We start from the raw sequence: 57,671 nt of genomic DNA, 5'->3' as shown, positions 1-57,671 counted from the left end.
CGCCACCCCACAATCGAAGATCATGTGATTATTTATGCCGGTGCTACCATACTGGGGGGCGAGACCAGAATAGGTCATCATTCGGTAATTGGGGGAAATGTTTGGTTGACAAGCAGCGTTGAGCCCTATACCACGGTCTATCATCAGCCCATAACAAAATTTATAGACTCAAAGCCAATATTATAATGTTATAACTCCAACCCTTCATTCAAAAACTCGCCCAAGCCTATCTCCTTTTTCTCCTCAAATAGGGAAGGAACTTTCCCATTCGGCCCATGCTTCTCATATATCTACGCCATCCCTACGGGGATAAATGCACCTGACTATGCATAGCATAAAGCAAAAGTCTAAACATAACGAGCACAAAGGTGTCAACTCGCTCAATTGCACTTTCCCAATGCCCAATAAACAATAATAAAAATAACAATCGTAGAGAGACACCCTCCTCCCAACTTCTTAGCCGTAACGCCAGCAATGATGGCCCTGAAAAAATCGTTCATACTGTTTTAAAATAAATAACGCACGTTTATCGAAAGGGTTTGCAATCCCTTCACATGTTTTGCTCTTTTTTTATAGCTTTACGCGAAAATTGCATCTTGTTTTACTATTATGGTCAAATTCGTACTTCATTGCCTGTTTTTTTCAAGTCTATGTTTTTCTTTCACCACATCCAAAGGACAATCCCGAGAGGAAATTTTCACATTATTAAAAGAATCGGAAATTGCCCAAAGTCACTTTACGGGCTTCGTTCTTTATGACCTAGACGCAGACAGCTTGATTTATGGTGAAAATGAAAACAAGTATTTTGTGCCGGCATCCAACACCAAGCTGTACACCATGTACACGGCTTTGCAGATGCTTGGCGATTCCATCCCATCCATACGCTATACCATAAGCGGTGATTCCCTCATCTTTTGGGGAACGGGCGACCCAACGCTTTTCCGTGAAGACTTTAACTCCGAAAAGGTTTACGGCCTATTGCGCTATGCCTCGCAGAAACTATATTATGCCTATGACAATTACCAAGGTAATTTCTACGGAAGAGGATGGCCTTATGGCGATTATGACGCCTACTACCAAGCAGAAATAAACGCTTTGCCCTTTGGAGGCAACCTAGCACATTTCTATCGCGACGATACTACGGGCAAACTTGAGGCAAAACCAAACTATTTCAACTTGTTTATTCAGCCTGATACCATTACCATACCAAGACGATTTCAGGTAACTAGGGATTTGACAAGCAATCAGTTTTACCGCAGCCGAATGGATATACCCACTTCGTTTTCGACATTCATACCCTGGAAAACCAGCCCCAGGCTAACGGCTGCCTTGCTAGAGGATACCCTGAAGAGGCCTGTTACCCCCATAGAAAAACCTATGCCAAAAGACGCCATCACCGTATACTCCAACCCAATAGATTCAGTACTGAAGGCCTTGATGCTGCCTAGTGATAATTTTATTGCCGAGCAATTGCTATTGGTGTGCTCTTCCACACTTGGAGAAGAGCTCAATACGCAAAAGGCTATCAAGCATAGCTTGGACAACTACCTGTCCGACCTACCACACAAACCAAACTGGACTGACGGATCAGGACTTTCTCGATCCAACCTCTTCACCCCCATGGACCATATCGAAATCCTGAAAAAATTACTTAAACGGATTCCCGACCAGCACAGACTTTTCTCCATGCTACCTGCAGGAGGAGAAAGCGGTACCTTGAAAAACGCCTATAAACTGGACAGAGGAGAAGTATTCGTTTGGGGCAAAACAGGAACGCTGGGCGGTGTACACAACCAAAGCGGGTATATCATCACCAGAAAGGGCAAGCGACTGCTCTATTCGTTCCAAAACAACAATTACGTAAGACCTACCAGTGAAGTGAGAGATGAAATGGGCAGAATAATGACGACAATACGCAAAGAATATTAACGAAGCAAATCAATTAAAAGCAATAAAACATGAAGATAAAGGTGGGTTTTGGCTTTGATGTGCATCAAATGCAAGAAGGACATCCATTTATTTTGGGGGGAACGCCCATAGATCACCATGCCGGCGCTTTTGGCCATTCGGATGCCGATGTACTGGTACATGCCATATGCGACGCGATACTGGGCGCCGCCAACCTGGAAGACATAGGCTACCATTTTCCAAACACCGATCCCAAGTGGAAAGGAATTAGCAGCCTTGTCCTACTGAAAGAATGCATACGATTGCTACACGAAAAGCAGTTCCAACTCGGCAATATCGACGCCATGCTCTGCCTGGAGGCTCCCAAGATAAAGCCTTATATTCCTAGCATGAAGAAAAATATAGCCGAAGTGACGGGGCTTGATGAAGACGACATTTCCATCAAGGCTACCACAAACGAAACAATGGGATTTGTTGGTAGGCAAGAAGGAGTGGTAGCTTACGCGGTGTGCCTAATAGAAAAGATTAATGTCCCTTCTTAGGCTGAGACAAATCCATTCCACATTTGCAGTTACTGCCACAGGCACCGCCCTTTTTAGGACGTAGGTTATTGTAAACCATGCGACCCAAGAAAAACGCGGCACAGGCAAAAAGAAAGAAAACAATAATTAGCTGGATATCCATGTGAACAAAGTTAAGGTTTCTTTTTTTATGGGAATGTCAGGTTTGTTCAATATTAATATTCATGTCTATGGGCATCTATCCCATACCCTAGGCATACCTTTGCTACACAGGTCAAAGTCAGCGGTTTTTGAGACATCAAATAAATGAAAACACCTGAAAATCTTTGGATATATATCCGTATCTTTGCGCAAAATTTTTGAAATTAACTTTTGCTTCATGCAGAAAATCAGGAACATTGCGATCATCGCACACGTAGACCACGGCAAAACGACCTTGGTGGATAAAATATTGCACTTTACCAACCTGTTTCGCGAAAACGAACAAACTGGTGACCTCATTCTGGACAACAATGATCTAGAACGCGAAAGGGGAATCACTATCGTTTCGAAGAACGTATCGGTCAAATATAAAGACGTCAAGATCAACATCATAGACACACCTGGTCACGCCGACTTCGGCGGCGAGGTAGAACGTGTGTTGAAAATGGCGGATGGAGTAATCCTACTAGTAGACGCCTTTGAAGGACCAATGCCACAAACCCGCTTTGTGACGCAGAAAGCACTTGGATTGGGACTCAAACCCATTGTAGTAGTCAACAAGGTGGACAAGGAAAACTGCAGGCCCGAAGAGGTGTACGAGCAAGTTTTTGAACTATTCTTCAATTTGGACGCTACGGAAGAACAATTGGACTTCCCAGTACTATACGGTTCTTCCAAACAAGGTTGGATGTCTACCGACTGGAAGAAACCAACGGAAGATTTCACAGACCTATTGGAGGCTATATTGGAGCATATCCCTTCAGCACCTATTCATGAGGGTACTTTGCAAATGCAAATCACCTCATTGGACTACTCTTCATTTGTAGGCCGTATCGCGATAGGCCGCGTAGCTAGGGGTACCATAAAGGAAAATCAACCTGTATCCTTGATGAAACGGGATGGCAAGATTGTAAAATCTCGCGTCAAGGAGCTTTATACTTTTGAAGGGCTTGGAAAAATCAAGGTTCCCGAAGTGAAGTCGGGCGACATCTGTGCCGTTGTAGGCATCGAAGGCTTTGATATTGGCGATACCATTGCCGATTTCGAGAACCCCGAACAATTGGAGGTCATCCATATTGATGAACCTACCATGAACATGCTCTTCACCATCAACAACTCGCCATTCTTTGGTAAGGAAGGCAAGTTTGTAACTTCCAGGCATTTGCAAGACCGCCTCTATAAAGAGATGGAGAAAAACTTGGCCCTGAAGGTCGTACCTACCGAATCTGCCGATGCGTTCTTGGTATATGGACGTGGAATCCTTCACTTGTCCGTACTCATTGAGACCATGCGCCGAGAAGGATATGAATTGCAAGTGGGTCAACCACAGGTTATTGTCAAAGAGATAGACGGTGTCAAATGCGAACCAATTGAAACATTGGTAGTAGATGTGCCAGCAGAAGTATCAGGCAAGGTCATTGAGCTGGTAACACAGCGCAAGGGAGAGCTGCTCATCATGGAAGCAAAGGGTGAGATGCAGCACCTCGAATTTGAAATTCCTTCTCGCGGAATCATCGGCCTACGTAACAACGTGCTGACCGCGACGGCAGGTGAGGCCGTAATGGCACACCGCATGAAGGAATACCAGCCTTGGAAAGGCCCTATTCCTGGCCGCTTGGCAGGCGTTCTTATCTCTATGGATAAGGGACAGACAACAGCTTATTCTATAGATAAGCTGCAAGATAGAGGCCGTTTCTTTGTAGACCCAGGAGTGGATATTTACGAAGGGCAAATTGTAGGCGAACACTCTAGGGATAATGACCTCGTGGTCAATATCGTAAAGGGAAAACAGCTCACCAATATGCGTGCTTCTGGTAGTGACGACAACGTACGTATTGCACCTGCTATTAAATTCTCGCTAGAAGAGTCCATGGAATATATTCAGGCAGACGAATACATCGAAGTGACGCCACAAAGCATCCGCTTGAGGAAGATATACCTAACGGAGAATGAACGTAAGGTAAATGCGAAGAAGTTTCAATAAACTTTTTTAAAGATGATACCAGAAACGGGATATGAACGAGAGTTGATATCCCGTTTTTTATGAAGCTTATTTTTGTTAGGTTTGCATCAACATGAGGATTCCTACACTCCCTGGCTTTGACCCGCAGGCTTTTCAGAAATACCTAAAGAACACTGGTTGGCTCATGATGGCCAGGGTCGGCTCATTGTTCATCAAGATGATCATCACCTCTTTTGCTATCCCCAACTACTTGGGTACTGAAGCCAATGGGATGCTTAATTATCCCATGACCATTGTCACCTTTTTCATGGCTACTGCTGCATTGGGGCTAGATGCCTACCTTACACGCGAGTTGATAGGTCAGCCAAGCAAGAAGGACAGCCTTTTGGGTACTGCCTTCATGCTGCGTTCCATAGCAGGATTAATGGTTATTCCATTGGTGTTCCTCACCTATTTCATCTTGACTCCCGCCATCCCCTTTTCCTATATTGCCATCGTCTCGCTATGTTGCGTCATACAGGCAATCAATGTTGTGGATTGCTTTTTTCAAGCAACTGTACGGGCAAAATATATCATGTATGTGCAGGTGGGAGGTAATATCATCTCGGCACTCATTAAGCTTCTGCTCATCATACTTCATGCTCCCCTCGATTATTTCATCTGGTGCTTAGTGGGCGATGTAGCTTTCATTGCCCTGGGCTATGTCATCAGTTATACTAAGCTCGGATTTTCATTGCGCGCGTGGTCATTTGATGAAACATTAGCCAAACACCTGCTAAGAAACTCATGGCCACTGGCTTTTTCTGCCATTCTTGTTACACTGTACATGAAGATCGATCAGATCATGATAGAATACTATCTCGACAATAGCCAGTTGGGAATTTACTCGCCTGTAGTGAGCCTCAGCGAAAGCTGGTACTTTATCCCAGTGGCAATTTCCACCTCTGTCTTCCCAGCTTTGATGAATGCCCGCAAGGAAAACGCGCAGCGCTATAAAAAAAGATTATCCAATCTTTATGACCTCATGTGCATCATTAGCTTATCCATTGCAATCGCCACCACCATACTATCACCATACATTTTCAAATGGTTTTATAAACCCGAATATGCCAGTGGTGCACATGTGCTTGCCGTGCATGTCTGGGCTGGCGTATTTGTCTTTTTGGGTACCGCCAGCAGCCAATACCTGATTGCAGAAGGCTACGTAAAATTGTCCATGGTACGCACCGCCGCTGGCGCCATTGTTAATATACTGCTCAATATATTTTGGATACCTCGCTATGGTATTGTTGGTGCCGCTTACGCGACGCTCATCGCTTACTTCGTGTCAACATTTTTCCTCATCTTTATACCGAAAACCCGAGAGCAGGCGTTTTCCATGCTAAAGTCCCTATTATTGTTAAATTTGACTTATAAAATTATAAAGCGAAACCATTGAAAAGATATTATTCATACTTCAGCCTGTTCAGCCCGCGAAAACTACGCTCTTTTCTGTCCTTTGGGGTGAAAGGATATTTGGCGGAAATAGGCTGGATAGAAGCCTATGACAAGAAAAAACCGATAGACATTGAAGGCAAGCCTCTGCCATGGCTCACCTATTCAGCTATTGATTTCCTTGATGAGAGACTCAATGCCCAAATGAGTTTATTTGAATATGGGTCTGGAAGTTCTACGCGCTATTTCGCCTCCAAGGTGCAACATGTCACATCAGTAGAACACGACCAGCAATGGTTTGAACAGGTTAGCAAAGACCTTCCCAAAAATGTCGATCTAACTTTCCAGATCATTGACACAGATGGAAAATACTGTAGAACCTGCCTCGGTGGCACCTATGACATCATACTTATCGATGGACGGGACAGAAACAACTGCTGCAAGCAAGCTATTCAATCCCTAAATGCGGGAGGTGTCATTATATTCGACGATACGGAAAGAACAAAATACAATGAAAGCACAACCTTTCTAAATGAAAATGGATTTAGAAAACTTTCCTTTAGCGGTATTTCGCCAGGCTTCTTTTACAGGAAGGAAACCTCGGTTTTCTATCGTCCAAACAATTGTTTAGGCATCTAGAATATGCAAAATCTCGCGCCCATAGCCCTTTTTATATATAACCGTCCAGAGCATACACGGCGAACCCTCCAATACCTCCGTAAGAACACGTTGAGCGGAGATAGTAGATTATACATATTTTCCGATGCAGCTAAGACCTCGGGCGACGAGCAAAAAGTGCAAGAAACCAGAAATGAAGTCCGACATATAGAGGGGTTTAGATCTGTTAAGCTGATAACGCGGGACACACATATGGGACTTGCCAATTCCATCATTGATGGCATTAGTGGTTTGGTGAACGAATACGGGAAGATCATTGTCCTGGAAGACGATTTGCTCACATCTCCCTATACCCTGCAATACTTTAACGAAGCATTGGAGCGCTATATACAGGAAGAACGTGTCATGCAAATCGCTGCATATAACTTTCCACTTACTCAAACGGACAAACTTCCCGAGAGTTTTTTTATGCGTTCTACCAATAGCTGGGGCTGGGCCACCTGGAAAAGGGCATGGGACAAGTTTAACCCCGATATTGAATCCCTTTACCAGAAATTCAACAAAGAAAAGAAAGCTCGCTTTACCTTCAACGGCAGCATGAACTACTGGAAACAGTTGATGGACTTTAAAAAAGGGAAAAACGATTCTTGGGCCATACGATGGCATGCATCCGTATTCCTAAACGATGGTTTAGTATTATACCCAAGGGAATCGTTAATCGAAAATATAGGTCACGATGGCAGCGGAGTACATTCTATCATTGAAGATACTTACAGGGTAAGCATGGCCAACAAGCCCATAATATCTTTTCCAAACGTCATCGAGGAGTGTCCAGAAGCAGTAGAGGCTACCAAGCATTTTTATAAGCACAGAAAAGGGTCGTGGATCAAACGAGGAAAGAAATTCTTGACAAACCAATGGAAGAGAATCACAAAGTAGCCATTGTTATTCCCGTATATAAAGAGATCGCCGACCCAGTCGAAAAGCGTTCATTTTGGCAATGCATGGATATCTTGGTAGGCTATCCAATAGTACTCGTCGTGCCGCAATCTTTAAACACCACCTATTACGAAACATTGGCAAAAAAGCCATTGATCATAGAGCGCTTTCCAAACGAATATTTCCTAGACATAACAAGTTACAGCCGACTGTTAGTGAGCCGTCTCTTTTATAAACGTTTTCTAACATATGAATACATTTTGTTATACCAACTCGATGCCTGGGTGTTTCGAGATGAGCTCGCGCTGTGGACAGGAAAGGGATATGATTACGTAGGAGCACCATGGCTTGAGGCTCCTCCCATCACATCTGGCAAAAAGCCGATTATCAATCTTTCCAGCAAATTAGTGAACAAAGTGGGCAATGGCGGACTATCCCTGAGGAAGGTGAAGAGCCACCTTGCTTGGAGCAAATGGACGCGATTCCTATTTATATTCCTGCCAAAAAATGAAGACGTGCTGTGGACCTTGTTCGTGCCCTTTAAAAAACCAAATGCAAGGGAAGCGCTTCATTTTGCTTTTGAAAGGTCTCCGCGAAAGTCCTTTGAACTTATTAATGAACAGCTTCCAATGGGATGCCACGCCTGGCAAAAATATGAGCCTAGCTTCTGGAGTCAGTTTATAAAATATTGACAAAAAATTTCGGAGTCCATATGTCTATACCCAGATTACATACACCTTTACTCAGCGTCATCACCGTTGTGTACAACAACGCAAGGGATATAGAACGGACTATACAGAGCGTCATCGAGCAAAGCTATTACCCATATATCGAATACATAATTATTGACGGCGCCTCTACAGATGGCACACTAGCCATCTTAGACAAGTATAAACCACAAATACACACGCTTGTCAGCGAAAAAGACAGCGGCATATATGACGCTATGAACAAAGGGCTTAGAATGGCCACGGGCAAGTACGTGCTATTCATGAATTCGGGAGACGAAATCTATGAAAAGGATACGGTCGAAAAGGTCTTTGCTACCTATCCCGATGCAGACATCTACTATGGCGAAACCGAAATGATAGATGACAACGGACATAGCCTCGGAAGGAGGAGACATAAAAGTCCCGATAAGTTCGATTGGAAAAGTTTCAAATATGGCATGAACATAAGTCATCAAGCCATATATATCAAAAGAAGCATTACCACACCCTACGACCGTCGTTATACGTTAAGCGCAGACATCGATTGGATCATCAAGGCGGCAAAAAAGGCACAAACAATAATCAATACCCACCGCTATGTGGCAAAATACCTTGTAGGCGGAATGTCAAAGAAGAGGCACTGGCAGAGCCTCAAAGAACGCTTTACAATATTCTGTAGGCATTATGGCTTTCTTCCCACCATCCTCAACCACGTTATCATTGCATTCAACTTGCTCGGCTACTACATCAAGCATGGCCGAACAAACGACTGATAGGCGTTTATGCCGATTTTACTTTTCCCTTATCTCTCTTGGATTCCAACCATATACCAAGAGCGAGTCCTATAATCAGAACAATGGACGCTATCAGCGAAATGGTTTCGCCCGTATAATAAGACTGCGGTTCAAACTTAAACTCAATTTTGTGGTTACCTCCTGGAAGCTGTAGAGCACGCAATAGGTAATCCGCGCGCATAATAGGCGTCTCTTCGCCGTCTACAAAAGCCTTCCATCCTTTACTGTAATAAATTTCAGAGAATACGGCAAACACATTATTGGGCACGGAATATTCGTATACCAAATAATCTGGCCTGTAACTGGTCAATGCGATGCTGCCATTGGTGGCTAATCCGAGTTTCTTGCCCTCTATTTGTGGCTTATAGGCTTCGTTAACGAAAGCTTCCCTTCTTGGATCAAAACTGTTGATGCCGTCCATCTCTTGCTGATCATCTTTTACATAGGTGATTTTATCAACAAACCACGCATTGCCCAATGCGGAGGAGCGCCTTTGTATCCTTTGCGAATTATTCTGACGATCGTTCACGATCAAATAACGCGTATTCAGCATATCCAGCACATCTTCGTTGATGGATTTGGAAAACTGATTCTCAATCAATTCCTGATAACGCATAAGCTTTGCCGCATGATAGCCTCCTATCATCTTATGGTAATAGGCATAAGTAGCCGTATTGAATGGGCCGTTATATTGGTCGGTGAGATCCAATACGCGATAATTGGGGTCCTTGTCCATCATGATCAATTCGTCCACTTCCCGCGGTTTGATTTGATTGGCCATGACGGATTTATCTACAAAACTCTCCTTATTCAGATAGCGGTTATCCACGCCCCACATATCAATCAATATCAAAATACCCAACCCGAACACTAAGAAACTGGCCTGCAGCTTATTCTTGATATACAGCCATATGAGGCCTGCGGCCAAGAGCACAAATGCCAGGGAACGAAACGCATCCTTTTGCGCTATGCCAATGCGGTCTTGTATGAGCGCATTACCCAAGGACTGTGCAAAACCATTATCCCCAGACTGCTGCGCAATGTTCTGCACAAGCTCATTGTGATCGGCATTCCTGAAATCGAAGAACAGCGAGGGCACAAACCACACCAACAAGGTAATGCCCCCCACAATTCCCAAAGCATATAAAAACTTCTTGTCTAAGTTGACGATATTCTTTTTATCAACCAACAACTGCTCCACGGCCACAACAGCCAGTATGGGAATAAGAAAAGATGCGACCACTAAGTTGGACTCTACCGCCCGGAAACTCTTGTATAGCGGGAAATAATCGAAGAAAAGATCCGAAATAAAGGGCAGGTGCCTACCGAAGGAGAGAAATACACTTAGCAAGGTGGCTGCTAGAATCCACCACTTGAACTTTCCCTTCACAATAAACAAACCAAGAACGAACAAAAAGATCACAATCGCTCCAAAGTACCAAGGACCAGAGGTAAAAGGCTTATCGCCCCAATAGGTGCCAATAGACTTTGCCTGGCCAGCTGGAATACCTCGGCTGGCCAATACCTTTGCAACCTCTGAATCTTCGTCTAGCAAAGACCTCATGCCGCCCCCATAGGCATTGGGGATAAGGAAAGTGATAGACTCCCCTACTCCTTGGCTCCACCTATAAGCATAATCGCGGTCTACACCTTGCTGGTTAGCTTCCTTCCCGTCATTGGCGATATTGGCTTTCCCACGAATAGATTCATGACTGTATTCATAAGTCGTCAATAACAGACCTGCATTGACACCTAGGGCAATCATCGCGGCAACGAACATAAAGGCTACCGATTTGAAATAACCAAGCAACGCCTTCGTCTTAATAGCATATACCAATTCGATAATCATCAAGATCAATATGGCTATGAAGAGGTAATAAGTGGTTTGTATATGATTAACACGGATCTCTAAAGCCAATGCAAAAGCCAATAAAGAAGCACCTAAAATATACCTTCCGCGAAGGGACAGTATCACGCCAGCCAAAACAGGTGCAAAGAATCCGATAGCATAGGCTTTACTGGCATGTCCAGCCTCGATATAAATAAAATTATAAGACGTAAATGCAAATGCAACCGCTCCCACGGCCGCCAGCCAAGGCCTGATTTTCAATACGGAGAACAATATATAGGCGCCGATGAGGTAAAACAGTACCGCATCCATGGGATAGGGTACCACCGTTTTGAAAAAAGACATGATGTGTGTACCGATATTTTTCGGGAAAGAGACCCATATCTGGTATGACGGCATGCCGCTAAACATAGCGTTGGTCCAAAGAGGCGCCTTGCCGTCCTTTTCCTTGAAGGTCATGATCTCATGTTGCATGGCTTGAGCCTGCGTCACATCGGTTTGTTGCAACACTTTACCCTGCCATATGGGCATAAAATAGACAAAACAAATAGCGATAAAAATGCCGATAATGGCAAAGTGGACTTTATTGCGGTTAAACCAGGTCTTCATCTAATGTCGATTATTTTTTGCTAAAGGCCAAACATAGATAAATTGCCTTTCATATGCAAATGACAAAAGTGCCACGCAAATACACTTATCAGCCTTTCATTCCGATTAAAGAGACATAAATCGATGAAAGATAGCGGCTAAGAACATGCCGCCATTTATACTAAACAGAAAAAGCCTCGCAAAACGAGGCCCTTCTTTATCATATAATTTTATATACTTTTATTTGATTTCCTCATAGTCTACAAACTCGCCAGCATTATTCGTGCTCGCTTTGCGCTTTGCCTGTGGTGGTATATAGTCAATTTTCACCTTGCCTTGCTGGCTAGCTCGTGTATAGTCATCCCTCGTATGGGCATAGCTTCCGTTATTTTGCCCCGTATATCCATATCCCTGCTGTTGATATTGGGCCTTGCGCTGAAGATTGACGAAGAACTTAGCCAGTAAATATGGCAATAGCCGCAAAAAAAGTATGCGTACTATCCACATAATCAAAATAGCTATAAATAGAACCTTTAATAGAAGCATTTTAAAAAGTAAAAATTATAAAGCAAAAAATCCAAAAATCATTCTTCGACGGCAAGATGCACAATAAAAAACGTCAAAGACATACCGCCTTACGAAGAGGCAATACGAACAATTATACGAAAAAGCCTTTACATATATTGCATTGCCTCCCCTATAAAAAACATTACTGACAATAATATTACGATTTCTTGGCCTGCTCAATGGCCTGCAAAAACTCTTGGGCACGTTGTGTGCCTATGATGTAAACAAGCCCGTCATAATCTGTCAACCATATGGCATCATTGCCCGAAGCGTAGAATTTGATTTTTCCCTTCTGATGTAAATTGTAAACCGGATTATTGATAAAATAGCTACTATAGGGAGCAGCTTCTATCTTTTCAATACTGTTTAAGTCTATTTTTACGAGCCTAGTGGTCCACAATCCTTGTAATATGATGCTCTTGTTGATCACCGTAATACGATAATGCAATACATACATCATGATGATGCTCACAACAAGTATACCGCAGCCCACAATAAGGAAAATCTGGTTGCTCCGTTCTCGCTCAGTGCTGATATAATAGGCCGCGAAGCAAAACAGCGACAATATCAAGCGAACAGACAACCAAATCCTATCTCTTCCCAAATATTGATTTTCTGTAAACAAAGGCCTATTGCTCATATTTCTCAAAAGTTAAGTTATAAATTTTATTTGTGCTTGGCTGCACCCGAAAACGGTTGTCCATCCGGAAAGGAGCCACCCAAATAATATCACCGTTGCCATTTACTACAAGCGGAACCTGTTGTTTTTCTGAACGCGGCAATTTCACCGAAACAAAGAAATCGCTGATCTTCTTTGTCCCGCGCATGCCAAATGGTCGAAAATAATCCCCTTGTTGCCATGATCTGATCTCCAACGGCAGAACAAGCTTGTCTGCGTCTACCGATATTGCCTTACATGCTTGTTCGGCACAAATATCGCCTAAGGGACTTAAGCCCAACTTGCTTCCTTTCCAAACAATCCGTTCTCCCAAGCCCAGAGTTTTTTGCTCAGCGGCAATATCCTCTTCTTTCTGGCGCAATTGCAGCTTTCCCCTGTCTAGCCATAGCTGGAATTTTGAACTGCTAAAGTGCTTGCCAGACTGTGGCTCTTTTTCCAATAAAGTTAACAAATCATCGATGGTAGCCTCTGAAAAACCAAAATCCGAAAAAAGCATATAGCTCATCAACTTAAGCGGTCGGAGTGCTTTCAACTCCGCTATATCTATATCAAAGCCCACTTCTTTCGGGACTAAGAGTCGCTTCATGACGTCCTCCTTGAGGATGTCCAATAGCTCTTCCACCTCACCAAACCGCGCAATGTTTTTTTCAAAGGTATTTTCCAATGAAGGGTTTATCTTTTTCAGTTCTGGAATCACCTGCAATCGGATGCGATTTCTGGCATATTTATCGGACAGGTTGGAAGAATCTTCGCGATAAGTAACCGCCAATTCCATAATAGCCCGATCAATATCTTGCCTAGACAAGTACAGGAGAGGTCTTACAATATGGTTCCTTGCCACAAGGATGCCATGTAGGCCCGTAAGCCCAGTTCCGCGACAAAGGTTGAGCAATACCGTTTCCACGCTGTCGTTTTTGTGATGAGCAACGGCCAATTTGTTGTAACCCTCCGATTTCATCAACTCACTGAACCATTCGTATCGAAGATTGCGGGCAGCCATTTGTGTGGAGATCTTCATATCCTGTGCGTACCTCTTGGTGTCAAATCGCTTCACATGGAATGGCACTCCCAAATCCTCGCTCCAGCTGCGAACCAGTTCTTCGTCCCCATCAGACTCTTCGCCCCGTAGCCCGAAATTGCAATGGGCAACGCCGAACGCAAAGGGGGATTGGGCAAAAAGATAGGCCATTAACATAGAATCCCTTCCACCACTGACGGCCAACAGCACCTTATCGTCAGGATCCAAAAGATAATTATCATGTATAAAGCCAAGAAATTCTTTCACCCAATTCATTGCTCAAAGATAAGGATTTTCAAATAGTGCCGACCCGTTTCACACATGTTAAAAAAACTAAAATGATAAGCAGAGAACCTAATTTTCTTTAAGTTTGCACCTGTGAGAAAGATCTTCTATTTGCTTTTGGTCTGTTTCCTTTTCCCTTTTGCAGCAATGGCGCAAAAAACTGTCAAGATCATTAGTTCAGACAGGTCCGAATACCATGAAGAATGGGGGGTAGAAAGGATTTACCATCCTGTATTCTTACATGAAGGTAGCACGCTATCGGCTGATAGTGCCGACTATGACGACAAAGCTGGCTTCTTTGATGCGAATGGAAATGTGGTCATTACGCAACCTAATGGCACCATTGTCTATGCCGACAAGCTCCACTATATAAAGGCCAGCAGGATTGCCATACTCACCAACAATGTCCGCATGGTAGACAAACAAAACGTATTAACTACCAATCATTTGACATACAACCTGAACACAAAGATTGGGACCTATACAAATGGGGGGCGCATTGTAAACACCACCGATACCCTGACCAGCAGAAACGCCACCTATTTCGAAAATTCGCAAGATGCCTATTTCAGGTACAATGTGGTGGTCAGAACACCCAGGACAAAGATTTTTACCGACACATTGCGATACAATTCACCACGCAAGATGGCCTATTTCTATGGTCCCACGAACATAAAAGGCAATAGTGACGGGAACCTGTACACGGAAAATGGCAATTACCATACGGAAACTGATTTAGCCCGATTCGGCAAGAACAACCTTTATACCGAAGGTTCCAAATTTCTCAAGGGCGATAGCTTATATTACGACGGGAAAGCGGGCATAGGCAGGGCAGTGAAAAATGTTGAGTTTATAGACACTGCGGAGAAAATCATCATGAACGGGCAACTAGGGCTATATCGTGAAGTAGACGAAAGCATTACAATGACCCAGAATGCCTACCTCACCATCATTACCACATCAGACAGCTCATCGTCGCCCGAAGCAGCTCAGGACAGCATAGCAACAGATAGCATTGGTACACCACCAGATTCCTTGCTCACGCCACAAAAAACGGAAATCAAGACAGATTCCGCTTTCATGTCTGCCGATACGTTGTATTCCAAGATCATTTTATTGAAAGACTACCAATCTTTAAACCTGAACATATCGCGAGATGGCGGGGAGATAGAGGAAGACGAAGGAGATTCCTTCGGTATGGGTGAAGAGGAAGATCCTGCAGATATTCTTCCAAGCTCGCAGGACCAGGTAGAACGCCCCAACTTGCAAGATAGCCTCTCGCTCGACACGAATCAGCTCACTGGCGACAGCAGCAGAACACAGCATGGCCTTGACAGTTTATCAAGACCGCCCGAGGCCCTTGATAGCACTTCTATTGCAAAAAAAATCGACTCAACGGTAAGGGCGGTAGATACTACTAAGAAGGTTCTTGCCCCTGCCATAGTGAAAGCAAACAAAGACACCATGCCGGCATCCTTGAGAGCAGATATTGGCGAGCACCTCAAGGCCGATAGCGCGATGATGCTACAGTCCTACATCCCCAAAGTGGGCGAAGCAGACAGTTCGTACATAAAAGCGAAAGAGAAGGCCCTTGAGCAACCAGCCCAAAAAAGCGACAGCACCGCCATTGCCGATACGGCACGTACCCGCATCGTAATGGCTTACCATAATATGCGCATATTCAAGTCGGACCTTCAAGCTAGGGCCGATTCGGCGTTCTATGGTTATCCCGATTCGGTGATACGCTGCTTTGGCAATCCGATGATATGGTCCCAAGGCTCGCAGTTATCTGGCGACACTATATACATGCAGCTGAAAAACCAGCAACTCGACAATATGTTTCTGAAAACAAATGCCTTTATCGTAAGTGCAGAAGGAGACAGCACCAAGTTCAACCAAGTTAAGGGTCGAAAAATCTCTGGATTCTTTACCAACAACAAATTGGACGTGATGTACATAGACGGAAATGCACAAAGCAACTACTACTCGGTAGACCAAAATAAAATCACAGGCATGATGACCAGTGTCAGTAGCCGTAAAAAAATCCTCTTTGACAACAACGAGATTTCCGATATGATCGATATACGGAAGCCTGAATGGGTATACTATCCCGTGGGCCTGATCCCGGAGGATAAAGAAGTGCTGCCCGGTTTCATTTGGAAACCGGAGAACAGGCCCAAGAGCAAGGAAGAAGTCATTAATGGCGTAGCCGCACCTTCTCAATCTCCTATCCCAGAGAACATAAGATCCGATCAAAAAGATGAAACACCTCCGAAAAAAAAGGTAGAGGAACAAGAAGAGGGTAATGAAGAGAATGAAGCCGCTGAAGAGCAAGGGAGCAAAAACACATCGGTAAAAAACAATTAGGATTGATACATTAGCGACAATATCTGCCTTACATTATCCTCTACCGATTGCAGGCCATCTAGCCAATGAATAGATAAGCCGTCCTTTTCCATTTTCCTAAAATAGGTCATTTGCCTTTTTGCAAAACGATGTATCTCCGTTTTCAGCTTTTCGTAAAAAGCGTCGAAAGTCAACACTCCCGATAGATATAAGGTGATGTACTTATATTCAAGGCCATAGAACAGCAATTGATCTGCCGACACACCATTTTTTTGCAATTGCGCAACTTCCTCTGTCAAACCTTGCTGCAACCTCTTATCGAGGCGTTGACTGATCAGCTCTCTACGGATATCAACAGGCAATGCCAAACCAAAAACCATATAATCCATGGTATCCTTTTCGATTGGCACAAAATGGTGCTCGCGCGACCATTCCGCGATTTCTATCGCTCTTATCAATCGCTTTCTAGTACCGATATCGGCTTTGAAAGAAGGCGGCTGTGGCAACGATACAAACAATTTGGTCAGCTGTTCCGTATCTTCCTGTTCCAACCGCTTACGTAATACCACATTTTTTGGCACGTGCAAAAACGAATATTGCTGCAGTACAGATTGGATATAAAGCCCTGTTCCTCCGCATAATATTGGCTGCTTTCCTTTTGCAAGGATATCCTCATATGCATCGGCAAAATCGTCTTGGAAATGCGCTACGTTATAGCTTTCTCCGGCTTCCCTAATATTAATGAGATAATGGGGTACGTCTCCATACTCCGCCAAATCCTTTCCCGTCCCGATGTCCATTCCCCTATATACCTGACGGGAGTCTGCACTGATGATCGCTCCATTGCAACGTTTGGCCAATGCCACCGCCAGCGCTGTCTTTCCAGAAGCTGTGGGACCCAAGATAACAATCAATTTCTTAACCATCTGCGTTGATAACATTCTTCAAGATAAGGGTTAATCTATGTGATAGATCATTTTCAGACTGCCTCTATTTCTTAGGCAATAAAAATTCTCCCTGTCAAAGCGATCCTTGTCTATTCTATTTTGTTCGGTCCTTACCCAAGTCCGCCCGTCTACCCAAAAACCGTGTGGCTCCGTAACACCTGCTAGCACAAAACCTAGCTTGGCAAATGCAGACCCGTCGGACCAGTCCCTATCCACATAGGTCATAACATCATTGGGCCTGAAATCCTTCACAAAGTGCTTTATCAATTTGCTAAGACCGCCTACCACCAGGCTACCATTTTTATTGCAATTGCGTATCAGTTCAAAAGATCTATGTTGGCTGCCATGTTCCTTGTGCATTCTGCGAGCGCCACTAAAAACAGCTATAGCTACTAGCTGCTCTTTATACGTCAATCCATATCGGTACTTGCCTGCCAGCGGTACCTGCAAATGGTTTTCCCGCAAAAAGTCGATTGTGCACTGTTTGTCAAGTCGAACAACCGAACACGCCCTTGCATGTATTCGTACAGCCTTCCCCACATATGCCATCAACCTGCCGATGATAATGGCCTGCTTATTCCGCCAGTCGTCTTCATAGATATACACAATATGAGCGGTTTGGTTACTTTCGGCGAGCATAGCATTTTGTAGTGTATCGGCGTCACGAAAATAAAAAACAATGGCAAAACGGTGGCCAACACATTGTAAATAATAGGTGGCGCGTGCCAAAAGAAATGGGATGAAATAGGCCTCTAAGCTACTTGACAGTTCTCTTAATATTCCATCCAGCCCTTTTGAATGTAGCATTGCCATGCAGCAAATTAACCACATTTTTGAGAGCTTGTTCAATTTACTGGAAAATTTTCCAACCGACAGTATGGCTACTTAACGTAATTTTACTTTAAAGTCTTATTTTTACACATATATACAAAATACAAAACCACACATTCCATGAAAGTCCTCACTTATCGACTATACATTATTGCGCTCTTCATCCTTCCCATATTGACGGCCTGCGCCCAAGTGAAACAAAAAACCGAACAAGCACCGTCAGCCAGCCTCATCCTGCTTCACAACGAGGGGCAAACTATTCCATTTGCAGATTTGGATCATCAGCAATTTTTCTATCTCAATCTATGTAAGGATGACCATTTATCGCTCCTTCCACAGCTGGCCAAATACGACAGTGTAGCATCCATTACCTTGGAAGATGCGCATAATTATACCGAAAAAAAGGGGAATACGTTCATTGTCTCGATAGATCAGGATAACATAAATAGAAAAACGTTAGACAAGTTATCTATCCTGACCAAGAATAACTCTTTGGTTTTGGCAGTCTTTGCCGATTTCAGTTACTTGAATCAATTTGACAAAACTTCCTTGCCCACTATATGGACAAATGATACACGGCCCGAGAGTGCCTCTCAAGTTGCCTCTGCACTATTTGGCGGCACTACTATAAAAGACAAGCTCCCAATAGACATCAATGAGCATTATTTTGCTGGAATGGGTTTTTCGACCGAAAAAACACGGTTGGGTTATGGCAAACCCGAAGCGGAGGGTATAGATGGCACCTTAATGACAGATAGCATAGACCAAATTGTACAGGAAGGAATCTCTGCGAGAGCCTTTCCCGGTGCCGTCGTTTTGGTAGCCCGCAATGGAAACGTCATTTTTGAGAAAGCTTACGGCTATCATACATACGACAAGCAAGTAGCCACAAAAGTAGACGATCTCTTCGATATGGCTTCCGTCACCAAAATAGCTGCCACGACGTTGGAAGTAATGCACCTCACAGAAGAAGGCAAAATAAACCTGGATGAGACAATGGGAACCTATCTTCCGGATATACGAAAAAACTACCAAGATAAGGCTAATGTAAAGCTCCGCGATGTAATGCTGCATCAAGCTGGTTTCATCCCTTTTATCCCTTTCTATAAAAATTTGCAACCAAAAGATACGAGCAGGGATTCGTCCAGTGCTTATCCCACCAAATTGGCCGATGGCATATATATACGGAAGGGCTATTTTCAGGATGTCATGTGGAAACAGATGATGGAATCACCCTTGAAAACACAGGGCGAATACGTTTATAGCGACATCAGCATGTACGTGATGAAAGCCGTCATTGAGCAGGTGACCCACCAAGCACTCAATGAACTGGTAAAAAAGGATTTTTACAAACCATTAGGCATGTACCATAGTACTTTCCAACCGCGGCTATTTTTCCCAAAAGGAAAGATAGTGCCCACAGAAAACGATCAGGAATTTCGCAAAACCTTACTACAAGGCTACGTGCATGATCAGGGGGCGGCAATGGTGGATGGCGTCTCTGGCCATGCCGGACTATTTAGCACCGCCTCAGATTTAGCAAAGTACGGTCAGCTATTGCTCAACAAAGGGACTTACGGAGGGCAGCGCTACCTGAAACCAGAAACCATCGACGCCTTCACTTCCCGCTATTCTGCGGTGAGCCGCAGGGGGCTTGGCTTTGATAGATGGGATCCAGACACCACAAAGCATTATCCATCGCAATTTGCCTCTCCAGCTACCTTTGGCCACACGGGCTATACCGGTACCTGTATCTGGATAGACCCAGTCAATCAGCTGACTTACATATTTCTTTCAAACAGGGTTCATCCCGAAGTCAGCACCAAACTTTTACAAATGAATATCCGATCTCGTATAGAAGACGCGATCTATTTGGCCATGCGTGGAAAAACATCAGGCCAAGCAAATTAAACGTGACTTCTGCACAACATTATTGGCAGAAAAATACCTTTACTTTGCTTTTCTTAGTGGTCTAGGGGCATATCGAATTTCTATAGAAGATTGATTACCCAGCAGAACCCTTTACGGAATAGTTTGTTATTGAATATATAGTAGAAAAATCAATGAAAATAGGAATAGTATGCTACCCTACCTTTGGGGGAAGCGGTGTGGTTGCCACCGAGTTGGGAAAAGCACTTGCGGCGAATGGGCATCAGGTGCATTTTATTACCTATAGCCAGCCCGCGCGGTTGGATTTCTTTTCCGCCAACTTGTTCTATCATGAAGTAAGCATTTCCAAGTACCCCCTATTTGATTTCCCCCCTTACGAACTCGCGCTGGCAAGTAAGCTGGTAGATGTAGTAAGATTTGAGCAACTGGATATCCTGCACGTTCACTATGCTATTCCCCATGCTTCGGCTGCCTTCATGGCTAAACAAATACTGGCAACTTATGGCATCCATATCCCTGTCGTCACCACCCTTCACGGCACAGATATTACCTTGGTGGGAAAAGATCCTAGCTACAATCCCGTGGTTACTTTCTCTATCAATAAATCGGATGGTGTCACCGCGGTATCAAACAATCTTAGGGAGGATACTTTTGCCCACTTTGACATCAAGCGCGACATAAAAGTCATTTACAATTTTATAGATTTCAATCGTTTCCATCGCAAACGTGCCGACCATTTCAAAAAGGCGATTGCTCCGGAAAATGAGCGCATTTTGGTACATACTTCCAATTTCAGGAAAGTCAAAAGAACCCAAGACGTCATTCGAGTATTCCACAAGGTAAGGGATGTGATCCCTTGTAAGCTGCTTATGGTGGGTGATGGGCCAGATAGGGTTTATTCGGAGCAACTCTGCCGCGAGCTTGATGTGTGCAATGACGTCCGTTTTCTAGGCAAACAGGATGCCATTGAGGATATCCTATCTGTATCCGATCTTTTTCTCATTCCTTCCGAATCCGAAAGCTTCGGGCTGGCTGCTTTGGAGGCCATGGCCTGCCATGTACCGGTTATCTCGTCCGACGCGGGAGGCCTGCCAGAACTAAATCAGGATGGATTCTCCGGATATATAGATCCTATAGGCGATATCGATGCCATGGCCCAACATGCACTATACATCCTCAGCAATGAGGAGATCTTGAGCCAGTTCAAGGAAAATGCCTTCAAGAGAGCTCAAGATTTCGACCTGAAGTATGTTCTGCCTCAATATGAGGCGTATTATATGCAGATAATCGACGAAGTGCAATCTCTCGCCTAATGCCAATCTATCTTGTTTTTGCGACCCCTATCTACCTACCCATCCATCCACCATCGACGGTGAGAATGGTGCCGTGTACGTAAGACGAAGCATCGGAGGCCAAGAACACCACGGGGCCCATGAAATCCTCTGGCGTGCCCCACCTGCCTGCAGGTATTCTCTCCAAAATGGATCTACTTCTAGCTTCATCAGCACGAAGCGCTGTTGTATTATCCGTGGCAATATATCCAGGTGCTATTGCATTTACGTTCACACCCTTTCCAGCCCATTCATTGGCGAATGCCTTGGTCAGCTGCCCAACAGCCCCTTTGGAGGCCGCATAACTCGGCACATTAATGCCCCCTTGAAATGTGAGCAGAGAAGCCGTAAAAATAATCTTGCCATACCCTCTGGCCACCATATCTCGCCCTATTTCCCTCGTGAGGATAAATTGCGACGTTTGATTGATGCCGATTACCTCATCCCAGTAGGCGTCGCTATGGCTGACTGCCGGTTCGCGTAGTATCGTACCTGCATTATTGATCAAAATATCAATGACAGGGTGGTCTACCTTCAACTTCCCTATGAATAGATATAACGACTCTCTATTCGAAAAATCACATTGATATGCATAAAATTTCCTTCCTTCGGCCTGTACAGCTTGGGCCACTTCGCTACCCTCCAGCTCCAAAGAGGCCGACACGCCGATGATATCGGCACCCGCTTGCGCCAGCGCGATGGCCATTCCCTTGCCTATGCCACGTTTGCATCCCGACACTAAGGCGATTTTGCCTTCCAAAGAGAAACTATCAATTATTCCCATATATGTTCTTATTTTTATTTAACCGTTACAATCAATGGTTGATTCAATCTGAGCAAATAGTCCTCCAAGTATTCTGTCCATTCTTCCTCCGTTTTTATCTTCCCGGCTTTATTCCAAGCCGCTCCATTATAATAGGTGATGGGCTCTCCATTCCTAGCGGTATAAAGTGACAACAGCTGTTCTTCCTCCTCGAATATCTTCGTTGCAGGAACGGCAGAGAGTACGGCTATTCCCAAAATCCCATCGTCATCATGTTGCGGCTCCCAATAGGCCGCAATGCCTTTGGTTTGGTCTTTTATAACCTGCCCCTTATCGCCGCGCAATACAATGCCTGCTACCACGGGCAGTACATCCTGTCCATCAAAACGGAATACTGCCTCCACTTTATTAAGTTGAGAGCCAGCGTCTATACTGATCGTTTTTTCTACCACCACCTCCTTATCACCTACATTCCAAGGCTCATAAAACAACTTGAACGTACTCCTCAATGGTCCGTTATCCAACAATTCATATCGATTGTAGTGCTTAGGATAGCTAATCTTCCCGTTCACAAAAGGAGCAATATCTCCTGCTCCCAAGGTCAAACCTACGGAATAATAATCCAACCCTTCTCCATGATCCTGGTGATAATCGCCGGTCTTGTACCATTCATCCACTACCAATTTTGATGTCCGTTTGGCCCATACATCGGTGCCATGTGCATTTTCTGCAGGAAAGTCTTCTAAGGCCTTGCCATACATACGGAAGGCAACTTTGTCGTTTTCCCAAGCAAAATCGTCTTTTCGCTCCGGCACGTAACGGGCATAGGTCCGCGCTTCAACAGGCGCCGCAGCTGCCTTTTCTACTTCAATACGAATACTGTCATTGGCAGCAAGCTCAACCCATACCAATACATTCTTGACCTCCTTCCCTCCAAGCCTTTCCAATTGATACGGCAATTCCTTGCCAGACCCCTGTTCCATTAAACGAAACACGGTATCACTTCCAAAAGCATCCTTAAAAGAGACATAATCAATGCTTACGAGCTCCTTTCTGTCCACTCCTAGGGCATTAGAAACGACGATATAACTGCTTTTGCGATCCGCGCAAGATAATAGTCCCGTACATAATAGGCATAGCATTATGCCCCTAAAAATCTTCTCCATATTCAGCTTCTATTTCCTTGATCTCAAACTATTCCTATTTCAAATCCGTGATAGCACAAGCATCCATATCGCCATAATCCAGGTTTTCACCGGCCATACCCCATATAAAAGTATAGTTTGAAGTTCCTGCACCGGCATGTATAGACCAGGGTGGCGAAATAACGGCCTGCTCATTCTGCATCCATATATGCCTAGTTTCGTTGGGTTTTCCCATAAAATGACACACAGACTGTCCCTGGGGCACCTCAAAATAACAATAAACTTCCATACGCCTATCATGTGTATGGGCGGGCATGGTATTCCATACGCTGCCGGGTTTCAATTCGGTCATCCCCATTTGCAGCTGGCAGGTTTCCACTACACCCGCTATCAACAATTTATTGATAATCCTATGATTGGCTGTCTCTAACGAACCTAGCTCTACGATTTCGGCCTCGGCCTTGGTCACCTTTTTTGTAGGATAGGAACAATGGGCAGGCGCAGAATTGATATAAAACTTGGCTGGACTGTTGCTGTCATCGCTGCTGAACACCACAAGTTTAGAGCCACGGCCTACATAGAGCGCCTCCTTATGACCAATTTCGTAGACTAGCCCATCAACTTCCACCCTGCCTGCTCCGCCAATGTTGATAAGCCCCAACTCACGACGCTCCAAAAAATAATCGGCTTTTAAAGGCGCTATCGCCTCCAGGGGCAGCCCTCCAGCTACCGGCATCGCCCCGCCAGCTATATAGCGATCAAAATGCGTGTACGTCAAATGAATCTCATCAGCAACAAAAAGTTTATCTATCAAAAAATGATCGCGTAAAGCTTCTGTATCCATCCCCATCACCTCCGTGGGACTAGATGCATATCGGCTATTATATAATATCCCCATGTTATAAGTTGTTATGTTTGGTAAAATTTATCAGACAGTCTACTCTTATGCAAGACAATTCATTATCTGGGCAAATTGGCCTTTGGAAAGCTAAGGTAGTATTTACGACACAACTATGCAAACGTTTACACAAAGAAATCAAAACAGACCAAAAACACTAAGCCCTGTCCGTACTACCTTTAATCAGCAGCTGTACAGGAGTAACCACTGGCAAGGGCTTTTCCGTTAATTGCTCTTGCTTATGAAGCACCTTCAATATGAGTTGGGACACTTTGTTGGCCATTTCTTCGGGGTATTGGTCTACGGTCGTTATAGCCGGGCTGATAATAGCTGCTTTGGGATCATTGCTATACCCCACTATCTTCAAATCATGGGGGACAGCTATCCTCTCTTTTCTAGCAAATTCCAATATGGTAATGGCGGTATTATCATTGGCGGCAAAGATGGCATCGGGCTTCGTACGCTTAGCAAAGAGCAGCTCTATGCTTTTCCGTGCATTTTCTACCGTCAGCTCTTGATAAAACACCCACTCGTCTTTGAGTGACAGACTTTCATCCTGTAGGCCCTTTAGGAAACCAAGCGTGCGATCGCGATACAAGTTACAGCTCAGCGGACCTGAGATGTAAGCGATCTTCTTTGCACCCAAGCCTGCCAAATGCCGAGCTACCGCATATCCTCCTCCAAAATCGTCGCCTACAAAAGTGTATGTATAAGGTATCGGCTTCAGCGGCACCCTGTCATAAAAGACCACTGGGATTCGATTTTCTATGAAATTGTCGAAAACGCTATAGTCTTCCGATGTCAGGGAAAGAGAAATAACCAATGCATCTACCCTGGATGAGAACATGGCTTCCACCAAATCTCGCTCCAAGGTGCCGTCATCATCCGATTGGGCAATCATTAGGCGATATCCAGCCTCTTGAAGCAGACGCTGTAAAGAAGTAATGAAAACAGTATGGAAATGCATGGATATCCTGGGCACGATCAAGCCCACGATACCCGAGCGATTTTTACGAAGGGAGGAAGCCATTCGATTGACAACATAGCCCATTTCCTGGGCTTTCTTCTTGACCTTCCTTTTTGTCTCTTCACTTATGCGAGCATGACCATTAAGCGCGCGCGACACCGTGGCAGCAGATATGTTCAACGCCTCGGCAATATCTACTATACTGGCCCCCGTTTTCTTGGAACGTTGTTCTTTTTTACCCACAGCCATGGCATATTGGTCTATAATTTATCGAAGACCAAACAAACGGGCGCTCCCACCTCGATTTTCTTTCCGGTATATTCAAGCAATCCCGATTTCTTATCGCGCGCAAACACCACGACATCATTTGTATACTGATGTGCCACAAGCAGATACTTGCCGTCTGGCGTCATCGCAAAATTTCGCGGACCTTTGCCCAATGTCGATATCCGCTTCAAAAAGGTGAGCTTACCAGTTTTCTTGTCTATCGAAAAAATGCTCATGTCATTGGCATCTCCTCTATTGGAGGCATAAAGAAACTTTCCGTCCGGACTCAGCTTAATGTCCGCAGCCCCCACCGTGCCCGCAAAGCCCGATTCAACAATGCTCTCTTCCTGCACCAGATCAAAGGTTCCTTTTTCCATTTTATAAACCTGTACCAAAGGAATCATCTCGGTAACCAAGTATATATGGTTTCCCTTCTTGTTTATGGCAACATGTCGGGGCCCACTTCCTGGCTTCACGTCTATCTCTTTTACCTTATCCAACTCCACCGGCCTTTTTCTATCCCGTTTATTAAATGGATAGATATAGATCTTATCCGTACCCAAGTTCTGAACCAAGAGCTGTTGGTTGCTCGGTGTAAAAAAAGCCGAATGAACATGGGATTTTTCCTGCCTGTCGCGATTGACACTGGAACCATAGTACTGTTCTTTTTGCACTATGGGAGACAAGGTACCATTGGGTTCAACGCCAAAGACACTCAAATTTCCCCCGCTGTAGTTTGATACGACAACCGTCTGGTCTTTCTTATCAATGGAAATATGGCATGGCGCATCGCCCTCGGTATACTGGCTATCTACAAAACGTAATTCTCCACTATAACGATTGTACGAAAAGGCGCTAACCGCTCCTTTGCCGTTGCCCTGTTCATTGACAGCATATAGGTACCGCTTGCTGTTTGCCAAGGCTAAAAAGGAAGGATGTTCCGTACGTACCATACTCCGGAAAACAGCATTTCCTGTTTTTCCGTCAAATGAATACACGTAAATTCCCTCTCCTGCAGATGGCTTGGTATAAGTACCCACCAACAAGTTATACGTTTGCGCAATGGAAAGACCATAGGTCAATAGTGAAAACACCAAGCAAATCGTGGTTTTAAGCAAGTGCGACATATATAAATTTATGATTAAACCTTTAGTATATTTTCCAAATATAGTACAAGTAATTAGAATTTCATTTTTTATGGCGTGTATCGATCTATTCAGCGCAGAAGCCAAACAGCGACAAAATATCCAAATTAAATTTCTACAAGAAAAAAAATCTTCCGTTCAAACAAAACGTACTTTTTTTTACTTTACATAAAACAATAATTAATCGACATCAAAATGAAATTTATAGTAGACCTTTTCATTACGGGAATAAGCATTTTGTTAGCTGCCTATATCCTACCCGGAGCACATGTTTCCGGTTTCTTGTATGCTTTATTAGCAGGATTTATCATCGCATTTGTCAATGCCACCATTGGTACCATTTTGCGATTTTTCACTTTTCCGCTCAACCTGCTCACATTGGGATTGATCTCGTTCATCATCACTGTTTTGATGGTACAGCTCACGAGTTATTTCCTAAAGCCCAATTTTGTGGTAGACAATTTTTGGTGGGCGGCATTGTTTGCATTATTGACGGCTTTCTTCCAGATGATCTTTGGTAGCCTCTTTGGCACGAATAAGGCAGACTAAACGGGCGATTTTGTCTTTAAGCGCAATTTGCCCGCAAGAATGTCTTTTCTCCTTAGGTTCAAAGATTTTGAATTCCCAAAGAAAAGCTTTATATTTGCATAATCTTTAAAAAGAGGGGACCCCAATTTAGGCCCCTCTTTTTCATTATGCATGTTTTTGATGAAAGTAGAAGACAGGGTAAGAGAGCTCGTAGAGGAAAAAATATCGGACAGGCCAGACTTGTTTTTGGTAAGCATATCGCTACAGAAAAATGGCAGGCTTGCCATCTGTGTAGACGGTGATGAAGGCATCAATATTCAGGATTGCGCCGCCATAAGCAGGCATGTAGGCTATCACTTGGAGGAAGAAGCACTAATAGAGCAGGCTTATAACCTCGAAGTGTCCTCGCCTGGCATAGACAGCCCTTTACTCCTGCATAGGCAATATGTAAAAAATACCGGGAGGACGATAGCTCTTAAGACAAAAGAGGGAGAGCGCATAGAGGGCGTGCTACTGGAAGTCACTCCCGACAAAATAGTGCTGGAAACAAGCGTAAAGGAAAAAGGAAAAAAGGCATATGCCAAGCAAGTGAGCAAGGCAATTGACGAAATAGCAGAAATAAAGGTTATAATTTCATTCAAATAACAAAATGAGCAACATCAATTTAATCGACTCATTTCAGGAGTTTAAGGACTTCAAAAACATCGACCGTCCAACGGTAATCAGTGTTCTAGAGGAAGTATTTCGGAGTATGATCCGAAAAAAATTCAACACCGACGAAAACTGTGACGTCATTGTGAACCCCGACAACGGCGACTTGGAAATTTACCGTACTCGGGTAGTCGTAGAAGACGAATTTTCGGAAGACGATGACCTGGAAATCGAACTATCCGAAGCAAGGAAAGTAGATCCGGATTTAGAAGTCGGAGATGATTTCATCGAAGAAATCACCTTGGAAAGCTTTGGCCGCAGAGCTATTTTGGCCGCTAGGCAAACTTTGGTATCGAAGGTGTTGGAACTGGAAAAAGATGAGATTTTCAAGAAGTACAAAGATCGCGTCGGCGAAATAGTCACCGGAGAAGTATACCAAACGTGGAAGAAGGAAAGCCTTATATTGGATGACGAAGGCAATGAGCTTATCCTCCCCAAATCGGAACAAATCCCTGCGGACTATTTCAAGAAAGGGGATACCATTCGCGCAGTAGTGCACAAAGTGGATATGATGAATACCACGCCAAAGATCATCATTTCCAGAACAGCGCCAGAGTTCCTACAGCGCCTATTTGAATTGGAAGTCCCCGAAATATTTGATGGGTTGATTACCATCAAAAAAATCGTTCGCGAACCAGGAGAACGTGCGAAAGTAGCTGTGGAATCTTATGATGACCGCATAGACCCAGTAGGAGCTTGTGTGGGCATGAAGGGTTCCCGTATCCACGGTATCGTCCGCGAACTTAGAAACGAAAATATTGACGTAATCAATTTTACGACGAACAGCTCATTGTATATCCAACGCGCACTGAGTCCCGCCCGTATCAACAATATCAAGCTGGACGAGGAACATAAGAGAGCGGCCGTTTACCTGGAAGCAGATCAAGTATCCTTAGCCATAGGACGTGGCGGACACAACATTAAGCTTGCCGGTAAATTGACGGGATATGAGATTGACGTATATCGCCAGGATCATGACAATGAGGAAGATGTGGATCTCGACGAATTCGCAGATGAAATCGAAGGATGGATCATTGACGAGTTCAAACGGGTAGGTCTGGATACTGCAAAATCCATCTTGGCTTTGGACGTTACGGAACTTGTGAGACGCACGGATTTGGAAGAGAGCACCGTAGAAGATGTGATCGACATCCTGAACGCCGAATTTGAATAAAATGGACATTTTGCTTCTGTTACTTAGGCAATAGAAGCAGCTTAGACGACTTTTATCCCAGATGTTCGTAGAATGTTCCAAAGGGATTTTGTCATCATTATTTCCAATAATTCTAATAATGAGGCAAAAAAATGTATTTTTGCATTATACATAAAAAAAACAACAGAGGTAACTATATTAATGACAGAAGGCAAGAGCATAAATTTACTGAAAGCAGCAAAAGAACTCAACATTGGAATTGGTACAGCCGCTGATTTTTTAGCTAGCAATGGCTTTGAAGTGAGCGCAAAACCAAATACCAAATTGACCTCGGATATGTATGAGGTTCTTTCCAAGGAATTTCAGGGAGACAAAATCGTTAAGGAAGAAGCCAATCAAATCGTTATTGGAAAGATTCGTCGCGATGAGGCTCCTATAGAAACTCCTACGCCAAAAGCGCAAGAAGAAAAGCAAGATATCCAAGAGGAAATCCTCATCAAACAAAATACTGCTTTCAGTGCCCCTGTGCCTACCCCAACAGAGCCTCATACATCTAAAGAAACCCCTTCAAAAAAGGACGAAGAGCAAAGCTCGCCTTCTTTTGGCGTAAAGGTGGTGGGAAAAATAGATCTTGATAGCTTGAAACAAAAGGGTAAAAACAAAGAAAAAAAGCAAGACCCTATTATCCCAACAGAAAGCCCTAAGGCAGATCAAGTTGATGACATCAAAGAAGCATTGCCATCCAATGATATTGCCGATGAAACCCCAAAAGAAGTAGTTCCAAAGAAGGAGCCAGTGAAACAAACGGCAGAAATACCAAGCAAGAATCAGCCAAGTGCACCGATGCATGTGGCAGACAAAGTGTCTGAAAACGTATCACCCACTACCCAAAGCGACAAAGCGACAAGTAGTGAAGAACAAGCAGCCACCCCCAGTTCTAAAGAAAGCGAAGGCCCCAATATCTATAGAGCAAAAACAGAACACCTATCTGGCCCTAAAGTTATTGGGAAAATTGAATTGCCTACGCCACATGTTAGGCACAAGGACAAACCCGTGGCTTCCTCTTCAAATGGAGGGGTAGGTACTGGAGCCGATCATAACAAAAGGAAGCGAAAAAGGACCAGCACAACCCCGCAAAGCAATAGCGGCCAGCAAAACGCTGGACAAGGCCAAGCTCGCCACGGCGGAAACACCAGACCAGATCGGTTCAAAGGAAAAGATTTCAAAGGCAGACGCGGTACTGAACCAACAAAGGAAGAACCATCAGAAAAAGAAATACAAGACCAGATCAAGGCAACCCTTGCCCGATTAAGTGGTGCAGGAAAGTCTGGAAAATTTGCACAACGTGCAAAATTGAGAAGGCAAAAAAGAGATGATGTTGCTTCTTCTGCAGAAGAGGCGGCACTTGAAAAAGAGCTTCAATCAAAAGTATTACGCGTTACGGAATTTGTAACGGCAAATGACCTTGCCAACATGATGGATGTATCTGTCACTCAGATCATTTCCACTTGCATGAGCCTCGGTATTTTCGTTTCCATCAATCAGCGTTTGGATGCCGAAACATTGACCATCGTTGCAGACGAATTTGGTTATGAAGTAGAGTTCATAAAACCTGAAGATGAGGAGACGCACTCCTTGGAAGAACCTGACAATCCAGAAAACTTGGTTCCTCGCGCACCTATCGTGACAGTAATGGGGCACGTGGATCATGGTAAGACCTCTCTTTTGGACTATGTGCGACATACGAACGTCATCGCCGGAGAAGCTGGTGGAATAACACAGCATATAGGTGCATACGAAGTTACTTTGGAAAACGAACGCAAGATCACCTTCCTTGATACTCCTGGTCACGAGGCATTTACTGCTATGCGTGCCCGAGGTGCAAAAGTAACCGATATCGCTATCATTGTCATCGCTGCAGACGACAGTGTCATGCCACAAACCAGGGAGGCCATCAATCACGCGCAGGCGGCAGGCGTTCCTATTGTATTTGCATTCACAAAAATCGACAAGCCAGGAGCCAATGCCGACAGGATACGCGAGCAGCTTTCTACTATGAATATCTTGGTAGAAGATTGGGGTGGGAAATACCAATGCCAAGAGATCTCTGGTAAAACAGGGTTAAATGTCAACCTTCTTCTTGAGAAAGTACTTTTGGAAGCCGATATGCTGGAACTAACGGCAGATCCTAAGAAACGTGCCGTGGGTACCGTCATTGAGGCTGCCTTAGATAAAGGCCGAGGCATTGTGACCACGGTACTCATCGAGGGAGGAACCTTACGCGTAGGAGACCCTATACTGGCAGGTTCCCATAGCGGGAAAGTGAAAGCCCTTTCGAACGAAAGAGGCCAAAAGGTTTCGGCAGCAGGACCTTCTACGCCAGTGCAGATCCTGGGAATGAGCGGAGCCCCTACGGCAGGCGACAAATTCTACGCAATGGAAAGTGAATCGGAGGCAAGACAAATTGCCAACAAGAGACTCCAATTGCAGCGGGAACAAGGCCTGCGTACACAGAAACATATTACCTTGGATGAAATTGGACGCCGTTTGGCAATTGGTAATTTCAAGGAACTGAATATCATTGTAAAAGGTGATGTGGATGGTTCCATCGAAGCGTTGTCCGATTCCTTGTTAAAGCTCTCAACTGAAGAGATTCAGGTAAACATCATACACAAATCCGTAGGTCAAATTTCAGAATCGGATGTATTGCTAGCTTCTGCATCCGATGCCATCATCATTGGCTTCCAAGTAAGGCCATCACAGGGTGCCAGGAAACTGGCAGAGCACGAACAAATTGATATTCGTTTGTACTCGATCATATATGATGCTATTGACGAGATCAAAGCGGCCATGGAAGGCATGTTGGCGCCTAAATTCGAAGAAAAGATCGTTGCCAATGTGGAAATCAGGGAAACGTTCAAAATCAGCAAAGTAGGTACTATTGCCGGATGTATGGTGTTGGATGGAAAGATAAATCGCAATCACGATGTTCGCGTAATCAGGGATGGCGTGGTAATCTATACTGGCCAGCTGGCTTCCTTGAAACGCTTCAAAGATGATGTGAAAGAGGTAGCCACGGGCTATGAATGTGGTCTTAACATACAGAATTTCAACGACATAAAGGTCGGAGACATCGTGGAAGCTTATGAGCAAGTAGAGGTGAAGAGGAAACTCTAACACTCAGATATGCCCAACAAAGAAAGAGGCTGTCTCAAAAAGACAGCCTCTTTTTTATTTTCCAACCAAATCGCCATCACATCTTTCTCGCACTCAACATTCTAAAATAATTATTTAAAGCCTTGGTGGCATCCTTGCTTAGCAATCCTTGGAATCGAAATACCACTTGATAATTGTTGTCCAGTAATACCAATGTTGGATATGCCACCCTGCCATGTTCTTCGGCAAGATGTACGGCGAGTTCATGAATGCCTGACGAAGGCCCATTATTGAGGTAGCTATATGGCTGACCATCAAAGACGATCGTGTCCTTAGCTTCAGCACTCAATTCCACGTAGTAAACATACTGACTCACATCCCGCAACTCCTTGCTTTTTGCCATGCGCGCCTTCTGCAATTGACAATAACTACACCAATCTGTAGCAACAAGCACAAGTATGGCCTTGGGCTTTTGGTTCATACTGTCTGCGAGCATTTCTATTGGAAGAGGCTCGATCTTGGCTTGTGCATAAGCCAGACCAAACAGCTGCAACAAGATCAGCATGTATAATATTGTCCTTTCCAATAGCTTCGTCATAACGTGTCTATCTTATCAATTTGCCTGCCATGTAACCATAACTAAAACAAATTGTACCTTATGCCCAAAAACCCCCTAATTCCCTGCAACGATGCATAATTGTATTCGGTATCAAAAGTCCAGCCATAAGGATTATTTACTGGGTCGTCCACGGTTCTGTCAAAAGGATCAAAAGGCCTCATAAGCGGGTATTTGGGGATGAAGTTAAATAGATTTTTTACGCCACCATATATCTCTATTCCTTTGTCGAACTTTTTCGTTACCTGTACATTGGCCACGCAAAACCATGGAGAGTATTCTGGACGATAGTCATTGGGTTGTATGGGCAAACGCATAGGTCCGTTCCACTGTCCCGTAAAATCTGCCGAAAACCCCTTAGGGAAAGCATAAGATGCCACAAACGTACCAGACCATTTTGGAGCGTGCCATTGCACTACCTTTTCTTTAACGCCTAAATCATCTTCCCTCATCTGATACACGTTCATATAGGAGATTCCCGCCAATACCTTCAAAGGAAAGGTAAAGGTCAAATCCGTATTCAGCGATACACCCCTGGAAACAGCGTGCCCACTCAAATTGTCGTAGACAATCTGGTTTGGATCTACATCATAATCGCCAATAATCTTATTGGTAAAATAAGAATAAAAACCAGTGATATCAAAGCCCAGAAAAAAGCTTTCTGTGGGTATCTTAAGCACATAATTCAAGTTTCCATTATAAGACCTCTCTGGATTTAGCTCTTCTGCAATGACCACTTCCCTAGACCCAGTAAGGGCAGCGTGGTCTTCGGTAAAAAGGTTGACCACACGGAATCCCGTGCCGAAGCTTGCCCGTAAAGTGTTGTTGTTATTGGGAGAAAACTTGTATGCAAAACGAGGGGAATGCACATTACCATGGTTCTTGTCGTGGTCATAGCGATAGCCCAATAATACCGTATTCTTATCGTTCAAAGTCCATTCGTCCTGAACAAAAATACCGGGCAAAGGCGTCTTGGCCACCTCGTTTTTCGAACCATCGGCAGAGGCAGTGGCCGGCGTATTATCATCATAAGTGGTATAGCGCATGGCCACCCCAAGCAAGAAATCGTGATTAGCTCCAATTTGTTTATCCCAATAAGCCTGCGCGAAGGCCACCCGCTGTGTAGCCATATAGGGTACATCTCCATAATAGGAATTTTGATCATGCCAATTATATGAAAATTGCGTAAAAATCCGTTCTTTCACTGGCAGTTGATACAGTCCTATAAGCTCTGCCCTTTTTGTATATATGCTTTCTCCATAAACCTCATCACTACCTCGAAAAGACTTGTTCCAGTTCATCTCTCCTCCCCAACGGTCCTCGTAGACATACCTAGCAGCAATACTGGCCACCCTGTTTTCCTTTCTTCTGAAATTCCATTTGTTGAAGACAGATATCCTATCCTGCAAGGTCATATCCGTAAAATTGTCATCATTGTTGTCCACTTTGTTCTTATAATTGAAGTAGTTGACGCCCAAGAGACCGGTGGCATTACCGATATTGAACTTTGTGCCCACATCGGCATTGATCTCTCCCCAGGATGTACCAAAAACATCTGCACTCAGCATAGGTGCGCTTAGTGGATTCTTGGTAATAACATTTATAATACCTCCCATCGCTTCCGATCCATAAAGGGATGAGGCGGGTCCTTTTACCACCTCAATTCGTTCTACCATGCTATTGGGTATACCACTCAAACCGTATACCGAAGACAATGCACTCACTATCGGCATCCCATCTATCAATATCATCGTGTATGGACCTTCCATACCGTTTATGTGTATATCTCCCGTATTGCATACGTTACAATTAAGCTGCGGTTGTACGCCATTTATCATTCCAACAGCATCAAATAGGCTTGGGGTTGGATTTTTCCTGAAATACGAAGGCGTATAGACCTCTACAGGAATGGGACTGGCCAATCTGCTCACATCTTTCATCGTTCCGGTTATAACAACCTCGCCCAGTGATGCATCTCCAATATTCAGGGTAAAGTCTCTTTCTATCGGCAATGCATTGCTGACAGCAATAGCAGTAAAATAGCTGTCGTACCCCATATAACTTACCTGTACTTGCCAGGTACCCAAGGGAATATCCGCCAATTCATATTTGCCGGTACTGTCGGCCGATGTACCCAGTTTCAATTTAGGGATGCTGACAGTTGCATAGGCAATAGCTTCGCCCTTTACATCCCGTACAGAACCCCGCATGGTGCCTGTTTGCGCCATGACCATTGTTCCGAACAGCAGCGTTAGAAATGTTAGTATAATTTTTGATCTCATCATTCATTAATTTGTTTTGATATGCAAACTTATAAAAGTTAGTACACTCTAACAAATAAATTAAACAATTAAAATTAATGAATATAAGCATACTTAACTAAATTTATTCGCACAACCTTATAGGTATGAAAAATCATACCTCAAAAAGGGCACATAAGTAAAAAGATAGGATAAACTGCCTATTTCAACGTTTTGGCTAGGTAATTGGATGTGTAGTCATATACGTAATCGTATATCTTCTGAACGTCTTTCTTCTCAAAAAGACTAAAAGTAGTCATATTTGGAGGATCTATAAAAACATTGCAATACTTTGCCTTTGGGTACACCGTATTGCTCAACGCCAAATGGATTATCCGATCCAAAATCTTGGCAGCTCCCCATGGTCCCGCCTTTTCATCGGAAATTGCATTAACATGAACGCCAATAAGCCTTGTACATTTCTTTTTTATTGGCTCGATTGGGAAATTGTTCATAATACCACCGTCCATAAACATTTTTCCCCCATCGTTTACATAGGGAAACACAAAGGGGATGCTCGCAGAAGCTATCAGCATCTTACTCAGCTCGCCTTGACTGATGTATTCGGTTCTCCCCTTTACGATATCCGTCACTGCCACATACAAAGGGATCTTCAATGCTTCAAAACTATTGTCTAGGATATGTTCTTTGATAAGTCTTTCAAGAAAATCAGGGTTGAAGATTCCCCCCACACGAAACCGCAGGCTACTCGGAGAGAAAAAAGTAGACCTCAGCGCAATGGAGAGCATTTCATCTGGACTGTAACCCGCGGCATAAAAGGCTCCAATGATAGCACCCGCGCTAGCACCCGATATGATATCGGGCTTCATTCCATGCTCCTCCAATGCTTTAATGGCACCAATATGGCCAATACCCCTTAAACCACCCCCAGAGAGTGTAAGTCCTACAACTTTCGGCTTCTTCTTGAAAAACAGTTCAAACATGCTCATATCTCAAATATAAATATCCCATAGCCATATCGAAATTTTTTCCAACATATCTTGTCTCGCATGGGATTTATCCATATTTTGGATAAAAATAAATGCTTATGCTCGTAAAGACTTTTGGAAGTGCGGTATATGGCATCGAGGCAACAACCATAACCATCGAAGTAAATATCTCCTCCGGCACACAATACTATATTGTTGGGCTGCCAGACAGCGCTGTTAAGGAAAGCACCTTTCGTATTGAAAGTGCACTGAAATGTGCGAACTATCGCATGCCACGTCAAAAAATCGTGGTCAACATGGCTCCCGCGGACATCAAAAAAGAAGGCAGTTCTTATGACCTTGCAATAGCCATAGGCATCCTTGGAGCATCGACTCAGGTAAGCAAAGAGCACTTTATGGACTTTCTGTTTCTGGGGGAACTGTCATTGGATGGGAGCCTACTGCCTATCAAGGGTGCACTACCCATTGCGCTACAGGCACAGAAAGACGGCTTTAGGGGCATTTTCCTTCCAAAGGCCAATGCCCGCGAAGCGGCCATTGTAAGCGGTTTGGAAATCTACGGAGTAGATAATATCCGCGAGGTTATCGACTTCCTCAATGAAACGACCGTGCTTAACGCAACCAAGGTAGACATTGCCAAAGAACTATATGATGGGACCAGCGAATATGAAAGCGATTTCTCAGACGTACGCGGACAAGAAAACATCAAGAGGGCACTGGAGATTGCTGCTGCTGGGGGCCACAACGTTATTCTCATAGGACCACCAGGAGCAGGGAAAACCATGCTCGCAAAAAGGCTTCCAAGTATACTACCGCCGCTAAGCCTCGATGAATCGCTGGAAACAACTAAAATACATTCCGTGGCAGGAAAGCTTTCGTCCAGCATTTCCCTCCTAACCGCGAGACCTTTTCGTGCCCCACACCATACCATCTCCGATATCGCCCTCGTGGGCGGTGGCACCTATCCCCAACCAGGGGAAATCTCCTTAGCCCACAATGGAGTACTCTTTTTAGATGAGCTGCCCGAATTCAAACGCACTGTACTTGAAGTGCTCCGTCAACCTTTGGAAGAAAGGACCATCAATATCTCCAGGGCAAGATTCAACGTGATCTATCCCGCCAGCTTTATGCTGGTTGCTTCCATGAACCCTTGCCCATGCGGATTTTACAACCACCCGGAAAAAGAATGTATTTGTTCTTCCAATACTGTTCAACGATATCTGAACAAGGTTTCAGGCCCACTATTGGATAGAATCGACCTCCACGTTGAAGTGACGCCCGTAGACTTCGATAAGTTGAGTACAAACAGAATGGCAGAGCCTAGTGCAGAGATACGCAAACGGGTAGTGAAGGCAAGAGAACTCCAAGCACAACGCTTTAAAGGGAAGAGCAGCGTCCATCATAACGCACAAATGAGCACCAAGATGCTAAGGGAAACGTGCAATCTACCAGAAACTGGTCAAAAGCTCTTGAAAAGTGCCATGGAAAACCTCGGCCTATCCGCGAGAGCATATGATAGAATATTGAAGGTCGCCAGAACTATTGCCGATCTAGAGGGTAGCGCAGACATACAGAATGAACACCTTGCAGAAGCTATTCAGTTTCGCAGTCTTGATAGGGAAAAATGGGCTGGTTGATTGGCTGATTAGTGAGTCAGTTTAATAATCGTCGTCGGAAACAAGAAAAGCTTAATCCTTATGGACTAAGCTTTTCTATAAAGTTAGTTGGCCAGTTGGCCGAATAATAAACGCTAGAGGACAATGATTAATTAACCAATGACAGATCAACTAATCAACCAGTAGCTTATGCGCCCAATTGCACGCGTTTGAAAACGGTAACGGTCAAACCTTTGGATACGCTATCCAAGAACTGTCCAACGTTTTTAGAACTATCTTTAACAAATTCCTGATTCAGGAGCGTAGAGTCCTTGTAGAATTTATTCAGTTTGCCCAGGGCAATTTTTTCGACCATATTTTCAGGCTTACCTTCAGCGCGGATTTGCTCCTTGGCTATCTCTATTTCCCTTTCAATAGTATGCGCGTCTACACCATCCTTATCAATGGCGATGGGATTCATTGCGGCAATCTGCATGGCTACATCCTTGCCGGCCTCTTCCGCACCTTCTACATCGGCACTGAGTCCAACGAGTACACCCAAACGATAGTTACCATGAATATAGGGCACTACCTTCACTGCTTCAACCGTTTCAAATTTGGAAACATCTATCTTTTCGCCAATTTTTCCTGTTTGATCGATCAATAGGTCGGCAATCTTAGCGCCATTTATTTCCAGTGATTTCAAGTCATCGATATTTGTAGGATTTGCCGCAATTGCTGCATCGGCAACGCTCTCAGCAAAAGCAATAAAATCGGCATTCTTGGCCACAAAGTCAGTCTCGCAGTTCACTTCTACCACTACGCCACGTTTTCCATCGGCAGTAGTCTTGGCAATAACAACTCCTTCGTTTGAATCACGGTCTTGGCGACTGGCTGCCACCTTAGCACCTTTCTTACGTAAATAGTCGATAGCAGCTTCAAAATCGCCATTGGCTTCTACCAATGCCTTTTTGCAATCCATCATGCCTGCACCTGTTTGTTGGCGCAATTTATTTACGTCTGATGCAGAAATTTGTACAGTTGACATGTTATTTTTATATTTTTATATACGTTTTAAAAAAAATGTGGGTTACGCATTGCCTTGTGAACCGAGCTAAAGACCAAGTACACCAGGCAATTCCCAACCCACAAATCTATCTATTTACTATTCACCATCTTTGGCCTCAGCAGCCTCAGACTTGCGAGCCTTAGGAGCTTCCGCTACCGGAGCACTCTCACCTTCACCATTGTCGATTTGTGCCTTAGCTACTGCTGCTTCCTTTTCAGCTTCGTCTTCCTTATCCCGCTTGCGCTCATCCAAACCTTCTTGGATAGCTTTCACGATGATGTCTGTAATCAAAGTGATAGACTTAGTAGCGTCATCATTGGAAGGAATCGGAAAATCGATATTTGTAGGGTCCGAATTGGTATCTACCATTGCAAAGGTAGGAATACTCAATTTCAAAGCCTCAGTTACAGCAATATGTTCTTTCTTCACGTCTATGATGAACAGAGCAGCTGGTAGGCGGTTCAAATCGGCGATACCACCCAAGAGGCTCTCCAACTTAATACGCTCACGCTGAATCATCAATCTTTCTTTTTTAGAAAGCACGTCGTAAGTACCATCTTTGGTCATCTTATCGATGTTGGACATTTTCTTTATAGACTTACGTACCGTACCAAAATTGGTAAGCATACCTCCTAGCCAACGCTCAGTAACATAAGGCATGTTGACTGATTTTGCCTGATTGGCGACGATATCTTTCGCTTGTTTTTTAGTAGCAACAAAAAGTACTTTACGTCCCGACTTCACAATTTGCTTGATGGCAGAAGCAGCTTCTTCCAGCTTCGCCAAAGTCTTGTTCAAATCGATGATGTGGATACCGTTGCGCTCCATGAAAATGTACTTAGCCATTTTCGGATCCCACTTGCGGGTAAGGTGACCAAAGTGTACACCTGCATCCAGTAATTCCTGATATGTTGTTCTTGCCATTGTCTGATCCTCCTTAAATTAACGTTTACTAAATTGAAATCTTCTGCGTGCTTTCTTGCGACCTGGTTTCTTACGCTCTACCATACGATCGTCACGGGTCATCAAACCTTTGGCACGTAGTGCTGGTTTCACCTCTGGGTCTAGCTCTACCAATGCTTTGGCGATAGCCAAACGCACGGCTTCTGCCTGGCCCTTTACGCCACCACCAGAAACGTTAACTTTCACATCATAATTACCCGCAGCACCGGCTACTTCCGTACTTTGGGTAACAATATATTGCAATGGCAATGTTGGAAAATATTCTTTATAGTCCTTACCATTTACGGTAATATTGCCGCTACCAGCCTTCAAATAGATACGGGCAACAGCTGTTTTTCTTCTTCCTGAAGTGTTTGTTACTGACATCTTTTTCTCCTTTAGAATTTAACAGTTTTAGGATTTTGCGCTGCATGCGGATGCTCGGCACCGGCATAAACGAACAGGTTGTTGAACAAGGCGTGCCCCAATCGATTTTTGGGCAGCATGCCACGCACGGCTTTTTCCACGATGCGTCCTGGATGCTTTGCCAACATTTCCTTAGGAGAAGTAAAGCGCTGACCACCTGGATAGCCTGTATAGCGTACATAACGCTTGTCGCTCATCTTGTTTCCGGTCAACTTGATCTTGTCTGCGTTGATAACGATCACGTTATCGCCACAGTCTACGTGTGGGGTGAACGAAGACTTGTGCTTACCCCTTATCACTTTCGCGATATTGGATGCCAAGCGCCCCAAGATCTCGCCTTCAGCATCAACAACGATCCATTCTTTGTTGACAGTGTTTTTGTTGGCAGAGACAGTTTTGTAACTTAACGTATTCACTAGCTTGATTTTGAATTAATTATATAATAAACCATTCCCTCTCAATTAAGGGACTGCAAAAGTAGAAATATTATTTGGTTAAAGAAAATGTTTCGGGAAAATATTTAGTGAGATATGAGACGCGAGACTTGAGATATGAGACGTCAGATTTGAGATGAGTGAAACCCACCAATCAGCCAATGACAAATGATTGATCAACTAATTGTCCTGTTCCTGCTTATGAGGCGCCTCTCCATTCGGCTGCTCCAGCACCGGGTTCTCCTGAGGATCTTTGGTGATGAAGTACATGATTGCGGCCGCCACTATAGCCGCCAGGATAATATATAACAATTTTCTGTTGTTTGCCCTCATATTTTCTTTTCCTAGAACGAACTCTTCTCGTAATTGTTTTATTTCATCGATTTCAACAAAAAATCCCGATGGCAGGGTGCCACCGGGATATGGTCTAAAAATCCATCCACGAATTTTTCAAACCAGCACATTCGCATCATGATCTATTGAAAAAAAGCTAAATGTGAGATTTTTACATTTTCTTCTTAACAATTCAATTTCAATGGCTATTCATATACTTGAACAACAAAATCAAATTTTCCTCTTTCTTTATGTCAAGCTTTTTGTCGATGCTATATTTTTCCGCCTCGCTAGCTTTAGCACCAAAGAATTGAAATATAGATTTATTCAATTTCAGCTTTATCGGCTCCCCATCAACTTCTGAATAATAACTATAAGAAGTTATGATCTCCTTTTGCACCCCAATTCCTCCATACGTTTTTTTTTCTAAAATCTTCTTCTCACAGGCTTTATAAAGAGGTTTTTCTCCATCCGTTACTATTTCAAAATAATCGCCATTAGGCATTCTTTTGAAGAACCTTTCATTGATATCTTGAATTGTAAACGCCGTTACGGGCTTTACAAATGCCATCACCTTTTCCTGTGCATTTTTGAATAAAAGTGACTTAGCTACCGCATCGTAAAGCAAATCAAGATTTTCAAATTTTTCTCCATTAGAATGTTCCACGCTCCCTTTTTGCCAATCTTCAATCAGATAAGGACTACCTATTGCGCCTTCATACTTACTTGTCATAAAAGGCTTTCCAAGGTTATCCACTAACATCTGCGTCATCAGAGACCCACCAAGACTACTCATTAAAGTCTCATCAGCAGTAAGCTGTTCTTGTGCAGATGCTACACGGAACAAAGACAGGCTTCCTATAATCATGCACCAAACCTGGCGTCGACTCATGGTAAAACGGACTAAGCAATTCATAAGATCAAAGATTTAAAATTCTTTATTCAATAGCGATTTTAGTTGGGGGTATTGTACCCCCAACCAAATATAAATCAAGCATCAATAACCCGGATTCTGCTGTTCCCTAAGCGTAGGATTGGAGTTAACCTCATCAGAAGATATTGGCCAAACAAACCTGTCGTCACTGTAAGGTATCGCCACCCAAGCAGGCGTTAATATAGTGCTACCATCGTATACCGCTTGTCCACCATTTGCTGATATTTGTGAAGCCAGCACCTTCGCTGGTATTCCACCCGTAGAATACTGAGGATCTAAGGCCAATCGATGGATGTCCGGCCAGCGACGTCCTTCAGCCAAAAACTCTATACGTCTTTCATTAAAAATAACTTGAAGCAAATCCGGTGGAGCAGTAGTACCATAAGAAGCTGCTGCTGGAACAGCCCGATCCCTAACTGAATTCAAAAGAACTAAGGCTTGTCCATTGTTTCCTTGCCTTGCATAAGCTTCTGAAGCATTCAAAATCACTTCCGCATAGCGAATAATTGGCGCCCAATCAGAACGATCGCTTTCATAATATTTGGTTGTATATAATGCAGATATACCAGCACTTTGACGATACGTCATATTCCTCCTAAGGTCATCTTCATGCCAAAAACCGATATTATAGAAATTTGGACTGATGGCCACCAGATCACGGAATCCAAAGTCTGATGCACCATATTGAGAAGCAAGAGCACCATTAACACCACCATTTGAAGCCGCACTATTGGCAATTGAGAAAACTGATTCGGTATTGGATGAATAATTGGTAAAAGGACCATCGGGAGTTGCAGTCAACGCATAACCTCCAATTGGGCTAGTAAATGGAGCCGAACCAGTTGCACCTAGCTTCGTAGCTTCTGATATGACATTAGCATAATCTTGCATATGAAGATATACCCTTGTTTTCAAGGCTATGGCAGCCCCCTTTCTCGCACGAGAAATACTTTCTCCTCCTGTAGCCGGAAGGTTTTGTTCTGCGAAGTTTAAGTCTTCCAAAACTCTTGCATATGCTTCTGCCACAGTACCTCGTCCTTGTGCCAGTCCCTCTTCCACAGCTGTACCACCTGTTACTGGAGTGGTACGATAAGGAACCCCCATATTTCCTCCATTATTGTCTGCATAGGGCCTACAAAAATGAATAAGCAGTTCATGGTGGGCTAAGGCTCTTAAAAATTTAGCTTCGGCTTCATAAACCAATGCTTGCTCAGATGTTATCACGCCATTTCCGGATGCTTGCTGAACTCCATCTATAACTATATTTGCCTCATTGATTAGAAAATAAAGTGTTGACCAATGATTCACATTATTTGCTGATGTAGCCGTATACGTGCCTTCATAAGTTATCTGATAAAAAGCCTGAAGATTCACCATATCTTCACCCCTCATATCGCCCTGCTGAATAGATGCTGCGCCAAACGGGTAACCTCTTCCTCCTCCACCGGCATAAGTACCTATAGCGGCGGCCCAGTACATCCCGTTCATTGCCAATTCAACGTTTGCCGATGTTGAAAAGGCTGTCGTTTCAGATAGTGCAGATAGTGGCTGCAACTCCGTGAAGTCACTACAAGAACTCACTGTCAACGTAACCGCTAAACCAAGACAAAACAACTGTTTGGCTTTCCCTTGTATTATATTTCTATATATATTTTTCATTTCTCTTTATCCTCTAATTAAAATCCTACATTCAGACCAAAAGTAAACGTTCTTGGTATAAAGTTTGTCGCTATATCAACGTTTGGCTGAGTATTTGTTGTTGGGCTGTTATTCATCTCAGGATCGATACCTTTGTAGCCCGTAATTACAAAGGCATTTTGTATCTGCGCAAACACTCTTAGATTATTTACTTTAACGCTGTTCAGCAACTGTTTTGGGAAACTATATCCAAGTCCTATATTTTGAGCCCTAAGAAAATCAGCTTTCTCCACAAACTGCGTTGTTGCGTTACCAGTTTGATAAATCTGTGCTGCATAGCCATACGCCAATTTTGGAATATCAGTTTGCTGTCCTTCCTCCGTCCAGCGATTTAGCAATTCTGTCGAGCCATTACCGAAAGCTTGGTTTAGCAGTATATTTTGCCTTGTTTGATTGTAAATATAATTTCCTCCAGAGAATGATAGAAATATGTTTAAATCAAAATCTCTATACCTAAAAGTATTGTTAAACCCTCCAAACCACTTTGGCATAGATACGCCTAGGATTCTTTTATCAGCATAGTTCAAAGCAACAGCATTCTGACTCACGTCCGACGGATTTGCGGGATCGTATACGGCGAAAGATGTCGCCCCAACCCTTTGCTGAACCAATGAGCCGTCGGCTTTTTCGTAAATTGGATTTCCATTTGCAGCATTCACGCCATGCCATACATAACCGAAAAACGATCCTATCGATTCTCCTTCGCGTATAGTATGTGCCGAATAGTCGATCGGATTACCGTCTACCAAAGTAATCACTTCATTTTTCGTGAAAGTAGTGTTTAAGTTAGTAGTCCAACTGAATCTGTCATTTTCAATGACCGTAGCGCCAATCGTAAACTCAAATCCCCTATTTTTCATTCGACCGATATTTTGGTTTATTTCATTTCCTGGAACCCCCAAAGACGGTGGTGTAGGTACACCTAATATCAAATTATCCACATCATTCAAGAACCAATCAGCCGTTAAGGTGATTTTATCCTGCAAAAAGCCAAAATCAACGCCTATGTCATATTTTTTACTTGTTTCGAAGCTCAAGTCACTGTTACCAGCTTGACTATACCGAATACCAGAATAACTGCCATATTGCGCCGCAGAGAAATTTCCAGCATATGGATAAGAACCTATTTCCACATTACCTACCTTAGCATAACCTCCTCTGAGCTTTAATTCATTAAGCCAGCTAACCTGAAAAAACTCTTCTTGAGATATCCTCCATCCCAAAGATGCTCCAGGCAGGGTAGCTCCTTGATTGCCCCATGGCAAAGAAGAAATCTTATCGTAGCGCAAGGAGCCACTGAGCAAATACCGGTTTTTATAACCGTATTCCAATCTTCCAAAATAAGAGGCAAAAGTACGCTCATTAGCTGCGCCGCCAATAAACTGATTAGCCAGTGAATTACTAATAATATTAAAATTCTCGCCAAAATAATCAGCAGAAAGTCCCGTTCCGGACGCAGAGAAGCTTCTTGTAAGCGTTTTTTGAAATTCCTGTCCCGCCAACACACTTATTCTATGATCTTCCGCGATCACATTATCATAACTCAAAGTGTTTTGCCAATTGTATCGAAACGTAGGCAGATATTGCTGATAAATGTAGCCATCGTTACTTCTTCCATCTCCATGCTCCCTCGTCCAATAAACATAATCCTCATTGTTGATCATGTTAATACCGATTTGTGTCTTGGCATGTAAGCCAGAAACTATTTCCAAGTCTGCATAACTGTTACCAGTTACGTTTAATCCCATACTTCTATATACATTGTTATCCAACACATAACGTTGGTTAGTAAAATTAGATACTATAGGCATGGTATTATTTCCTTGGCCTAACCCCGATGCAGAAATATTATAGGAACCGTCGGAAAATATGGCAGGAACGTTCGGCAAAGCATAGATTCCCGCTATTACGTTTCCAGAAAGTGCATTTGTACCTGTATTCAAACCACGGTTTGTGCTATGAGTGATGGCAACGTTAGCACCTACTGTCAGTTTATCGTTGAAGGCTTTTTGATCCACATTGGCTCGGGCGCTGTATCTAGTCAAACTGTTTGCGTCCACAATACCATTTTGATTCGTATATCCCAAAGAAAAATAATAATTAGTGCCAGCATTGGTTCCGCCACTTACAGAAAGGTTATGGTTATGCTGAAACGCTGTTCTAAAAATCTCATCCAACCAATCGGTGTCATAAATACCTCCAGCAGGATTATCCATTGGAAATGCTGCGGCTGGCTGACCAACATTAGTCAATTTTTCATTCGTTATATCCATAAACTCCTGAGCATTCATCAAATCATAACGTTTCGCAGTTTTTGCAACACCAAACCAGTTATCGTAGGTCAATTTCTTAGTACCTGCTTGTCCCCTTTTTGTAGTGATTAATATCACGCCATTTGCAGCTCTAGAGCCATAAATAGCTGTAGCCGCACCGTCCTTTAAAACATCAACATTGGCGATATCATTTGGATTAATATCTCCCAACGGGTTATAAGGCGTTGCTCCACTTTGGTTTCCAGTGATATAAGGAACTCCGTCCACTACATATAAAGGTTCTGAGCTTCCGGAGATTGAATTAGTCCCTCTCACCCTAATCCTAGCCGGTTGTCCCAAAATCCCAGAACTGACGGATGCTTGCACGCCTGCCACTTGTCCCTGTAAAAATTTATCAAAAGAGGGCACCGCTATATTTTGAAGAGCCTCTCCTTTAATAGATCCAATCGATGCAGTAAGATCAACCCTCCTAGCACTCCCATACCCTGTAACAACAACTTCTGATAACTGCGACTCATCACTTATTAAGTCTACGTTAATAACACTTCCCGATCCAATATTAATTGTTTGACTTAAATACCCAATCGAGCGAATCGTAAGTGATTTAGCCGTAGATGGAACGGTAATGGAATAGTTACCGTTATTATCCGTTTGCGTTCCTAACGACGTACCCGTTACTACAATAGACACCCCTGGCAATGGGGTTGCATCGGCTTGGGAGGTTACCTTCCCACTAATTCTCCTTTCCTGTGCGTAGCCGTGGCTTATGAGCACACCGCATAACAGCAGGAAGCATAGTAATTTTTGTTTCATGTGTGATTGTTTGAGTTAATAGTGAATAAAAAATTGATATTAAATAATTTTCACGCCTGATACCCTTACCTTCAAAAAAATCTGGACAATACAATTCTATCCCTATTTTTCCAGCGGCAATTTTTATTAGATATCACATACGACTTGCACCTTTGCAGGGTAAGGAACGAGTTAAGTTGTGTTGTAAAGTAGGTTTTCATGTGTGTTGGCGACTATTAATAAATTGATCTACTATTATTTTCACCCCCTTTTGCAATCATTCACAAGGAAGATGGGCAACACAGACCCACGCCATCACTAGCAAATTCTTTGAAAGAGGAAATTCAAGACAGAACCTATTTATTCATTAATAGACGAATCGGATTGGAACAATAATTTAGTTTTCATGTGTGTGTTTGTTGACTGTGTGTGTGTTTGTTGATTGTACGTATAATTTAGTTGAAAATATAAATAAAAAACAAATCTATTCATTTCTCCAATATGCGGTCACGGAAACGGTAATGAACGCACCAAAACAAGATTTAGCACATAAAAAAGAACGAATCTTGCGTAATTCCTAATATATATAAGCCAAATGTAAACAATAAAAAGCCATAAAGCAAGAAAAAAATACATTTTCTTCCGCAAAAACATCTATAAAGCAAAATAAAGTTTACAAAAAGCAAGATAAATTAGAACATGTCAAATAAAAAAGCGAAATCGCTAGGAGAAATCATAAAAGAAACCATGAAAGAACGGGGCATAAAGGGATCTGTGGTCGCTAGAAAGATGAATGTATCCAGGCAAACGATCAACCAGATAGATACCAGGAAAAAATTTGACATCGCTTTTTTACAGTCTTTAAAAGATGCTTCCGGCCTAGATTTCACCTATTATGCCTATAAGGATATCATGGACAGCATGTCAGATGATTCCAAATTGAAATACCTGGAAAGCAGCCCACGTATTACCATCAATATCAGTATTTCGACAAAAAAAGATAACCTGAATAATTTACCAGAATTAGTTACGCAGATAGAGGACCTAAGCAGGAAATTGGGGTTCGAGTTAGTGTAGCACTATACGGGTATATCATCAATCTGTCTCCAGTTCAGTACCTGAGTATCATGCTGAATCAGACCACCACTACCAGTATATATAACGAACGATGCGGTGCTAGCGGGCTGTATCCCCTTCCAATAGCTTATCCCTTTCAAAAAATCCTTATTATAGGTCTGGGATGCCTTTATCTCAATGGGCATGGCGCCACCTGCCTTGTCCACCAACACATCGATCTCATGCCCGGTACGATCGCGCCAAAAATATAGATTGGCCCTTTGTCCACTGTTCAACCGCTTTTTCAAAAGCTCCAGTACCACAAAATTCTCAAAAATGCTCCCCCTTAACGGATGGTTTGACAGGTGCCCCACTTCTTCCATTTCCAGCAGGGAACAACACAAGCCCGTATCATAAAAGTAAAGCTTGGGCATTTGTATCAATCGCTTGCTGAAATTGTTATAATAAGGTCTAAGTGTAAAGGCTATGAAACTGGTCTCCAGTATCCCAATCCATACCGCAACTGTTTTTTGGTCTATTCCGCAGTCGTTGGCGATAGAGGCATAGTTGACCACCTGACCGACCCTGGAGGCACATATCTTCAAAAAGCGCTGAAACAAGGTCAGATTGCTTATGTTCTTTATTTGTCTTACATCCCTTTCTACGTAGGTAAGAATATAATTGGGATAATAGTCGCTCGGTAGCATGCCCTTGTCATATAGCCTGGGATAACCGCCCCAAAACAACAAGTGGTCAATAGGGCCATCGCCAAAAGGCGTATGCTTTAGTTCCGGATAACTGAACGGCAAAAGATGGACAAATGCAATCCTACCCGCCAAGCTCTGCGTAATACTTTCCAGCAAAAGGAAATTTTGTGAGCCCGTGAGGATAAACAGGCCCGTCTTGTCCGGTTGCTCGTCTATAATGCCTTGTAGATAGGAGAACAAAAGGGGTACTCGCTGTATTTCATCAAATACCGCACCCATCGGGAATCCTTTTAGGAAACCGTTGGGATCCGTATCTGCCGCCAATTGATTGTCTTGATTTTCGAAGCTCACGTATGGCTTATCACTGAACAATGCCTTTGCTAAAGTGGTTTTTCCACTTTGTCTAGGTCCCAACAAGCCAATGGCAGGAAATTTCCTCGCCAAATCCTTTAGCTTATCTGCCGCTATCCTTGCTATCATATGCAAAGCTAATTTTTATTTTTGACAAATACGGAATGTGATTCCGTATTTGTCAAAAATAAAAATCGGTAACGTTATTCATACCTGATCCGTTTGTCAATCAGGCATTAACATCTGCCAAATAGAAAAAGGGAAATCACTAGGAGAAATCATAAGAGAAACCATGAAAGAACGGGGTATAAAGGGATCTGTGGTCGCTAGAAAGATGAATGTATCCAGGCAAACGATCAACCAGATAGATACCAGGAAAAAATTTGATATCGCTTTTTTACAATCTTTAAAAGATGCTTCCGGCCTAGATTTCACCCATTATGTATACAAGGATATCATGGACAGCATGTCAGAAGATTCCAAATTGAAATATTTGGAAAGCAGCCCCCGTATTACCATCAATATCAGTATTGCAACAAAAAAAGATAACCTGAATAATTTACCAGAATTAGTTCCGCAGATAGAGGACCTAAGCAGGAATCTTGGGTTTGAGTTGGTCTGAGCAGAGAGTGTAACCTAAACCGTGTCACAGGAGAGACGAATAAAAAATGATAAATTCGTAAATCCAAGTGACAAATGAAAGATAAAGAACCCTTTGACTTCGAGCGCTTCAAACAGGAAACAATGGAAGGATTGTACGCGGGCAAGAAGGCCGTCGGTACGGACGGTGTTTTTGCACCGTTGATGAATCATTTATTGGAATCGATGCTGGATGGCGAGCTGAACAACCATCTGGACGACGAAAAGGGCTCTGGTCAGCCGAACCGCCGCAACGGCAAGAGCAAGAAAACAGTCAGGAGCATGAGCGGCGGCAGTTTCGAGCTGGAGACCGGCCGTGACCGAGAAAGATCCTTTGAGCCGAAGATTGTCCCAAAGCGGCAGCTGATCCTCATCGAGGAGCTGGAAGGCAGTGTTTTGAGCATGTACGCCATGGAGATATCTGCCACGGAAATATCGCGTACCACCGATGCGGTGCTTCCGCAGGTCACCGATGGTGGAACCGTCCGCTGGATGCAGTATATCCCTTTGTATTTCTGGACTGTATGCATTAAAAGATCCACCACAACGGGACGATGGAGACCCGTGCGATCTACAATATCCTTGGGGTCGATACCGATGCCGCAAGGACCTGATAGGCCTATACTGTCAGAAACCGAGGTATATCCATTTCAGAACTCCATATTAAATTTGGTGACAGACTACGACTGGGACATGATAGCTTTTAGGAATAGGTTGATCCAGATGGCACAGTTCGCGTTACACGTTACACTATACCCGGGATGCTAACTGAATACCCAGTGGATGTAGTTTCCTTTCTGAAAGCCGACCTATTTTTGCCTATCAGCTTAGCTATTCAGAATTATTATTTCCGCAACAGCACTACTCCTGAATTTCATATCTTTGCTTGAGGCAAAATCTATTCTTTTTGAGTCATAGAACGGACAATGCATCTAATCCAACTTCATTCCACCACAATGTTCTTTATTGCACTCCCAATGTGCCCTTGTTTATCCATCCCTTCTATCACTATCACATAGTCGCCCTTAAGATCCGATGTCGTAATTGTCAGACTTACCTTTCCCGAACTATCCATTGTTATATTTGGCTCCCAAAATAGCACGTTACGTCTATCTGGTAGCCTAGATTGCCTTTGCTCAGGTGTTTCATAGGTTGGAACGTAAAACTCTCGCTCTCGTTGTAAGCCTTCATAGTCAATCAAAGTAACCGTAGGATTGAGCGCAAAACCTTTCAACAAGCCCTCATATGTATTAAAGGTCACTATACCATCATATATAAATGGCCCATAAACATATCTGCCCGTCACTACATCTATGCTCTTTACCTTCAAGGGGTCATAACGCATAATCTCATCGGCATCCAATATAGGTACGCCGTCCAAAAGTATAAGTGGATCATTTGACAAATAATAGCCCCTAGGCCCATCGAACACCCTTAACCCGTATCTTGAATTGCTTCTTCGCACGTTTACCTCTTTCACATACTCTCGCAACACCTCTTCCATCACTACGAAACGGGTATAGTCGTCCAATTGATACCTTACATCTGCTTTGCCGTAAAAAGGAAAATTGTCCAGCCTTGCAGAAAGAAATTGGGCTCTCCGTGCCTGATGAAAGGCATTTTCGGCCTGTACATTGATACTGTGATTTAATAGGGCATCCTTTAAATCTAAATATCCCCTAAAAAAAAGCTGTTGCTTATTAAGCTCGTAATCAGTAATAAATGACGACAATAATTCAATATTTGATTCCTTATTACCAGCTAATTGTGTAGCCATTTGACTTTCTCCAAAAATATTCTTCGCCAAAAAGGTCGCTATCCCTGCACTATCTGTCGTAGCGGTATAGATTTTTGGAGTTTTACCAAGTACACTCAGAAACACATTTTCGCCTGTGAACGGCCGACGGGAATCCCTGTCGGTATAGCGTATCCGTACATGATGGTATGCTATCTCGGTCAAGAACTTTTCTTTATCAGTTGCCCTACTAGTTATCCTACGCCAACCTTGCGTAAGCAAAAGGACATCCAGATCACGCTGTACTTGTTCATTCTCCTTATCTGAAAAGTAATAAGCGCTATTTTCTATATATCCTTTTACTTCTGACTGCAACCACAGGTAAGAGTGTATATTCTGACGTGGTAAATTTTGCAGAGCATCAACTTTATAAACCGAGACAGAAAGATCTGATTCAACCTGCTGCCCATTGACAAGCGATTGAAGATCCATATTAATCAGGCTCCTTTTATCTGCCATTTCAGCATCCAACTTTGTAACGATATCAAGCTCGTTGTCTGGGTACTTAAACAGCAATCTTTCAGCAAGTGGTTCTCCCATTTCATCTGTTAATGTCAAAACGTTTACTCCTACAGGCAAAGATTCATAAGCGATATGTGTGCTCGCTTTTCCTTCACCATTAAGAATGAGACCTACACTGTGAGCAGATTGATAACGATTCTTAGCCGACAACCTAATAGCCTCACCAATATGCTGTTTAGAGGCAGAAATAGCAATATTCCATCCACCTTGATCGTCCCTTATAACATTGAACAAATATCCATTGTCATAAATCTTTGGGAATTGGGCCTCTACAATGGATTTATCTGAAAGGATAGCACGCACCTTGTATTTTTTGTCAGATTTTGGCAGGATGGGTAAACTACCCATTCCCTGAGCATTCGACACCTCTCTATAAACCTCTGTCCCATCGCCCTCAAGGACAACAATTTCGAACCGCTCGTTGCTATTAATACCAGAAAGCTTATAAGCCAACCTAGATGCTATATTATCAAGTAAAATCCCACTCTCGGGAAATAACTGAAGTGCATTCTTAACCGCCAGGTTTTCTGACAACAGGTTCTCTCCTGAAATGTAAGGGTTAACTATTTCAATGGCTTTCAGAAACAAAGTCTCATCACCATAATTTTTCATAGAATTGGTATATCCGACCATTCGATAAATACCACTTGGCAATTGATTGGGTATATATAAAGAACCATTCCTAACAGTTTTTCCCAAATCTATCTTAGCCTGCAATACGCTCTTATTTTCATCATTCAATAAATCAATATAAGCTACGCTGTTTAGGCCTAGGGGCTCCATTGTACGACCATCTACCACATAAACCTTAAACCACAATATCTCCCCTGGCATATAGAATTCCTTATCTGTATGCACATACATTTTTTCATACAAACTGTCATATTTATATTGCCCATCTTCCACCGCAGCCAAAGACTGTGTCAAAGCTTTCTTGGCTAATATTGACATTATCAGGAATAGGATTATATTTCTTATCATCTTTATTATGTTAAAAGCATCGTCATTCATAAAGAGTTAGTCCTGCCAAAAATCAGGAGCTGTCAATGTCCCCCTCACCGTACAATCGGCGCACCGACGTGATGAATATGCATAATGGGTATACCCAAGGCTTGCGGGGTTAACTGAAAAACCATAAACAGGCATAAGGCCAGGAAAATCCCTAAAAACCTGTATTGCTGCGTTTATAGTAGTGTCTGATAAAGCACAGCCACTGTAATACTCACTCTCGACCAACCACTGCTCACTCAGTTCCCTATTATCGATAAAGATCCTCTTCTCCCTGACCCCAACTGCCTCTATCATGCCTATGACAGCCTCCTGTGGATCATTGGCATTTGAGATATTACCTCTAAGCTCGGTGGGCATAGTCCCAAATATATCGCCCAAATTTTCAGAATTTTTCCGAAGCTCGTCCCAGTAGGTATACCCCTCTTTACTAAGTACATACTGTTTTACGAGTATGGAATAGCGAATTTCTAGCTTTTCAGACAAGCGTGGTATATCCCTTATAGGATAATTATAAATAATATCACCAGAAAGCCCGTCGGAAGTAGCAATTTGAATGTCGCTGGAATTTTCAGAAAAAAAGCAAATGGAAACCTGTTCTTCTCGTGTACGATCGCGAACTGCCCCATTAGTATAGATAAGTTCACTATTAAATCTAGAAAAAAAGCGCCATGTTTCTTCATATTCCCAACGATAGTAGTGCGAATCATTATTTGGATCCTGCGTGCTTACATACAACTGCACGCCATCCGCAGTCTCTTCCCAATCTACACGCTCTATTTCCGGACTAATCCTCACGTCTACATAACTAGACAGATATTCTTCATTGTTTACTCTAATCCTCAAGCGATACCTTGTTTCTGTATCTAAAATAGGGTGATAAAAGGTATAATTTCCGTCAGCATCCGATTGTTGGTGCTGGTAGATCTCACCACTCTCACTTTCAATGATCAATATAGCGCCCGTTACCGGAACAATAGATATAGGGATTCCATCTTCAGTTTTAGCTGAAATGGGTACCGTTTGACTCAACTTATACCTACTACTCGCGCCCAAAGCATTAATATAGCCCTCCACTACCAATATCGGTTCATTGTCCCTTGATTCATAATTGGGTTCATAAGAATCTTTACAACTGAATACCAAAGCACAAAACAGAGAAAGTATAATAAATTTTATTGTACCTGTGAATTTCATAACAGTCTAGAATCTAAAATTATACGTGACAAATGGAATCTGATGTCCAAAAATGGAAAGCCTATACCCGTTTAAATTACCACCCTCCGATGCATAGAAAATAGAAAATGGATTTCTCCTTCCTGTCAAATTATAAACACCTACTGTCCAGGAACTATGAGCCAATTTTTTTACTTTGTGATTTCCTTCGATATTAAAAGAGGCATCCGTTCTAAAGAAATCTGGAATACGATATTGGTTCCTTTGTGAATAGTACACCCTTTCAGATCCTGCATAATAGTACCTTCCGATCGGCAAAGTAATAGGCCGACCTGTGCTATAGGTTACATTTAAGGAAAAACTTACACGATGGGAAAATTTATAGTTACCTACAAGTGTAATATCATGGGGCTTATCATAATTGCTTGGATAAAATTCACCATTATTGATCATGTCAGCATCTTCAACATTTACCGTCCGTTGCTGAACCCTGGAATAAGTATAACTAAGCCATCCATTCAGCTTTCCAGACGTTTTTTTTATTAGAAACTCGGCTCCATAAGCCTTTGCCTCTGTGTTAATAACATCAGTTTCAATTGCTTCATTCAACAGCAATTGCGCTCCGCTCTTGTAATCCAAATAATTATTCATACGTTTATAATAGAGCTCGATAGATGCCTCGATAATATTTGAGGCAAAATTTTGGTAATAACCTAAAGAAACCTGATCTCCAAACTGTGGTTTGATGTGAGCATCACTTAATTTCCAAGTGTCTGTAGGCGTGATTGCAGTAGTATTAGACAACATATGAATATACTGTCTCAGTGAATTGTAAGCTCCTTTAACTGAACTGTTATCATTGAAAGCATATCTGGCAGAAATCCTAAATTCTGGCGCATGATAGGTTTTGATAGGTTCCCCTGAACTAAAGTCCTTTGTTTCAATAATAGTAGTCTCACTTTTAGGCAAATTAGGTGCATAGTAGTTTACTCGACGCGGTCCCAAATAATTAAACATGGAATAGCGCACTCCCATATCCAATGTAAAACGGTCGTTCACTTTGTATACATCTGAAAAATACAATGCGGTTTCCAGAGCCTGTTCAGATTCCAAGTCGCGTAATAGTACGTCAGATTCCGTGCCGACGGGTGCCATCCTTCCCGGATTTAGCTTATAACCAACCCCATTAAAGCCATAATTTAGATTATGCTTATCGTTAACATGCTGATAAATATCTGCTTTTAAAAACACTTGGCCTATATTATACTTGAGATCAAATGCATTTATAGGATTTTCATCGCTAGCTACATTGAAGTTATAGGTATCAATACCCACTTTAAATATTCCATAGAGTTCATTATTGAACGTCTTTTTCCATTTAACGTTTACATTAGCATTTTTGTAACGGTATGATGTATCGCTGTTGAGCGAAAAGCGATCATTGCTAGAATAACCCGTCAAATAGATGACGTTTCTTTCATCGGCTTGATGTTCCAATTGTACATTGACATCGTAAAATGATGCGTTACTATTTTTGTAGCTATCGTCTGGAATCAGATTTAACAACCAATCGGAATAAGTACTCCTTCCTCCAATAAAATAGGATGTTTTCTTACCAATTGGTCCGTCGAAAGACAATCTACTCGTCAACAGGCCAATGCCGCCAGAACCACTGAATTTACTACGATTTCCTTCTTTTGCTGTTACATCGAGTACAGAGGATAAACGTCCTCCATATCGAGAGGGGATACTTCCTTTATACAATTCAACATTACTAACCGCATCAGCATTGAAAGCGGAAAAAAAACCAAAAAAATGAGCCGGGTTGTAGATAGTTGCATCGTTGAACAGCACTAAGTTTTGATCTGTAGCTCCTCCACGAACGTTAAACCCACTTGCTGCCTCGCCCACGGTTTGTACGCCTGGCAACGTAAGAATCACTTTAACAAGATCTGCCTCGCCCAATACGGTAGGCGTCTGCTTGATGGTTTTAATACTTAATAGCTCGACCCCCATCTGTGTCCGCTTAACATTATTACCTTGTTCGGCAGATACTATGACCTCATTAAGTGCATAGACTTGATCATTCATTGCAATATCTAATCGGCCACTTGAGTACATGATCAGCTGTCTTTGGGTTTCTTTCATCCCCACAGTCGAAACTTTAATCACACTTCTCTCCTCCGGCACACTAATAGAATAATAGCCAAAACGATCGGTCTGTACTTGGATATTAGTTCCAACTAGGTTTACTGTTGCCAAAGCTATAGGCAAACCAGTAACAGCACTTGTCACATATCCAGTTAATAACTTAGTTCCAACCCGTATATTGCTTCGACTACCTATTTCATACAGTTTATTTTCAATAGGAACTAAACTTACATCCTCTTCCTTATAGTCAGAGATATGGGTTAGATCAATCGCTGCACTATCCTTCACCGTCCCTATCACCTCATTAAACATAGGTAAAGCTGTAATCAATCCTTGGCCCTTTGTTATAAATACCTGCTTATGACCATCAATAGCAAAGAACAGATTATGTAGTGTAAGCACTTTATCCAATACATCTTCGAGTCTGCCTTTTTCTACATTTAAATCAATTAAGACACTATCTGTTTGCGTATTATCATAATAGAATTTATAATTGCTCTGCTTTTCTATTTGATTTATAAACTCTTTAAAACTAGCATCACTTAGACTCAAGGATATTAAATTGTCTTGGGCAAATGACTTATTGCAAAAAAAGAATATAAAGCCGATTAATATGAACGTCTCTATTTTAGGTTTGATGTAATATATCCTCATATAAATCAAAAAGTCAATTCCAAAAAAATTATCAGAGTTTTGGAGAAAGATTAATTAGCGTTGTCTACGTATGCCAGAACCGTTGAGATAGTTTTTAAAGGATTCTGTTTAAAGGTTAAATCATTTTCACGCAATAGGATTCTTAGCTCCTTCTTTTTTTCTCCAAATAGGTTTAACAGTACATTTTGGCTCTTAACTTCAATGAAATCCGAATCTTCCTTTCGCTTTATATAAAAATAAACGGACTCAACAAACCGTTTCTCACGTGTTGTCCCTGTTGCAAAGTCCTTAACAATTTTGGCGCGTTTTTCATAAGAGCACAAATTGTTAGAATAATATATCTCGTGATAGAAACCAGATTTCAGTCCAGTATGATTTTCATCTAGGTAAACAAAGCGGTTATCCCCAATTGTAAAATGCCGAATAAACTGCTTTACCAAAACCAGATTCATCAACCTATCGGGATGTCTAGTTATCACTTCATCAGCAACTATGTCATACATTAACGGCACATTACGAAAAATGACATTTCCAAAAAGTATGGTACCATTATCAACAAAGCCTAGATCTCCATAGCCTTGTGAACCTACCGCATTTTGAAATTGGAAAACGTACTCCCTGCCGTTATACAGTTGATCGTTTAAACGTATCGTATATAACGTTTCCTCAACCGAACTCTGAGCCTGTAGACGAACACACCAAAGTAAAAAAGCGGCAAAAATAATTGTACGATACATGGCAAAAAAGGGAAACAATAGGTTATCTAATAATTGAAACTAATAGAAATGAAAAATTGCTAGAGAGTAAACACGAATAATCGTATCTGTACGTCTTCAAACTAAATTAGACACATTAGGATGAAACCTTAAGGAGACTTTCGAGTTATAAATTTATTAATTTTTGTTGATTATACAATTGTCTTCTTTTATTCAGAGAATCGATTTTTACCTGTTGTCTTTTTTCCAAAATTCTTTCAGATCGTCCACAGTAGACATCTGCAGGTGTTAAGTTTTGCAGCGATTCGTGATAACGTCTGTTGTTATAGTTGTCCACAAAGTTTCCCAGGGCTTCGATAAGTTCTTCTGGATGGTAAAAGTG

At 42.9% G+C, this 57,671-nt stretch carries 47 protein-coding genes and 2 pseudogenes (1 of these 49 running past the window's edge); 20 read left to right on the top strand and 29 right to left on the bottom strand.

The window, feature by feature from the left end; genetic code table 11:
• The 3 genes from epsC to ispF all read left to right on the top strand — a co-directional run.
• On the top strand, positions 1–186 hold the final stretch of the coding sequence (epsC, locus tag A37S_RS0111985; protein ID WP_036602354.1) for a serine O-acetyltransferase EpsC. It extends 624 nt beyond the left edge of the window; 186 of the gene's 810 nt are visible here — the last part of the coding sequence; its start codon lies beyond the left edge, outside the window; the stop codon is at positions 184–186.
• 423 nt (positions 187–609) lie between these two features.
• Positions 610–1,929 (top strand): D-alanyl-D-alanine carboxypeptidase/D-alanyl-D-alanine-endopeptidase, encoded by a 1,320-nt coding sequence (locus tag A37S_RS0111980; RefSeq protein WP_036602353.1) that lies wholly within the window; start codon positions 610–612, stop codon positions 1,927–1,929.
• A 29-nt stretch (positions 1,930–1,958) separates the two neighbouring features.
• On the top strand, positions 1,959–2,450 hold the full coding sequence (gene ispF, locus A37S_RS0111975) for a 2-C-methyl-D-erythritol 2,4-cyclodiphosphate synthase (RefSeq protein WP_028297191.1): 492 nt from the start codon (positions 1,959–1,961) through the stop codon (positions 2,448–2,450).
• Here ispF and A37S_RS28440 read toward each other — a convergent pair.
• A complete protein-coding gene (locus A37S_RS28440) occupies positions 2,434–2,592 on the bottom strand; it encodes a FeoB-associated Cys-rich membrane protein (protein ID WP_157278608.1) in 159 nt (52 codons plus the stop codon). The genes ispF and A37S_RS28440 overlap by 17 nt on opposite strands.
• A 216-nt stretch (positions 2,593–2,808) precedes the next feature.
• On the opposite strand from A37S_RS28440, the gene typA reads away from it, so the two are divergent.
• The 6 genes from typA (at position 2,809) to A37S_RS0111940 (ending at position 9,067) form a co-directional block, all read left to right on the top strand.
• Entirely contained in the window at positions 2,809–4,614 is a 1,806-nt protein-coding gene (typA, locus tag A37S_RS0111965; RefSeq protein ID WP_028297190.1) for a translational GTPase TypA, read from the top strand.
• 91 nt (positions 4,615–4,705) lie between these two features.
• The gene (locus A37S_RS0111960; protein WP_028297189.1) at positions 4,706–6,031 is read left to right on the top strand and encodes a flippase; all 1,326 of its coding nucleotides are present in this window, start codon (positions 4,706–4,708) and stop codon (positions 6,029–6,031) included.
• On the top strand, positions 6,028–6,666 hold the full coding sequence (locus A37S_RS0111955) for a class I SAM-dependent methyltransferase (protein WP_028297188.1): 639 nt from the start codon (positions 6,028–6,030) through the stop codon (positions 6,664–6,666). Before A37S_RS0111960 ends, A37S_RS0111955 begins: the two co-directional genes overlap by 4 nt.
• 3 nt (positions 6,667–6,669) lie before the next feature.
• On the top strand, positions 6,670–7,584 hold the full coding sequence (locus tag A37S_RS0111950; RefSeq protein WP_028297187.1) for a glycosyltransferase: 915 nt from the start codon (positions 6,670–6,672) through the stop codon (positions 7,582–7,584).
• Entirely contained in the window at positions 7,563–8,276 is a 714-nt protein-coding gene (locus tag A37S_RS0111945) for a DUF5672 family protein (RefSeq protein ID WP_028297186.1), read from the top strand. The genes A37S_RS0111950 and A37S_RS0111945 overlap by 22 nt, the downstream gene beginning before the upstream one ends.
• A 20-nt stretch (positions 8,277–8,296) precedes the next feature.
• On the top strand, positions 8,297–9,067 hold the full coding sequence (locus A37S_RS0111940) for a glycosyltransferase family 2 protein (protein WP_036602352.1): 771 nt from the start codon (positions 8,297–8,299) through the stop codon (positions 9,065–9,067).
• Between the two features lie 7 nt (positions 9,068–9,074).
• On the opposite strand, the gene A37S_RS0111935 is transcribed toward A37S_RS0111940, so the two are convergent.
• The 4 genes from A37S_RS0111935 to tilS all read right to left on the bottom strand — a co-directional run bounded on the left by A37S_RS0111935 (position 9,075) and on the right by tilS (position 14,065).
• Complete coding sequence (locus A37S_RS0111935; RefSeq protein ID WP_028297184.1) at positions 9,075–11,546, bottom strand: YfhO family protein; 2,472 nt, start codon at positions 11,544–11,546, stop codon at positions 9,075–9,077.
• A 219-nt stretch (positions 11,547–11,765) separates the two neighbouring features.
• Entirely contained in the window at positions 11,766–12,071 is a 306-nt protein-coding gene (locus tag A37S_RS24515; protein WP_036602351.1) for a DUF4834 family protein, read from the bottom strand.
• Between the two features lie 178 nt (positions 12,072–12,249).
• Positions 12,250–12,732: a hypothetical protein gene (locus tag A37S_RS0111925; protein WP_028297183.1), complete on the bottom strand. Its 483-nt coding sequence runs from the start codon at positions 12,730–12,732 to the stop codon at positions 12,250–12,252.
• On the bottom strand, positions 12,722–14,065 hold the full coding sequence (tilS, locus tag A37S_RS0111920; RefSeq protein ID WP_028297182.1) for a tRNA lysidine(34) synthetase TilS: 1,344 nt from the start codon (positions 14,063–14,065) through the stop codon (positions 12,722–12,724). Before tilS ends, A37S_RS0111925 begins: the two co-directional genes overlap by 11 nt.
• 102 nt (positions 14,066–14,167) lie before the next feature.
• Here tilS and A37S_RS24510 point away from each other — a divergent pair, with 102 nt between their 5' ends.
• Positions 14,168–16,441: an OstA-like protein gene (locus A37S_RS24510; RefSeq protein WP_169719486.1), complete on the top strand. Its 2,274-nt coding sequence runs from the start codon at positions 14,168–14,170 to the stop codon at positions 16,439–16,441.
• On the opposite strand, the gene miaA is transcribed toward A37S_RS24510, so the two are convergent.
• Both miaA and A37S_RS26270 read right to left on the bottom strand, forming a co-directional pair.
• Entirely contained in the window at positions 16,438–17,346 is a 909-nt protein-coding gene (gene miaA, locus A37S_RS0111910) for a tRNA (adenosine(37)-N6)-dimethylallyltransferase MiaA (RefSeq protein WP_036602350.1), read from the bottom strand. The genes A37S_RS24510 and miaA overlap by 4 nt on opposite strands.
• A gap of 30 nt (positions 17,347–17,376) precedes the next feature.
• Complete coding sequence (locus A37S_RS26270; RefSeq protein WP_157278606.1) at positions 17,377–18,174, bottom strand: hypothetical protein; 798 nt, start codon at positions 18,172–18,174, stop codon at positions 17,377–17,379.
• Between the two features lie 144 nt (positions 18,175–18,318).
• Here A37S_RS26270 and A37S_RS0111900 point away from each other — a divergent pair, with 144 nt between their 5' ends.
• The gene (locus A37S_RS0111900; RefSeq protein WP_028297180.1) at positions 18,319–20,109 is read left to right on the top strand and encodes a serine hydrolase domain-containing protein; all 1,791 of its coding nucleotides are present in this window, start codon (positions 18,319–18,321) and stop codon (positions 20,107–20,109) included.
• A gap of 152 nt (positions 20,110–20,261) precedes the next feature.
• Complete coding sequence (gene bshA, locus A37S_RS0111895; protein ID WP_028297179.1) at positions 20,262–21,401, top strand: N-acetyl-alpha-D-glucosaminyl L-malate synthase BshA; 1,140 nt, start codon at positions 20,262–20,264, stop codon at positions 21,399–21,401.
• A gap of 31 nt (positions 21,402–21,432) precedes the next feature.
• Here bshA and A37S_RS0111890 read toward each other — a convergent pair whose 3' ends face one another.
• From A37S_RS0111890 to A37S_RS0111865, 5 genes are all read right to left on the bottom strand, one after another.
• The gene (locus A37S_RS0111890) at positions 21,433–22,197 is read right to left on the bottom strand and encodes an SDR family oxidoreductase (protein ID WP_169719487.1); all 765 of its coding nucleotides are present in this window, start codon (positions 22,195–22,197) and stop codon (positions 21,433–21,435) included.
• Positions 22,198–22,217: 20 nt separating this feature from the next.
• Positions 22,218–23,348: a DUF4861 family protein gene (locus A37S_RS0111885; protein ID WP_028297177.1), complete on the bottom strand. Its 1,131-nt coding sequence runs from the start codon at positions 23,346–23,348 to the stop codon at positions 22,218–22,220.
• A 34-nt stretch (positions 23,349–23,382) separates the two neighbouring features.
• Positions 23,383–24,225, bottom strand: a complete 843-nt coding sequence (gene kduI / locus A37S_RS0111880) for a 5-dehydro-4-deoxy-D-glucuronate isomerase (protein WP_028297176.1) — start codon at positions 24,223–24,225, stop codon at positions 23,383–23,385.
• A 157-nt stretch (positions 24,226–24,382) separates the two neighbouring features.
• The gene (locus A37S_RS0111870) at positions 24,383–25,441 is read right to left on the bottom strand and encodes a LacI family DNA-binding transcriptional regulator (RefSeq protein WP_028297175.1); all 1,059 of its coding nucleotides are present in this window, start codon (positions 25,439–25,441) and stop codon (positions 24,383–24,385) included.
• A gap of 11 nt (positions 25,442–25,452) precedes the next feature.
• A complete protein-coding gene (locus A37S_RS0111865) occupies positions 25,453–26,586 on the bottom strand; it encodes a lactonase family protein (RefSeq protein ID WP_028297174.1) in 1,134 nt (377 codons plus the stop codon).
• Positions 26,587–26,799: 213 nt separating this feature from the next.
• Here A37S_RS0111865 and A37S_RS0111860 point away from each other — a divergent pair, with 213 nt between their 5' ends.
• The 4 genes from A37S_RS0111860 (at position 26,800) to infB (ending at position 32,173) form a co-directional block, all read left to right on the top strand.
• Positions 26,800–27,153 (top strand): phage holin family protein, encoded by a 354-nt coding sequence (locus tag A37S_RS0111860; RefSeq protein ID WP_028297173.1) that lies wholly within the window; start codon positions 26,800–26,802, stop codon positions 27,151–27,153.
• 159 nt (positions 27,154–27,312) lie between these two features.
• On the top strand, positions 27,313–27,777 hold the full coding sequence (gene rimP, locus A37S_RS0111850) for a ribosome assembly cofactor RimP (RefSeq protein WP_028297172.1): 465 nt from the start codon (positions 27,313–27,315) through the stop codon (positions 27,775–27,777).
• Between the two features lie 4 nt (positions 27,778–27,781).
• Complete coding sequence (gene nusA / locus A37S_RS0111845) at positions 27,782–29,017, top strand: transcription termination factor NusA (protein ID WP_028297171.1); 1,236 nt, start codon at positions 27,782–27,784, stop codon at positions 29,015–29,017.
• Positions 29,018–29,197: 180 nt separating this feature from the next.
• On the top strand, positions 29,198–32,173 hold the full coding sequence (gene infB, locus A37S_RS0111840) for a translation initiation factor IF-2 (protein WP_028297170.1): 2,976 nt from the start codon (positions 29,198–29,200) through the stop codon (positions 32,171–32,173).
• A 76-nt stretch (positions 32,174–32,249) separates the two neighbouring features.
• Here infB and A37S_RS0111835 read toward each other — a convergent pair whose 3' ends face one another.
• The 3 genes from A37S_RS0111835 to A37S_RS0111825 all read right to left on the bottom strand — a co-directional run bounded on the left by A37S_RS0111835 (position 32,250) and on the right by A37S_RS0111825 (position 36,018).
• Positions 32,250–32,750: a thioredoxin family protein gene (locus A37S_RS0111835; protein WP_084163878.1), complete on the bottom strand. Its 501-nt coding sequence runs from the start codon at positions 32,748–32,750 to the stop codon at positions 32,250–32,252.
• Between the two features lie 41 nt (positions 32,751–32,791).
• The gene (locus A37S_RS0111830; protein WP_028297168.1) at positions 32,792–35,050 is read right to left on the bottom strand and encodes a TonB-dependent receptor; all 2,259 of its coding nucleotides are present in this window, start codon (positions 35,048–35,050) and stop codon (positions 32,792–32,794) included.
• Between the two features lie 179 nt (positions 35,051–35,229).
• Positions 35,230–36,018 (bottom strand): patatin-like phospholipase family protein, encoded by a 789-nt coding sequence (locus A37S_RS0111825; RefSeq protein WP_028297167.1) that lies wholly within the window; start codon positions 36,016–36,018, stop codon positions 35,230–35,232.
• Between the two features lie 98 nt (positions 36,019–36,116).
• Between A37S_RS0111825 and A37S_RS0111820 the strand changes: the two genes are divergently transcribed.
• A complete protein-coding gene (locus A37S_RS0111820) occupies positions 36,117–37,655 on the top strand; it encodes a YifB family Mg chelatase-like AAA ATPase (RefSeq protein ID WP_028297166.1) in 1,539 nt (512 codons plus the stop codon).
• Between the two features lie 166 nt (positions 37,656–37,821).
• Here A37S_RS0111820 and tsf read toward each other — a convergent pair whose 3' ends face one another.
• The 8 genes from tsf to A37S_RS0111780 form a co-directional block, all read right to left on the bottom strand.
• Positions 37,822–38,661, bottom strand: a complete 840-nt coding sequence (gene tsf / locus A37S_RS0111815) for a translation elongation factor Ts (RefSeq protein WP_028297165.1) — start codon at positions 38,659–38,661, stop codon at positions 37,822–37,824.
• A gap of 117 nt (positions 38,662–38,778) precedes the next feature.
• Positions 38,779–39,606 carry a 30S ribosomal protein S2 gene (rpsB, locus tag A37S_RS0111810; protein WP_028297164.1) on the bottom strand — a complete coding sequence of 276 codons (828 nt, stop codon included), beginning with the start codon at positions 39,604–39,606 and terminating at the stop codon, positions 38,779–38,781.
• A gap of 18 nt (positions 39,607–39,624) precedes the next feature.
• A complete protein-coding gene (gene rpsI, locus A37S_RS0111805) occupies positions 39,625–40,011 on the bottom strand; it encodes a 30S ribosomal protein S9 (protein ID WP_028297163.1) in 387 nt (128 codons plus the stop codon).
• 11 nt (positions 40,012–40,022) lie between these two features.
• Positions 40,023–40,466: a 50S ribosomal protein L13 gene (rplM, locus tag A37S_RS0111800; RefSeq protein ID WP_028297162.1), complete on the bottom strand. Its 444-nt coding sequence runs from the start codon at positions 40,464–40,466 to the stop codon at positions 40,023–40,025.
• A 198-nt stretch (positions 40,467–40,664) separates the two neighbouring features.
• On the bottom strand, positions 40,665–40,817 hold the full coding sequence (locus A37S_RS27100; RefSeq protein ID WP_157278602.1) for a hypothetical protein: 153 nt from the start codon (positions 40,815–40,817) through the stop codon (positions 40,665–40,667).
• Between the two features lie 199 nt (positions 40,818–41,016).
• Positions 41,017–41,733 carry a hypothetical protein gene (locus A37S_RS0111790; RefSeq protein WP_169719485.1) on the bottom strand — a complete coding sequence of 239 codons (717 nt, stop codon included), beginning with the start codon at positions 41,731–41,733 and terminating at the stop codon, positions 41,017–41,019.
• A gap of 81 nt (positions 41,734–41,814) precedes the next feature.
• On the bottom strand, positions 41,815–43,410 hold the full coding sequence (locus tag A37S_RS0111785) for a RagB/SusD family nutrient uptake outer membrane protein (RefSeq protein WP_028297160.1): 1,596 nt from the start codon (positions 43,408–43,410) through the stop codon (positions 41,815–41,817).
• Positions 43,411–43,427: 17 nt separating this feature from the next.
• The gene (locus tag A37S_RS0111780) at positions 43,428–46,535 is read right to left on the bottom strand and encodes a SusC/RagA family TonB-linked outer membrane protein (protein ID WP_028297159.1); all 3,108 of its coding nucleotides are present in this window, start codon (positions 46,533–46,535) and stop codon (positions 43,428–43,430) included.
• 678 nt (positions 46,536–47,213) lie between these two features.
• Here A37S_RS0111780 and A37S_RS0111775 point away from each other — a divergent pair.
• Positions 47,214–47,591, top strand: coding sequence for a helix-turn-helix domain-containing protein (locus A37S_RS0111775; RefSeq protein WP_028297158.1), 378 nt, complete (start codon positions 47,214–47,216; stop codon positions 47,589–47,591).
• Positions 47,592–47,593: 2 nt separating this feature from the next.
• Here the strand turns inward: A37S_RS0111775 and A37S_RS0111770 are convergent, their stop codons facing one another.
• Positions 47,594–48,757, bottom strand: a complete 1,164-nt coding sequence (locus A37S_RS0111770; RefSeq protein ID WP_028297157.1) for an ATP-binding protein — start codon at positions 48,755–48,757, stop codon at positions 47,594–47,596.
• A 163-nt stretch (positions 48,758–48,920) separates the two neighbouring features.
• Here A37S_RS0111770 and A37S_RS0111765 point away from each other — a divergent pair, with 163 nt between their 5' ends.
• Together A37S_RS0111765 and A37S_RS26680 are read left to right on the top strand one after the other, a co-directional pair.
• Entirely contained in the window at positions 48,921–49,250 is a 330-nt protein-coding gene (locus tag A37S_RS0111765) for a hypothetical protein (protein ID WP_028297156.1), read from the top strand.
• Between the two features lie 74 nt (positions 49,251–49,324).
• Positions 49,325–49,892: pseudogene (locus A37S_RS26680) on the top strand (transposase); the annotation flags it as partial.
• A gap of 318 nt (positions 49,893–50,210) precedes the next feature.
• Here A37S_RS26680 and A37S_RS0111755 read toward each other — a convergent pair.
• The 5 genes and pseudogenes from A37S_RS0111755 to A37S_RS27765 form a co-directional block, all read right to left on the bottom strand.
• Positions 50,211–52,565, bottom strand: a complete 2,355-nt coding sequence (locus A37S_RS0111755) for a hypothetical protein (protein ID WP_157278599.1) — start codon at positions 52,563–52,565, stop codon at positions 50,211–50,213.
• Between the two features lie 36 nt (positions 52,566–52,601).
• A complete protein-coding gene (locus A37S_RS0111750) occupies positions 52,602–53,789 on the bottom strand; it encodes a DUF4249 domain-containing protein (RefSeq protein ID WP_028297154.1) in 1,188 nt (395 codons plus the stop codon).
• Between the two features lie 6 nt (positions 53,790–53,795).
• Positions 53,796–56,573, bottom strand: a complete 2,778-nt coding sequence (locus A37S_RS0111745) for a TonB-dependent receptor (RefSeq protein WP_028297153.1) — start codon at positions 56,571–56,573, stop codon at positions 53,796–53,798.
• Between the two features lie 50 nt (positions 56,574–56,623).
• The gene (locus A37S_RS0111740) at positions 56,624–57,310 is read right to left on the bottom strand and encodes a hypothetical protein (protein ID WP_028297152.1); all 687 of its coding nucleotides are present in this window, start codon (positions 57,308–57,310) and stop codon (positions 56,624–56,626) included.
• Positions 57,311–57,455: 145 nt separating this feature from the next.
• Positions 57,456–57,671 (bottom strand): annotated as a pseudogene (locus A37S_RS27765) (IS3 family transposase); the annotation flags it as partial.

It is taken from the genome of Olivibacter sitiensis DSM 17696 (assembly GCF_000427965.1).
GTDB lineage: Bacteria > Bacteroidota > Bacteroidia > Sphingobacteriales > Sphingobacteriaceae > Olivibacter > Olivibacter sitiensis.
The sequence above is the reverse complement of the archived record's forward strand: the minus strand, read 5'-3'. Positions and strand labels throughout refer to the sequence as shown.

What these genes read in the sequence shown, in the direction of transcription:
- A37S_RS0111825 (WP_028297167.1), bottom strand. Translation starts at nt 36,018, where the DNA reads ATGAGCATGTTTGAACTGTTTTTCAAGAAGAAGCCGAAAGTTGTAGGA.
- tsf (WP_028297165.1), bottom strand. Translation starts at nt 38,661, where the DNA reads ATGTCAACTGTACAAATTTCTGCATCAGACGTAAATAAATTGCGCCAA.
- A37S_RS0111830 (WP_028297168.1), bottom strand. Translation starts at nt 35,050, where the DNA reads ATGAGATCAAAAATTATACTAACATTTCTAACGCTGCTGTTCGGAACA.
- A37S_RS0111885 (WP_028297177.1), bottom strand. Translation starts at nt 23,348, where the DNA reads ATGGAGAAGATTTTTAGGGGCATAATGCTATGCCTATTATGTACGGGA.
- A37S_RS0111950 (WP_028297187.1), top strand. Translation starts at nt 6,670, where the DNA reads ATGCAAAATCTCGCGCCCATAGCCCTTTTTATATATAACCGTCCAGAG.
- A37S_RS28440 (WP_157278608.1), bottom strand. Translation starts at nt 2,592, where the DNA reads ATGGATATCCAGCTAATTATTGTTTTCTTTCTTTTTGCCTGTGCCGCG.
- A37S_RS0111860 (WP_028297173.1), top strand. Translation starts at nt 26,800, where the DNA reads ATGAAATTTATAGTAGACCTTTTCATTACGGGAATAAGCATTTTGTTA.
- A37S_RS27100 (WP_157278602.1), bottom strand. Translation starts at nt 40,817, where the DNA reads ATGAGGGCAAACAACAGAAAATTGTTATATATTATCCTGGCGGCTATA.
- A37S_RS0111925 (WP_028297183.1), bottom strand. Translation starts at nt 12,732, where the DNA reads ATGAGCAATAGGCCTTTGTTTACAGAAAATCAATATTTGGGAAGAGAT.
- rimP (WP_028297172.1), top strand. Translation starts at nt 27,313, where the DNA reads ATGAAAGTAGAAGACAGGGTAAGAGAGCTCGTAGAGGAAAAAATATCG.
- A37S_RS24515 (WP_036602351.1), bottom strand. Translation starts at nt 12,071, where the DNA reads ATGCTTCTATTAAAGGTTCTATTTATAGCTATTTTGATTATGTGGATA.
- A37S_RS0111775 (WP_028297158.1), top strand. Translation starts at nt 47,214, where the DNA reads ATGTCAAATAAAAAAGCGAAATCGCTAGGAGAAATCATAAAAGAAACC.
- A37S_RS0111755 (WP_157278599.1), bottom strand. Translation starts at nt 52,565, where the DNA reads ATGATAAGAAATATAATCCTATTCCTGATAATGTCAATATTAGCCAAG.
- tilS (WP_028297182.1), bottom strand. Translation starts at nt 14,065, where the DNA reads ATGAATTGGGTGAAAGAATTTCTTGGCTTTATACATGATAATTATCTT.
- kduI (WP_028297176.1), bottom strand. Translation starts at nt 24,225, where the DNA reads ATGGGGATATTATATAATAGCCGATATGCATCTAGTCCCACGGAGGTG.
- A37S_RS0111940 (WP_036602352.1), top strand. Translation starts at nt 8,297, where the DNA reads ATGTCTATACCCAGATTACATACACCTTTACTCAGCGTCATCACCGTT.
- A37S_RS0111750 (WP_028297154.1), bottom strand. Translation starts at nt 53,789, where the DNA reads ATGAAATTCACAGGTACAATAAAATTTATTATACTTTCTCTGTTTTGT.
- A37S_RS0111745 (WP_028297153.1), bottom strand. Translation starts at nt 56,573, where the DNA reads ATGAGGATATATTACATCAAACCTAAAATAGAGACGTTCATATTAATC.
- A37S_RS0111835 (WP_084163878.1), bottom strand. Translation starts at nt 32,750, where the DNA reads ATGACGAAGCTATTGGAAAGGACAATATTATACATGCTGATCTTGTTG.
- A37S_RS0111980 (WP_036602353.1), top strand. Translation starts at nt 610, where the DNA reads ATGGTCAAATTCGTACTTCATTGCCTGTTTTTTTCAAGTCTATGTTTT.
- ispF (WP_028297191.1), top strand. Translation starts at nt 1,959, where the DNA reads ATGAAGATAAAGGTGGGTTTTGGCTTTGATGTGCATCAAATGCAAGAA.
- miaA (WP_036602350.1), bottom strand. Translation starts at nt 17,346, where the DNA reads ATGGTTAAGAAATTGATTGTTATCTTGGGTCCCACAGCTTCTGGAAAG.
- A37S_RS0111765 (WP_028297156.1), top strand. Translation starts at nt 48,921, where the DNA reads ATGAAAGAACGGGGTATAAAGGGATCTGTGGTCGCTAGAAAGATGAAT.
- A37S_RS0111790 (WP_169719485.1), bottom strand. Translation starts at nt 41,733, where the DNA reads ATGAATTGCTTAGTCCGTTTTACCATGAGTCGACGCCAGGTTTGGTGC.
- A37S_RS0111960 (WP_028297189.1), top strand. Translation starts at nt 4,706, where the DNA reads ATGAGGATTCCTACACTCCCTGGCTTTGACCCGCAGGCTTTTCAGAAA.
- A37S_RS0111740 (WP_028297152.1), bottom strand. Translation starts at nt 57,310, where the DNA reads ATGTATCGTACAATTATTTTTGCCGCTTTTTTACTTTGGTGTGTTCGT.
- A37S_RS26270 (WP_157278606.1), bottom strand. Translation starts at nt 18,174, where the DNA reads ATGCTACATTCAAAAGGGCTGGATGGAATATTAAGAGAACTGTCAAGT.
- A37S_RS0111870 (WP_028297175.1), bottom strand. Translation starts at nt 25,441, where the DNA reads ATGGCTGTGGGTAAAAAAGAACAACGTTCCAAGAAAACGGGGGCCAGT.
- A37S_RS0111945 (WP_028297186.1), top strand. Translation starts at nt 7,563, where the DNA reads ATGGAAGAGAATCACAAAGTAGCCATTGTTATTCCCGTATATAAAGAG.
- A37S_RS0111780 (WP_028297159.1), bottom strand. Translation starts at nt 46,535, where the DNA reads ATGAAACAAAAATTACTATGCTTCCTGCTGTTATGCGGTGTGCTCATA.
- A37S_RS0111820 (WP_028297166.1), top strand. Translation starts at nt 36,117, where the DNA reads ATGCTCGTAAAGACTTTTGGAAGTGCGGTATATGGCATCGAGGCAACA.
- bshA (WP_028297179.1), top strand. Translation starts at nt 20,262, where the DNA reads ATGAAAATAGGAATAGTATGCTACCCTACCTTTGGGGGAAGCGGTGTG.
- A37S_RS0111935 (WP_028297184.1), bottom strand. Translation starts at nt 11,546, where the DNA reads ATGAAGACCTGGTTTAACCGCAATAAAGTCCACTTTGCCATTATCGGC.
- A37S_RS0111865 (WP_028297174.1), bottom strand. Translation starts at nt 26,586, where the DNA reads ATGTCGCACTTGCTTAAAACCACGATTTGCTTGGTGTTTTCACTATTG.
- A37S_RS0111900 (WP_028297180.1), top strand. Translation starts at nt 18,319, where the DNA reads ATGAAAGTCCTCACTTATCGACTATACATTATTGCGCTCTTCATCCTT.
- rpsB (WP_028297164.1), bottom strand. Translation starts at nt 39,606, where the DNA reads ATGGCAAGAACAACATATCAGGAATTACTGGATGCAGGTGTACACTTT.
- rpsI (WP_028297163.1), bottom strand. Translation starts at nt 40,011, where the DNA reads ATGTCAGTAACAAACACTTCAGGAAGAAGAAAAACAGCTGTTGCCCGT.
- A37S_RS0111770 (WP_028297157.1), bottom strand. Translation starts at nt 48,757, where the DNA reads ATGATAGCAAGGATAGCGGCAGATAAGCTAAAGGATTTGGCGAGGAAA.
- infB (WP_028297170.1), top strand. Translation starts at nt 29,198, where the DNA reads ATGACAGAAGGCAAGAGCATAAATTTACTGAAAGCAGCAAAAGAACTC.
- nusA (WP_028297171.1), top strand. Translation starts at nt 27,782, where the DNA reads ATGAGCAACATCAATTTAATCGACTCATTTCAGGAGTTTAAGGACTTC.
- typA (WP_028297190.1), top strand. Translation starts at nt 2,809, where the DNA reads ATGCAGAAAATCAGGAACATTGCGATCATCGCACACGTAGACCACGGC.
- A37S_RS0111785 (WP_028297160.1), bottom strand. Translation starts at nt 43,410, where the DNA reads ATGAAAAATATATATAGAAATATAATACAAGGGAAAGCCAAACAGTTG.